This is a genomic window from Mesorhizobium sp. M0140 (assembly GCF_040322475.1).
Taxonomy (GTDB): Bacteria; Pseudomonadota; Alphaproteobacteria; order Rhizobiales; family Rhizobiaceae; genus Mesorhizobium.
In genome coordinates, this window is record NZ_JAMYTM010000022.1 from 1 (window position 1) to 57,671 (window position 57,671).

At 60.9% G+C, this 57,671-nt stretch carries 50 protein-coding genes and 2 pseudogenes (1 of these 52 running past the window's edge); 32 read left to right on the top strand and 20 right to left on the bottom strand.

Annotated features, from left to right (window positions below):
- Positions 1 to 145: 145 nt before the first annotated feature.
- Genes NKJ37_RS21180 through NKJ37_RS21200 form a run of 5 tightly spaced genes read right to left on the bottom strand, consistent with a single transcriptional unit; the run spans position 146 to position 4,375 of the window.
- Positions 146 to 919 carry a LamB/YcsF family protein gene (locus NKJ37_RS21180; protein ID WP_031212611.1) on the bottom strand — a complete coding sequence of 258 codons (774 nt, stop codon included), beginning with the start codon at positions 917 to 919 and terminating at the stop codon, positions 146 to 148.
- A gap of 37 nt (positions 920 to 956) precedes the next feature.
- Positions 957 to 1,346: an acetyl-CoA carboxylase biotin carboxyl carrier protein gene (locus tag NKJ37_RS21185; protein ID WP_023809521.1), complete on the bottom strand. Its 390-nt coding sequence runs from the start codon at positions 1,344 to 1,346 to the stop codon at positions 957 to 959.
- On the bottom strand, positions 1,336 to 2,709 hold the full coding sequence (gene accC / locus NKJ37_RS21190) for an acetyl-CoA carboxylase biotin carboxylase subunit (protein ID WP_023809522.1): 1,374 nt from the start codon (positions 2,707 to 2,709) through the stop codon (positions 1,336 to 1,338). The genes NKJ37_RS21185 and accC overlap by 11 nt, the downstream gene beginning before the upstream one ends.
- 5 nt (positions 2,710 to 2,714) lie before the next feature.
- Positions 2,715 to 3,164, bottom strand: coding sequence for an acetyl-CoA carboxylase biotin carboxyl carrier protein (locus tag NKJ37_RS21195; protein ID WP_023809523.1), 450 nt, complete (start codon positions 3,162 to 3,164; stop codon positions 2,715 to 2,717).
- An 8-nt stretch (positions 3,165 to 3,172) separates the two neighbouring features.
- Positions 3,173 to 4,375: a pyridoxal phosphate-dependent aminotransferase gene (locus NKJ37_RS21200; RefSeq protein WP_352442509.1), complete on the bottom strand. Its 1,203-nt coding sequence runs from the start codon at positions 4,373 to 4,375 to the stop codon at positions 3,173 to 3,175.
- 203 nt (positions 4,376 to 4,578) lie between these two features.
- On the opposite strand from NKJ37_RS21200, the gene NKJ37_RS21205 reads away from it, so the two are divergent.
- Together NKJ37_RS21205 and NKJ37_RS21210 are read left to right on the top strand one after the other, a co-directional pair.
- A complete protein-coding gene (locus NKJ37_RS21205) occupies positions 4,579 to 5,757 on the top strand; it encodes an NAD(P)/FAD-dependent oxidoreductase (RefSeq protein WP_352442508.1) in 1,179 nt (392 codons plus the stop codon).
- Positions 5,758 to 5,863: 106 nt separating this feature from the next.
- The gene (locus tag NKJ37_RS21210; RefSeq protein ID WP_023809526.1) at positions 5,864 to 6,517 is read left to right on the top strand and encodes a GntR family transcriptional regulator; all 654 of its coding nucleotides are present in this window, start codon (positions 5,864 to 5,866) and stop codon (positions 6,515 to 6,517) included.
- 46 nt (positions 6,518 to 6,563) lie between these two features.
- On the opposite strand, the gene NKJ37_RS21215 is transcribed toward NKJ37_RS21210, so the two are convergent.
- The 5 genes from NKJ37_RS21215 to NKJ37_RS21235 all read right to left on the bottom strand — a co-directional run bounded on the left by NKJ37_RS21215 (position 6,564) and on the right by NKJ37_RS21235 (position 10,560).
- Positions 6,564 to 7,013, bottom strand: coding sequence for a VOC family protein (locus NKJ37_RS21215; protein WP_023809527.1), 450 nt, complete (start codon positions 7,011 to 7,013; stop codon positions 6,564 to 6,566).
- A 20-nt stretch (positions 7,014 to 7,033) separates the two neighbouring features.
- Positions 7,034 to 7,813: an SDR family NAD(P)-dependent oxidoreductase gene (locus NKJ37_RS21220; protein WP_023809528.1), complete on the bottom strand. Its 780-nt coding sequence runs from the start codon at positions 7,811 to 7,813 to the stop codon at positions 7,034 to 7,036.
- A 94-nt stretch (positions 7,814 to 7,907) separates the two neighbouring features.
- Positions 7,908 to 9,386, bottom strand: coding sequence for an aldehyde dehydrogenase (locus tag NKJ37_RS21225; RefSeq protein ID WP_352442507.1), 1,479 nt, complete (start codon positions 9,384 to 9,386; stop codon positions 7,908 to 7,910).
- Positions 9,387 to 9,394: 8 nt separating this feature from the next.
- Entirely contained in the window at positions 9,395 to 9,982 is a 588-nt protein-coding gene (locus NKJ37_RS21230; RefSeq protein ID WP_023809529.1) for a thiamine pyrophosphate-dependent enzyme, read from the bottom strand.
- 5 nt (positions 9,983 to 9,987) lie between these two features.
- Entirely contained in the window at positions 9,988 to 10,560 is a 573-nt protein-coding gene (locus NKJ37_RS21235; protein WP_023809530.1) for a thiamine pyrophosphate-binding protein, read from the bottom strand.
- A gap of 101 nt (positions 10,561 to 10,661) precedes the next feature.
- Here NKJ37_RS21235 and NKJ37_RS21240 point away from each other — a divergent pair, with 101 nt between their 5' ends.
- From NKJ37_RS21240 to NKJ37_RS21300, 12 genes are all read left to right on the top strand, one after another.
- Positions 10,662 to 11,597, top strand: a complete 936-nt coding sequence (locus tag NKJ37_RS21240) for a LysR family transcriptional regulator (protein WP_127267891.1) — start codon at positions 10,662 to 10,664, stop codon at positions 11,595 to 11,597.
- Positions 11,598 to 11,702: 105 nt separating this feature from the next.
- Complete coding sequence (locus NKJ37_RS21245; RefSeq protein WP_023809532.1) at positions 11,703 to 12,851, top strand: acyl-CoA dehydrogenase family protein; 1,149 nt, start codon at positions 11,703 to 11,705, stop codon at positions 12,849 to 12,851.
- Between the two features lie 9 nt (positions 12,852 to 12,860).
- On the top strand, positions 12,861 to 13,601 hold the full coding sequence (locus NKJ37_RS21250) for an NAD(P)H-dependent oxidoreductase (protein ID WP_352774914.1): 741 nt from the start codon (positions 12,861 to 12,863) through the stop codon (positions 13,599 to 13,601).
- Positions 13,594 to 14,724, top strand: coding sequence for a CaiB/BaiF CoA transferase family protein (locus NKJ37_RS21255; RefSeq protein WP_128303855.1), 1,131 nt, complete (start codon positions 13,594 to 13,596; stop codon positions 14,722 to 14,724). Before NKJ37_RS21250 ends, NKJ37_RS21255 begins: the two co-directional genes overlap by 8 nt.
- 10 nt (positions 14,725 to 14,734) lie before the next feature.
- Entirely contained in the window at positions 14,735 to 15,577 is an 843-nt protein-coding gene (locus NKJ37_RS21260) for an HTD2 family dehydratase (protein WP_352774916.1), read from the top strand.
- A complete protein-coding gene (locus NKJ37_RS21265; RefSeq protein WP_352774918.1) occupies positions 15,571 to 16,383 on the top strand; it encodes an HpcH/HpaI aldolase/citrate lyase family protein in 813 nt (270 codons plus the stop codon). Before NKJ37_RS21260 ends, NKJ37_RS21265 begins: the two co-directional genes overlap by 7 nt.
- A 26-nt stretch (positions 16,384 to 16,409) precedes the next feature.
- A complete protein-coding gene (locus tag NKJ37_RS21270; RefSeq protein ID WP_352774920.1) occupies positions 16,410 to 17,786 on the top strand; it encodes an MmgE/PrpD family protein in 1,377 nt (458 codons plus the stop codon).
- 792 nt (positions 17,787 to 18,578) lie between these two features.
- Entirely contained in the window at positions 18,579 to 19,028 is a 450-nt protein-coding gene (locus tag NKJ37_RS21280) for an alcohol dehydrogenase catalytic domain-containing protein (RefSeq protein ID WP_352774922.1), read from the top strand.
- Between the two features lie 40 nt (positions 19,029 to 19,068).
- Positions 19,069 to 19,374 carry a zinc-binding dehydrogenase gene (locus NKJ37_RS21285; protein WP_352675274.1) on the top strand — a complete coding sequence of 102 codons (306 nt, stop codon included), beginning with the start codon at positions 19,069 to 19,071 and terminating at the stop codon, positions 19,372 to 19,374.
- 820 nt (positions 19,375 to 20,194) lie between these two features.
- On the top strand, positions 20,195 to 21,409 hold the full coding sequence (locus tag NKJ37_RS21290; RefSeq protein WP_128303851.1) for a glycosyltransferase family protein: 1,215 nt from the start codon (positions 20,195 to 20,197) through the stop codon (positions 21,407 to 21,409).
- Between the two features lies 1 nt (position 21,410).
- The gene (locus tag NKJ37_RS21295; RefSeq protein WP_352774924.1) at positions 21,411 to 22,655 is read left to right on the top strand and encodes a glycosyltransferase; all 1,245 of its coding nucleotides are present in this window, start codon (positions 21,411 to 21,413) and stop codon (positions 22,653 to 22,655) included.
- On the top strand, positions 22,652 to 23,803 hold the full coding sequence (locus tag NKJ37_RS21300) for a glycosyltransferase family protein (protein WP_023809542.1): 1,152 nt from the start codon (positions 22,652 to 22,654) through the stop codon (positions 23,801 to 23,803). Before NKJ37_RS21295 ends, NKJ37_RS21300 begins: the two co-directional genes overlap by 4 nt.
- Positions 23,804 to 23,839: 36 nt before the next feature.
- On the opposite strand, the gene NKJ37_RS21305 is transcribed toward NKJ37_RS21300, so the two are convergent.
- A complete protein-coding gene (locus NKJ37_RS21305) occupies positions 23,840 to 24,505 on the bottom strand; it encodes a class I SAM-dependent methyltransferase (protein WP_081734794.1) in 666 nt (221 codons plus the stop codon).
- A 233-nt stretch (positions 24,506 to 24,738) separates the two neighbouring features.
- Here NKJ37_RS21305 and NKJ37_RS21310 point away from each other — a divergent pair, with 233 nt between their 5' ends.
- The 3 genes from NKJ37_RS21310 to NKJ37_RS21320 are packed head-to-tail and all read left to right on the top strand — an operon-like array spanning position 24,739 to position 28,812.
- Positions 24,739 to 27,453 carry an ABC transporter transmembrane domain-containing protein gene (locus NKJ37_RS21310; protein WP_352442505.1) on the top strand — a complete coding sequence of 905 codons (2,715 nt, stop codon included), beginning with the start codon at positions 24,739 to 24,741 and terminating at the stop codon, positions 27,451 to 27,453.
- Between the two features lie 34 nt (positions 27,454 to 27,487).
- Complete coding sequence (locus NKJ37_RS21315; RefSeq protein WP_031212612.1) at positions 27,488 to 27,934, top strand: cyclic nucleotide-binding domain-containing protein; 447 nt, start codon at positions 27,488 to 27,490, stop codon at positions 27,932 to 27,934.
- 23 nt (positions 27,935 to 27,957) lie between these two features.
- Complete coding sequence (locus NKJ37_RS21320; protein WP_023809545.1) at positions 27,958 to 28,812, top strand: MBL fold metallo-hydrolase; 855 nt, start codon at positions 27,958 to 27,960, stop codon at positions 28,810 to 28,812.
- 1 nt (position 28,813) lies between these two features.
- Here the strand turns inward: NKJ37_RS21320 and NKJ37_RS21325 are convergent, their stop codons facing one another.
- Entirely contained in the window at positions 28,814 to 29,575 is a 762-nt protein-coding gene (locus tag NKJ37_RS21325; RefSeq protein ID WP_352612688.1) for a polysaccharide deacetylase family protein, read from the bottom strand.
- Positions 29,572 to 30,660 (bottom strand): glycosyltransferase family 4 protein, encoded by a 1,089-nt coding sequence (locus tag NKJ37_RS21330; protein WP_023809547.1) that lies wholly within the window; start codon positions 30,658 to 30,660, stop codon positions 29,572 to 29,574. The genes NKJ37_RS21325 and NKJ37_RS21330 overlap by 4 nt, the downstream gene beginning before the upstream one ends.
- Positions 30,661 to 30,734: 74 nt before the next feature.
- Here NKJ37_RS21330 and NKJ37_RS21335 point away from each other — a divergent pair, with 74 nt between their 5' ends.
- The 8 genes and pseudogenes from NKJ37_RS21335 to NKJ37_RS21370 all read left to right on the top strand — a co-directional run bounded on the left by NKJ37_RS21335 (position 30,735) and on the right by NKJ37_RS21370 (position 40,883).
- Entirely contained in the window at positions 30,735 to 31,916 is a 1,182-nt protein-coding gene (locus tag NKJ37_RS21335; RefSeq protein ID WP_081734769.1) for a DUF3095 domain-containing protein, read from the top strand.
- Between the two features lie 143 nt (positions 31,917 to 32,059).
- Positions 32,060 to 32,347: pseudogene (locus NKJ37_RS31995) on the top strand (NAD(P)-binding domain-containing protein); the annotation flags it as partial.
- Between the two features lie 387 nt (positions 32,348 to 32,734).
- Positions 32,735 to 34,069 carry an adenylate/guanylate cyclase domain-containing protein gene (locus tag NKJ37_RS21345; protein WP_352442503.1) on the top strand — a complete coding sequence of 445 codons (1,335 nt, stop codon included), beginning with the start codon at positions 32,735 to 32,737 and terminating at the stop codon, positions 34,067 to 34,069.
- 157 nt (positions 34,070 to 34,226) lie between these two features.
- Positions 34,227 to 36,122 carry an ABC transporter ATP-binding protein gene (locus tag NKJ37_RS21350; protein ID WP_023809553.1) on the top strand — a complete coding sequence of 632 codons (1,896 nt, stop codon included), beginning with the start codon at positions 34,227 to 34,229 and terminating at the stop codon, positions 36,120 to 36,122.
- Entirely contained in the window at positions 36,119 to 38,017 is a 1,899-nt protein-coding gene (locus tag NKJ37_RS21355) for an ABC transporter substrate-binding protein (RefSeq protein ID WP_023809554.1), read from the top strand. Before NKJ37_RS21350 ends, NKJ37_RS21355 begins: the two co-directional genes overlap by 4 nt.
- A gap of 2 nt (positions 38,018 to 38,019) precedes the next feature.
- The gene (locus NKJ37_RS21360) at positions 38,020 to 39,018 is read left to right on the top strand and encodes an ABC transporter permease (RefSeq protein WP_023809555.1); all 999 of its coding nucleotides are present in this window, start codon (positions 38,020 to 38,022) and stop codon (positions 39,016 to 39,018) included.
- Positions 39,015 to 40,196, top strand: coding sequence for an ABC transporter permease (locus NKJ37_RS21365; RefSeq protein WP_031212616.1), 1,182 nt, complete (start codon positions 39,015 to 39,017; stop codon positions 40,194 to 40,196). The genes NKJ37_RS21360 and NKJ37_RS21365 overlap by 4 nt, the downstream gene beginning before the upstream one ends.
- A gap of 207 nt (positions 40,197 to 40,403) precedes the next feature.
- Positions 40,404 to 40,883, top strand: a complete 480-nt coding sequence (locus NKJ37_RS21370) for a class I SAM-dependent methyltransferase (RefSeq protein WP_023809557.1) — start codon at positions 40,404 to 40,406, stop codon at positions 40,881 to 40,883.
- A gap of 124 nt (positions 40,884 to 41,007) precedes the next feature.
- Here NKJ37_RS21370 and NKJ37_RS21375 read toward each other — a convergent pair whose 3' ends face one another.
- The gene (locus NKJ37_RS21375) at positions 41,008 to 42,423 is read right to left on the bottom strand and encodes an adenylate/guanylate cyclase domain-containing protein (protein WP_023809558.1); all 1,416 of its coding nucleotides are present in this window, start codon (positions 42,421 to 42,423) and stop codon (positions 41,008 to 41,010) included.
- 189 nt (positions 42,424 to 42,612) lie between these two features.
- On the opposite strand from NKJ37_RS21375, the gene NKJ37_RS21380 reads away from it, so the two are divergent.
- The 3 genes from NKJ37_RS21380 (at position 42,613) to NKJ37_RS21390 (ending at position 45,431) form a co-directional block, all read left to right on the top strand.
- Positions 42,613 to 43,458, top strand: a complete 846-nt coding sequence (locus NKJ37_RS21380; protein WP_352774926.1) for a hypothetical protein — start codon at positions 42,613 to 42,615, stop codon at positions 43,456 to 43,458.
- A 69-nt stretch (positions 43,459 to 43,527) separates the two neighbouring features.
- On the top strand, positions 43,528 to 44,052 hold the full coding sequence (locus NKJ37_RS21385) for a GNAT family N-acetyltransferase (RefSeq protein WP_023809560.1): 525 nt from the start codon (positions 43,528 to 43,530) through the stop codon (positions 44,050 to 44,052).
- A complete protein-coding gene (locus NKJ37_RS21390; protein WP_352774928.1) occupies positions 44,052 to 45,431 on the top strand; it encodes a hypothetical protein in 1,380 nt (459 codons plus the stop codon). The genes NKJ37_RS21385 and NKJ37_RS21390 overlap by 1 nt, the downstream gene beginning before the upstream one ends.
- A 305-nt stretch (positions 45,432 to 45,736) precedes the next feature.
- Here the strand turns inward: NKJ37_RS21390 and NKJ37_RS21395 are convergent, their stop codons facing one another.
- Genes NKJ37_RS21395 through NKJ37_RS21410 form a run of 4 tightly spaced genes read right to left on the bottom strand, consistent with a single transcriptional unit; the run spans position 45,737 to position 50,679 of the window.
- Positions 45,737 to 46,807, bottom strand: a complete 1,071-nt coding sequence (locus tag NKJ37_RS21395) for an adenylate/guanylate cyclase domain-containing protein (RefSeq protein ID WP_023809563.1) — start codon at positions 46,805 to 46,807, stop codon at positions 45,737 to 45,739.
- Between the two features lie 3 nt (positions 46,808 to 46,810).
- A complete protein-coding gene (locus NKJ37_RS21400) occupies positions 46,811 to 47,305 on the bottom strand; it encodes a Rab family GTPase (RefSeq protein ID WP_023809564.1) in 495 nt (164 codons plus the stop codon).
- Positions 47,306 to 47,318: 13 nt separating this feature from the next.
- Positions 47,319 to 49,997: an OmpA family protein gene (locus NKJ37_RS21405; RefSeq protein ID WP_352442500.1), complete on the bottom strand. Its 2,679-nt coding sequence runs from the start codon at positions 49,995 to 49,997 to the stop codon at positions 47,319 to 47,321.
- Positions 49,998 to 50,004: 7 nt separating this feature from the next.
- On the bottom strand, positions 50,005 to 50,679 hold the full coding sequence (locus tag NKJ37_RS21410) for a coiled-coil domain-containing protein (RefSeq protein WP_031212622.1): 675 nt from the start codon (positions 50,677 to 50,679) through the stop codon (positions 50,005 to 50,007).
- Between the two features lie 904 nt (positions 50,680 to 51,583).
- Between NKJ37_RS21410 and NKJ37_RS21415 the strand changes: the two genes are divergently transcribed.
- Both NKJ37_RS21415 and NKJ37_RS21420 read left to right on the top strand, forming a co-directional pair.
- On the top strand, positions 51,584 to 54,490 hold the full coding sequence (locus NKJ37_RS21415) for a trifunctional glycosyltransferase/class I SAM-dependent methyltransferase/polysaccharide deacetylase (protein WP_352774929.1): 2,907 nt from the start codon (positions 51,584 to 51,586) through the stop codon (positions 54,488 to 54,490).
- A 158-nt stretch (positions 54,491 to 54,648) separates the two neighbouring features.
- Positions 54,649 to 54,816 (top strand): annotated as a pseudogene (locus NKJ37_RS21420) (IS1595 family transposase); the annotation flags it as partial.
- A gap of 93 nt (positions 54,817 to 54,909) precedes the next feature.
- Here NKJ37_RS21420 and NKJ37_RS21425 read toward each other — a convergent pair.
- Both NKJ37_RS21425 and NKJ37_RS21430 read right to left on the bottom strand, forming a co-directional pair.
- A complete protein-coding gene (locus tag NKJ37_RS21425; RefSeq protein ID WP_245273101.1) occupies positions 54,910 to 56,064 on the bottom strand; it encodes a RelA/SpoT domain-containing protein in 1,155 nt (384 codons plus the stop codon).
- Between the two features lie 336 nt (positions 56,065 to 56,400).
- Complete coding sequence (locus NKJ37_RS21430; protein WP_206638033.1) at positions 56,401 to 56,781, bottom strand: type 2 periplasmic-binding domain-containing protein; 381 nt, start codon at positions 56,779 to 56,781, stop codon at positions 56,401 to 56,403.
- 107 nt (positions 56,782 to 56,888) lie between these two features.
- Between NKJ37_RS21430 and NKJ37_RS21435 the strand changes: the two genes are divergently transcribed.
- Together NKJ37_RS21435 and NKJ37_RS21440 are read left to right on the top strand one after the other, a co-directional pair.
- The gene (locus NKJ37_RS21435; protein WP_352722856.1) at positions 56,889 to 57,269 is read left to right on the top strand and encodes a DEAD/DEAH box helicase family protein; all 381 of its coding nucleotides are present in this window, start codon (positions 56,889 to 56,891) and stop codon (positions 57,267 to 57,269) included.
- 43 nt (positions 57,270 to 57,312) lie between these two features.
- Positions 57,313 to 57,671, top strand: partial view of a tyrosine-type recombinase/integrase gene (locus NKJ37_RS21440; protein ID WP_352774931.1) — the beginning only. Its footprint extends 742 nt past the window's final position; only the first 359 of its 1,101 coding nucleotides appear in the window; its start codon is at positions 57,313 to 57,315; the stop codon falls past the right edge of the window.

Genomic DNA, 57,671 nt, shown 5'->3' on the forward strand with positions numbered 1-57,671 from the left:
CGGGGGCGGGGTTTTACCCCCCCTGGGCGCTCCCCGCCCCCCCCCCCAACCCCCCAACCCCCGGGGGCACCCCCCCCCCGGTCGTGGGGTCCCACCCCCCCCCCGGGCCGGCCCTTGCCCCCGGCCCGCGTAACCGTTCGGTCGCTTAGGCCGCGAACGCTCTGACCCTGACGCCGCTTGCCTCAAGCCGTCTCCTGACATGCGCGGCGATGGCGACGGCAGCCGGCGTGTCGCTGTGGACGCAGATCGAATCGATCGGCGTCCGCAGCATCTGCCCGGAAAGCGTCTCGATGGCGCCTTGCTTGACCATTCGGACGACCCGTTCGGCTGCCCTCTCGGCGTCGTGGATGACAGCGCCTTCCAGCTTGCGCGAAACAAGGAAGCCTTCCTCCGTATAGGCGCGGTCGGCGAATATCTCGGACCTGACCGTCAGCCCAGCGTCGCGCGCGATCCTGTCCTGGAAGCCGAGCGCAATGACCAGGCAGATCAGGCCGGGATCGACGGCCTTGACCGCGCGCGTCACCGCTTCGGCGACGCCACGATCGGTCTGGGTAAGATTGCCTAGCGCGCCATGCGCCTTCACATAGTGGATCGGGTGGCCGGCATAGGCGGAAAGCGCCTGCGCCGCGCCGATCTGGTAGGCGACCAGCCTTTCGATCTCATCCATGGAATGCGGAATGATGCGGCGTCCGAACCCCCACAGATCGGCGAAGCTCGGATGCGCGCCAACGGCAACGCCCTTGTCGCGCGCCATCGAGAAGGTGGCAGCCATGATCTCGGGGTCGCCGGCATGAAAGCCGCAGGCGACATTGGCGGAACTGACGATGTCGAGGATCGCCGCATCGTCGCCGAGCCTGTAGGCTCCAAAACCCTCGCCCATGTCGGAATTGATATCGACCTGCAATCCTTGGGCCGCCATGGCGCTTTCCTCAGTGGTTCGAACCATCGCCTTTGCTTCACACCAGCTCGTAGAGCGGCGTGCCGTAGCCGACGACCGCTCCGTCCTCGATCAGCGCCGCGCCCAGCACGCCGTCTACCGGCGCGAGCACGGCCTTCAGGCATGGGCCGACCTGCAGGACGCCGACCGTCTCGCCCTTGCGAACCACCTGGCCAGGGTCGGCAACCGGCCGACCGGTCGTTGGATGATCGAGACGGAACACGCCGACGCCGGGCGCGCGCACGCCTTTGAAGACCGTTTCGGCCTTCGGGGCTTCGGCCGCGGGTGTCGAGGGAACAACGGATTGCATGTGCAGGCGCAACGAAAAGCCGGCCTCCGACACTTCGATCTCGCCGATGCCGGCGCTAACACACCAGCCGGCCAGCCTTTCGAGCTCCTCAACCGTCATCGCCGCCTCGTCCCTGGAGCAGACCGCCTTCAATGAGACGTTCAAGATGATGGATATCGAAGCCGCCGGCGGCAAAGCCGGGCTCCTCCATCAGGAGGCCGTGGAGCGGCGCGTTGGTGGCGATGCCGACAGCCTCCATCTCGCCCAGCGCGCCGCTCATGCGCCGGATCGCCTCGGCCCGCGTCGCGCCATGCGCCAGCAGCTTGGCCACCAGGGAATCGTAGTGCGGCGGCACGGTGTAACCGGAGTAGAGATGCGATTCGACGCGGATTCCCGGGCCGCCGGGCGGCGTCCAGCGCTCGACCCGGCCCGGATGCGGGCGAAAGCTGTAGGGATCTTCAGCGTTGATGCGGCATTCGACGGCGTGGCCCTGGATGCGGATGTCTTCCTGGCTGAACGACAGGGCTTCGCCCCGGGCGATGCGGATCTGCTCGCGCACGATATCGATGCCGGTGACAAGTTCCGTGACGGGATGCTCCACCTGCACGCGGGTGTTCATCTCGATGAAAGAGAAGCGCCCGTCCTCGTAGAGGAATTCGAACGTGCCCGCGCCTGTATAGCCGATGGTTAGGCATGCGTGGGCACACAGCTCGCCGATCTCGGCAATCGCCTCGCGGGCGATGCCGGGCGCCGGCGCCTCCTCAATGATCTTCTGGTGGCGGCGCTGCATGGAGCAATCCCGCTCGCCTAACCACACCGCCTTGCCATGCTTGTCCGCCAGAATCTGAATCTCGATATGGCGCGGGTGCTCAAGGAATTTCTCCAGATAGACTTGCGGGTTGCCGAAGGCCCGGTCCGCCTCTTTCACCGCCATCGAAACGGCTTCCAACAGAGCGCGCTGCTCGCGCACGATGCGCATGCCGCGCCCGCCGCCGCCGCCCGCCGCCTTGACGATGACCGGATAGCCGATGGCCTCGGCAATGGCGCGCACTGCCTGCTCGTCCTGCGGCAGCGCCCCCTCCGACCCTGCAACGCAGGGAACGCCGGCAGCGATCATCGTGCGCTTGGCGGAGACCTTGTCGCCCAAGGTGCGGATCGCCGCGGCCGACGGCCCGATGAAGGCGAGGCCGGCATTTTCGACGGCCTCGGCGAAGGCGGCGTTTTCCGAGAGGAAACCATAGCCCGGATGGATCGCGCCCGCGCCGGTGAGTTGCGCGGCCGCGATGATCTCGGCGATATTGAGATAGCTCTCCGTCGCCGCAGCCGGCCCGATGCAGATCGCCCTGTCCGCCAGCGCGACATGGCGAAGGCTCGCGTCGGCTTCCGAGTGCGCTGCCACCGTCTTCAATCCGAGATCGCGGCAGGCGCGCAGGATGCGCAGCGCGATTTCACCGCGGTTGGCGATAAGGACGGTGTCGAACATCGCCGCTAGCCCAAATCTTCGAGAACGAACAGCACATCGCCGGACTGCACGGCGGCATGGTCGTCCAACGCGATCTGGACGATCCGCCCAGCGCGATCGGATTCCACGACGTTGAACGTCTTCATGGCTTCGAGGACACCGACCTTCTGCCCTTCCACGACCACATCGCCAACCGAAGCGAGCGGCGGTTCGCCTTCGGTGCCGGAACGGTAGAACACGCCGGTCAGCGGCGCGCGGATCGAATGCCGCGCGATGGGCGGAGCTGTCGAAGCCGGATTTGTGAAGACGGCAGGGCCGGCGGCTGACCCCGACTGCGGCGAAGGCTGCGACGCGGATTGCGCCAGCACCCCCTGCCTGGACATGCGGATACGAACGCCATCGCGCTCGATCTCCAACTCGGCAATGGGCGAACGCGAGACAAATTCGATCAGCTTCTGGACGAAGTCGAGATCCATCGCCGGCCCTACCGCAGCGCTTCGACAGCCTCGGCGATACGCCCGATCGCTTTTTCGATCAGGTCCATCGACGTGGCTATGGAAATGCGGAAATGCGGCGACAGGCCGTAGGCAGAGCCCTGCACCACCGCGACCCGCGCCTGATCGAGCAGGTAAAGCGAGAAGTCGTCGTCGCTGCCGATAGGAGTGCCGTCCGGGCGGCGACGACCGATCAGGGCCGAGCAATTGGGATAGAGATAGAAGGCGCCCTCGGGCGTCCGGCAGGTGAGACCGGGAATCGCGCGCAGCAGATCCAAAGCGCGGTCGCGCCGTGCCTGGAATTCAAGCGCCCGAGGGCGAAGAAAGTCCTGAGGACCTTCCAGTGCGGCAATGGTCGCGGCCTGCGAGATGGACGACGGGTTGGACGTGCTTTGGCTCTGCACGGTCGCCATGGCGCGGATCAGCGGTTCCGGCCCGCCGGCATAGCCGATCCGCCAGCCGGTCATGGCATAGGCCTTCGACACCCCGTTCACTGTCAGCGTACGGTCCTTCAGCCTCGGCTCGACGCCGGCGATGGTATGGAAGGTTCGTCCATCGAACAGGATATGCTCGTAGATGTCGTCGGTCAGAACGTGCACATGCGGGTGATCGAGCAACACCCCCGCCAGCCCCGCAAGTTCGTCGCGGCTGTAGACGGCGCCTGTCGGGTTGGAAGGCGTGTTGAGCAGCAGCCATTTGGTGCGCCCGGTGATCGCGGCTCGCAGGGCTTGCGGTGTCAGTTTGAAGCCCTGCGGCTCCGTGCAGGGAACGACCACGGGCTTGCCTTCGCCGAGCAGGACGATGTCGGTGTAGGAAACCCAATAGGGCGCTGGGACAACCACCTCGTCGCCGGGGGCCAGCGTTGCCAGCAGGGCGTTGTAGATGATCTGCTTGGCGCCGCCCGCGACACTGATTTGCGAAGGCTTGTAATCGAGGCCGTTCTCGCGCCTGAATTTTCCGGCCACCGCCTTCTTCAGCGCGGCGGTGCCGTCGACCGCCGTATAGCGCGTCTCCCCCCTGCGCATCGCCTCGTAGGCCGCCTCGACGATGTGCGGTGGCGTTGGAAAATCCGGCTCGCCGGCGCTCAGGCTGATGACGTCGATGCCGGCCGAACGCATTTCGATTGCCCGCGCGGTGACCGCCATGCTGGGGCTTGGCTTGATGACGTCGAGACGGGGAGCGATGAGGCCCACGGGAAATCCTCGGCATGGCTGCCGCGACGTTGCCGGGCAGGTGATATCTGTTACAAATTGGATAATGTATTCTGTTTTTCACGTCAAACCTCTTTTTCTGCATCGAAGACCGGGTTATGTCTCGTTTTGGACGTGGACCGATAGAGGAAGATATCCAATCCTTGTCGCCGCGGATGATATTCGAGATAGGGAACGCGATTGGTATGGGCACAAACTATGATGTGGTGATCGTCGGCGGCGGCGTTGTCGGCAGCTCGATCGCCTACTTTCTGTCAGCCAATCCGGATTTCGATGGCAGGATCGCGGTGATCGAGCGGGACCCGTACTACACGGCGTCCTCGTCTTCCTTGTCGACCAGCGCCATCCGCCAGCAGTTCGGCACGGCGCCCAACATTGCCATGTCGAAGTTCAGCATCGACTTCCTGCGCCAGGTAAAGACGCGGCTTGCCATCGGCGACGAGTTGGCCGACATCGGCCTGCATGAGCCCGGCTACCTCGTGCTGGCGACACCCGAGCGGGCCGACGCGCAGCGTGCCAAGAACCGCGTTCAGCGCGGCATGGGCGTCGACGCCGAACTGATCGAGCAGGCCGATCTGGCGCGACGCTTCCCATGGCTCAACACGGACGATCTCGCCCTTGGCTCGCTCGGCCTTGGCAGCGAAGGCTGGTTCGACGGCCCCGGCCTGATGCAGGCATTCCGCCGCAAGGCACGCACGCAGGGCGTGGACTATCTTGCCGCGACCGTGACCGGACTGACCATGGCGTCTCCCGGCAAGGTTGGCGAAGTGGTTCTGGACAATGGCGACCGGCTTGCCGCCGGCACGGTGATCAACGCGGCCGGGCCATGGAGCGCGGGCATTGCCAGGATGGCCGGCGCCGACCTACCGGTCGTCCCGAGCAAGCGATGCGTCTTCGTCTTCGAAACACCGGCAAGGATCGAGAACTGCCCCTTCATCTTCGACACAAGCGGCCTCTGGCTGCGGCCGGAAGGTCAGCTCTTCCTGTGCGGTATTCCACCGGTACGCGAGAACGACCCGGACGATTTCGGCCTGGATGTGGACTACGACCTGTTCGACGAGTTGATCTGGCCAGCACTCGCCTATCGTGTGCCAGGCTTCGAACAATTGCGCATGCTGCGCGCCTGGGCGGGGCTCTACGAGTACAACACCTTCGACCACAGCGGCATCATCGGCCGGCATCCCGAGATCTCGAACTTCGTCCTGGCCACCGGCTTCAGCGGCCACGGCATGATGCACGCGGCGGCGACCGGGTCGGGCGTCAGCGACCTCATTGCCTACGGCGAGTACCGATCTGTCGACCTCTCGGCCTTCCGCTACGAACGGATCGCTGGCAATCAGCCTATCGAGGAACATGTCTACTGAAGCGAAACGGGCGACATGGCATCGCAGTGACAACGGTGCTATGCGTCCACTTCTTCAATCAAAACGGCGCCAGTCAACAAACACGGCGGCCGCCTCAGGCTGATTCATGCTCGTACAGAAGAAAACCATCTCGACCCAGGTCGCCGATGCCATCAGGCAGAAGATCCTGATCGGCGAATACGAGGCCAACTTTCAGCTGCGGCAGGAGCATCTGGCCACCGAGTTCGGCGTCAGCCGAATTCCGGTGCGAGAGGCGCTGCATCAGCTTCATTCGGAAGGCTTCGTCACGCTGGTTTCCCACAAGGGCGCCGTCGTTACCTCCATTTCCCTGGACGAGATTCTCGAGCTCTACGAATTGCGAGCCCGGATCGAAACATGGCTGCTAGCCCTGGCCATTCCAAGGATGACGGAGGCAGACCTCGCGCTGGCCCGCGAGCGCGCAAAGCAGCACCAGGAGCAGGGCAAGACAGGCGAGTACTCGAACCAGCTCAACTGGAACTTCCACGCCGCGCTCTACGCGCCGTCCGGCCGCAAGGCGACGATCGAACTGGTCGGGCGCATCTACCAGCAGCTGGAACGCTACACGCGCATGATGGTGACGCTCACCGAAATCCAGGCCCAGTCCGACCGCGACCACTGGCAGCTCATCGACCTGTGCGAAGCCAAGGATACGCTGCGCGCCGTCGGCCTTTTGGAAATGCATATCATCACCAGCGGCAAATTCCTGGTCGACCGGCTTGAGGAATTGCGGGGCAGCTGATCAGTCGCCCCGTCTCCTTGTCCAGCCCCAATCCTTCGCGCGAAGATCATTTGCCGGGCAGATTGGTCGCCCGGGTCAGCAGGATCACGCCTGCCTTGTCGGCTGTGTCGTAGTAGGTGAAGCCGGTGCGGTTTTCCCGGCGCCCGCGCATCAGCACGGCAAGTCCGTCGGTTTTCGCCTTGGTTTCGGCTGCGTCCGCATCACGAACCTCGAAGCCGATATGGAAGACACCTTCACCCTTGCTGTCGAGATGAATTCGCTGCGGTGAAGGATCGCCGTTCGGCTGGCACAGCTGCAGCTGAACGTTCGGCAAGTTGCAAATCCGATATTGCATCGCCTTGAAACCCTCGGGGCTTGGGACCTGCAGTTCTTCGTATTCAGCCAGCGGCGGATAGGGCTCCCATGGCCCGATGCCGATGGAGTCGTAGTAGGCCTGCGCCTTGTCGATATCGTGCACGACGATGCAGATGTGATGCAGCTTTTCGAAATTACCCATGTCGTCACTCCCCATTCTTCTCACTCCTTGATCGGGACCGTATAGTTCAGCACGCGGCGCCCCCCGTCGGGGTAGATCGTCTCGCCGGTGATGTAGGAAGCGTCGTCGCTGGCCAGGAACGCCACGACCGAGGCGATCTCGGCTGCCGTGCCGAGGCGCCCGAGCGGTGTACGCGAAAGGACCGCCCGTCTCATTTCTTCCGAATCGATGAATGTCCCGTCCATGACCATGTCCGTGGCGATGGTGCCCGGGCCGACACCGACCACACGGATGCCATGGGGAGCGAAGGCGACGGCCGCGGTGCTGGTGACCTGGTTCATGCCGCCCTTGGAGATCGCGTAGGTGGCGACACGCGGGTTGGCGAGGCCCGAATTGATCGACGACATGTTGATGATGACGCCGCCTCCACCTTGCGCGATCATCTGGCGGGCGGCCGCCTGGGTGCCCATGAACGCGCCCTTCAGATTGACGGCGAGAACCCTGTCGTAGTCCGCCTCTGTGATGTCGAGAAAGTCCTGGACCGGAGCGATGCCGGCATTGTTGACCATGATGTCGACACGGCCGAACTTCGCCACCGCCGCTGCAATCAGCCCATCGATCTGTTCCTTCTTGCTGACATCCGTAACGACCGCCAGGACGCTGTCGGTGGTGCCGATTTCAGCGGCACATTTTTCTAGCTCCACGGCATTGATGTCGCCGAGCACGAGCTTCGCGCCTTCGGCCAAAAAGCGTTCCGCGCAAGCGCGTCCGATGCCGCGCGCCGCGCCTGTGACAACCGCCACCTTGCCTGCCTGTCTCATGTCCAATCCTTCGATCATTTGTAAGTCGGCCACCGTCTCAAGGAGTATGGGCCGAGCTTGGCTACGGATGGGGATTCTCCCACCGAAGCCTAGCCTAGCGGATAACGAAGGGATTGGCGGTCTTGCCGGCGGTGTCTATCCACACCGTCTTGGTCTGCAGATAGGAATTGATGGCATCCTGCCCGCTTTCGCGCCCGATACCGCTCCTCTTGTAGCCGCCGAAGGGCGCCATGTAGGAGACGGCACGGTATGAATTGATCCAGACCATCCCCGCCTCCATTGCGGCCGCGCCGCGCAACGCCCGGCCCATGTCGCTGGTCCATATTCCTGCCGCCAGCCCGTAGGGGCTGTCATTGGCAATGGCGAAAGCCTCTTCCTCGTCGTCGAACGGAATGACCGAAAGGATCGGTCCGAACACCTCTTCGCGCGCGATCCGCATGGTGTTGTTCACGCCAGTGAAGATGGTGGGCTCGACGAACCAGCCCTCGGCCAATTCACCCGAGGCCGGCTTGCCGCCGCCCAGCACGCAAAGCGCACCCTCGCGGCGCGCGATGCCGAGATAGGACAGCACCTTCTCGCGCTGGGCTTGCGTGGTGATCGGCCCGACCTGCGTCTCTTGCAGCGCCGGATTGCCCAGTCGAGCGCTGGCCGCCAGCGTTATGACGCTCTCCACGAACCGGTCGTGGATTTTGCGATGCACCAGCAGCCGCGAACCCGCGATGCAGGTCTGGCCACTGGCGGCGAAGATGCCTGAGATCGCGCCGTTGACCGCGCCCTCGATATCGGCGTCGTCGAAGACGATGTTGGCCGATTTGCCGCCGAGCTCCAGCGTGACGACTTTTAGCTGTTCGGCAGCCGCTCGATAGACCGCGATCCCGCCAGGCTCACCACCGGTGAAGGCGATCTTGGCGACGTCGGGATGAGAGACGAGTGGCGCGCCGACATCAAGCGGCATGCCGGTAACGGTGTTGACCACGCCGGGCGGGAAGCCTGCCCGCGCAAACAGTTTCACGAACTCCAGCGTCGAGGCCGAGGCGTGTTCCGACGGCTTGATGACGACAGTGTTGCCTGCCGCCAGCAGCGGCGCGAGCTTCCATGTCAGGAGTAAAAGCGGCGAATTCCAGGGCACGATCGCTGCAATGACACCCAGCGGCTCGTGGCGGGTGAACGCGAACATGCCAGCCTTGTCGATCGGCAGCACCGCACCTTCGATCTTGTCGGCAAGACCGCCGAAATAGCGGAACCATTCCGGGATATAGCGCAGCTGTGCCGTCATTTCGGTGAGCAGCTTGCCATTGTCGCGCGTCTCGATGGCGGCAATGCGATCCGCGTTCTCCGCGATCAGCTCAGCCAGCCGCACGAGCAGCTTGCCGCGCGCGGTGGGCGTGATCCCGGCCCACTCCTTCGACCGGAAAGCAGCCTTGGCGGAGGCTACGGCGGCATCCACCTCGGCCTGTCCATCGCGCGGAATCAGCGCCCAGGGCCTGCCGGTGAACGGATCATGGCTCTCGAATGTATCGGCTGTCGATTGCAACCGACCGCCGACCGTGTTCTGGAAACTGACCAGCGCCATATCGGTCCTCAACAGGTGGTAAAGCCCAGATGGGCGCGAAAGCGGTTCTTGACCTCGACCGCGTCGCGCGGCGGCAGCGAGCGCGGCAGGTTCTCGGCGGTGATTTTCAGCACGAAAAGGCGCGGACCGTCGGCCGGATGCCGAAGCTCTTCACACAGCGTGTCGACCTCCTCCAGCGTACGCAGCTCGGCGGTCTTCAAAAAACCGCAAGCGGCCGCGACCTTGTCGAAACCAATGCCCTTGCCGGTATGGCTGGACTGCATGCCGGTCTCGCCGAAATGCTGATTGTCGAGCACGATCAGGTCGAGATTTTTCGGCCGCGCCACCGAGATCGTCGCCAGCGAACCGAACGCCATGAGCTGTTCGCCATCTCCGGTGATCACCATGACCCGCTTCTGCGGCTGGGCCTGGGCAAGCCCCAGGCCGATCAGCGCAGCACCGCCCATGGCGCCCCACAGATAATAGTTGTCGTTGCGGTCACCGGCAGCATGCACGTCGTAGCTCGGCGAGCCGAGACCGGTCACGACCAGGGCTCCGTCGCGGGCGTCAAGCAGCTTCTTCACCGCAACCCGGCGGTCCATCGTCGGTAAATTCATGTCGCTCACCACTTCTTCTTGCCGAGCAGCCGCTGCCCGATCAGCACGGCAATCTGCTGGTCGGCGTCGAAAGCCATCAAGGCTGCCTGCGCCACCGTCTCCACGAGATCGGGACCGGTCTCGGCGCGCAGCACCCTGAGGCCGATCGCCTTCAGCGAGGCCTCCGTCGCCTGCCCCATTGGCACCTGCCACGGATTGAACTCGGCCCACTCGCCTCGCATCGTCACCAGGACGAGCAGGGGAAAGCGCGCCTGCACGGGAAGCGACAGCATGTTGATGCAATTGCCGACGCCTGAGGATTGCATGAGCACGACGCTCCGCTTGCCGCCGAGCCAGGAGCCTGCGGCAATGGCGATGCCCTCCTCCTCCGTCGTCAGCACATTGGTGACAACCTCGGGATCCGTGCTGAAGCGCTCAATCAATGTGGTGTGGCCTGCGTCGGGCACGTAGGACATCTGGCTGATGCCGGCGGCCTTGAGCACGTCATAGACCGGATCCGGCCACTGCTTTTCAGACGCCGCCGGAGCGGCTGCAAGTGCTGCCGCTTGCGGATGTTTTGCTTCTATGCTCGCCGTCACCTTGGACCCCCGGGAATTTGGATTGGAACCAGGTTACCTCGGCTGTCCAATCTAATCTTCGTCCCTTTATTGTGATCAGATATAATGATATTCGATAGCTCATGGAGTTATCGCAGCTACGCACGCTCATCCACGTCGCCGAACTCGGCAGCCTCAGCAAGGCCGCCGACCGGCTGCACATTGCGCAGCCGGCGCTCAGCCGGCAGGTGCGCATGCTGGAGGAGGAATTGGGCTTTGCCCTTTTCCTGCGCCATGGACGCGGCATGGTGCTGTCTGAGCAGGGCAAGGAGGTGCTGGCGCACGCCATGCGCGTGATGGCCGAGATCGACGAGATCCGCGCCACGGCCACGCCCGCCGATGCGCCGCTAACCGGCGAAGTGGCCATCGGCCTGCCGCCCACCGTTGCCGACATTATTTCGCTACCGCTGGCGGCCGCCTTCGGCAAGGCCCATCCCAAGGCCAAGCTCAGGCTTGTCAGTGCCTACACCGGCTATCTGCTGGACTGGATGCACCGCGGCGAGGTGGACGTTGCGGTGCTCTACGACCCGCGCATGGCGCGTTCGCTGCGCTCGCGCCCGCTGCTCCTGGAAAACCTGTTCCTGATCGGACCGCCGGACGCGGGTTTTTCAACCGTGCGCGCCGTATCGTTCGCCTCGCTCGCGGGCAAGCGCCTGCTGCTGCCCAGCATCAAGCACGGGTTGCGCATCATCGTCGAACGCTGCGCCACGGATGCCGGCATCACGCTCGATGTCGGCATCGAAGCGGACTCATACTCCGCGCTGAAGGACCTAGTGCGCAACGGCCATGGCTGGACGATCCTGCCGCTCGCTCCTATCCATGCCGACGTGACCGCCGGGCTGCTCACCGCCGCGCCGTTGATCGATCCGGTGCCCGTGCGCCGCCTGATCCTTGCATACCCGGCGGACCGGCCTGCCTCGCGGCTGGCGCGGTTTGCCGGACAAGCGATCGAGGACATCGCCAAGGATCTTGTCGGGCGGGCCGTCTGGGTTGGCCAGCTTCTCGGTCCTCCGCCATAAGCATTTGAATTTCGTTATATCTGCTCACGCCTGCCTTGCATTGCGGATAGGGCGTCGAGGCGCGATAGTGAGGCCTGCAGCAAGACGAAAAGCCGGACAAACCTCATGGAACACTACCAGGACATTCGCGATGCCGTCGCCAGGTTGTGCGCGCGCTTTCCCGGAGAATACTGGCGCGCACTCGACAGGGACATGACCTACCCCGGTGAATTCGTCGCAGCGCTGACGCAGGCCGGTTGGCTCTCGATCCTGATCCCGGAGGCCTATGATGGCTCGGGCTTGCCGCTTTCGGCCGCCGCTGCCGTGCTGGAGGAAATCCAGCGCGCCGGCTGCAATGGTGGCGCCTGCCATGCCCAGATGTACACGATGGGCACGCTTGTTCGCCACGGCTCGGAAGCCCAGAAGCAGCGATATCTGCCGAAGGTCGCCACAGGAGAATTGCGCCTGCAGGCCTTCGGCGTCACGGAACCGAGCAGCGGCACCGACACCGGCGCGCTCAAGACTACTGCTCGCCTCGACGGCGATCATTTCGTGGTCAAGGGCCAGAAGATCTGGACCAGCCGTGCCGAGCATTCCGATCTGATGCTGCTGCTGGCGCGGACCACGCCGCTGAAGGACGGCATGAAAAAGACCGACGGCCTCTCCGTCCTCATCGTCGACATGCGCGAAGCCGTCGGCAACGGCCTCACAATCCGGCCGATCCGCACCATGATGAACCATGCCACCACGGAAGTCTTCTTCGACGATCTGCGCGTGCCGGTCGAAAACCTGATCGGCGAAGAGGGAAAGGGATTCCGCTACATCCTCTCGGGCATGAACGCCGAGCGTATCCTGATTGCCGCCGAGTGCATCGGCGATGCGAAATGGTTCATCGAAAAGGCCAGCACCTACGCAAAGGAGCGGCATGTGTTTGGCCGGGCAATCGGCCAGAACCAGGGCATCCAGTTCCCGATCGCAAGGGCCTACGCCAACATGCGCGCAGCTGAATTGATGGTGCGCCAGGCGCTGAGCCTCTACGAGGCCGGCAAGAACCCCGGCGCTGAAGCCAACATGGCCAAGATGCTGGCGGCCGACGCTTCGAACGAAGCCGCCAATGTCTGCATCCAGACTTATGGCGGGTTCGGTTTCGCTGAAGAATACGATGTCGAGCGCAAGTTCCGCGAGACGCGTCTCTATCAGGTCGCGCCGATCTCGACCAACCTCATCCTGTCATACCTTTCCGAGCACGTGCTTGGACTGCCGCGTTCCTACTAGGAGTCGTCCGTGAACGTCCTCATCGTCTACGCCCACCCGGAAGCAAAATCCTTCAACGGCGCCATGAAGGATCTCGCCGTGGAAACCCTGACCCGCGCCGGCCACGACGTGGTTGTCAGCGACCTCTATGCGATGGGCTTCAATCCTGTCGCAGGGCCGGGCGACATATCGGGCGAGCGCAACGATCCAGACTTCTTCAGCCTGCCGCGCGAGCAGACCGCCGCCTACGAGGCCGACGCACTCGCGGCCGACATAAACGCCGAGGTCGAAAAGGTGAAGCGGGCGGATTTCGTGCTGTTCCAGTTCCCGGTCTGGTGGTTCGGAATGCCTGCAATGCTCAAGGGCTGGGCCGATCGCGTCTTCGCGCGCGGTTTCGCCTATATGCCGGGCCGCAAATACGACACCGGCATGTTCAGGGGAAAGCTCGCCATGGTGGCCGCCACCACGGGCACGTCGGCCGACACCTACGCGCCCGATGGCATCGACGGCGACATCCTCACGGTGCTGTGGCCGATCCACAATGGTCTGCTGCGCTATTCAGGCTTCGACGTGCTGCCGCCCTTTGTCGCCTATATGCCGGGCCGTATCGGTGATGACGGCCGCAAGGCCTACCTGGAAGCCTACCGCAAGAGGTTCGAAGACATCGACGGCACGCCGCGACTGTTCTTCCACGCCGCCGAGGATTACGGCAAGGACGAGCGGCTGAAGCCCGGCGTGCTCGCTCGTTCCGGGGTGCAGCGCAATGTCTGACAGCGCCCGCCCGCTGGAGGGCCTGTTTGTCGTTTCGATCGAGCAGGCTGTCGCCGCTCCGCTTTGCACGGTCCGCCTTGCCGACGCCGGCGCGCGCGTCGTGAAGATCGAGCGCCCGGAAGGCGAAACCGCGCGTCACTACGATTCCGCAGTGGAGGGCATGTCGGCTTACTTCGTCTGGCTCAACCGCGGCAAGGAGAGCGCGGTGCTCGACCTGAAGACCGAGCACGACCTGGCTCTCCTGCGCCGGATGGTCGCGCGCGCCGACGTCCTCGTGCAGAATCTCGTGCCGGGCGCCATCGACAGGCTCGGCCTCTCGGCCGATACAATTGCGAAAGAGTTTCCTCGGCTGATAGCCATCAACATCGTCGGCTACGGGCAGGACACGCCCTACGCGGCCATGCGCGCCTACGACATGCTGGTGCAGGCCGAAAGCGGCATCTGCGCCGTTACCGGCACACCGGACACGCCGAGCAAGGTCGGGGTTTCCGCCGCCGACATCGCCACCGGCATGAATGCCCATGCAGCGATACTCGAAGCCTTGTTGGCGCGCCAGAAGACTGGGCGCGGTCGCATTGTCGAGATTGCCATGTTCGACGCCATGGCCGATTGGATGACCGTGCCGCTGCTGCACTACGAATATGCGGGCCGTGAGACCCAGAGATATGGCCTGGCGCACGCTTCGATCTACCCCTATCGACCCTATGCCTGTCGGGATGGCAGCGTGGTCGTGTCCATCCAGCAGAACAATGAATGGAAGCGCTTCTGCACGCTCGTGCTGCAAAGGCAGGATTTGTTCGCCGACGAACGCTTCGCCACCAATACCTGGCGGGTTGCCAACCGCACGGCGCTCGACGCCGTGATCGAACCGATCTTCGCGGCAATCGACTGCGACGAGGCCATAGACCGTCTCGACGAGGCGCAGATCGCCTGGGGCCGGGTGAGTGCAATGCGCGACCTGCCGCACCACAAGGCCCTCCGCCGGACGGAGGTGGCACTGCCGGACGGCAAGCGCATCGCAGTACCCATGCCTGCAGGGCGGCCGGAGGGATTTGCAACGGTTCCCAGCGTCCCCGCGCTTGGAGCCGATACGGACCGGATCCGGTCCGAATTCGCCCCCTGACGAGGACCTCATGAGCCTGGACACAAGCACGCTGCAGGAATGGGTTGGACGCACGCACGAGGTCGAGGATGTTGTGACCCCGCGCCTGCTGGCCAGCTTTGGCGCCACGCTTGGGGACCACGCGGCGCAGACTGCCGAGGGCGCGGCCGCGCCCGGACTGCACTGGTGCCTGACACCCGACATTGCCGAAATGCGAGAACTCGGACCTGACGGGCACCCGGCCAAAGGCGGCTTCCTGCCGCCGGTGTCGCTTCCACGCCGCATGTGGGCTGCCAGCGATGTGCGTTTCATGGCGCCGATCCGCTCTGGCGACCGCATCCGCCGCAACTCGACATTGACCGCCATAGAGGAGAAACAGGGCCGCACCGGCCCGCTCACCTTCGTCGCGGTCCGGCACGACATCGCCAACGATTCCGGTCCGGTCATCGAGGAGGACCAGACCATCGTCTATCGCGGCGCCGAAGCCGCTGCTGCGCCCCCTGCCCCGCCGGCCAATTCGCCCCTGGCCGCATCGCACGAGCGCACGATCAACGTCGATCCCGTGCTGCTCTTTCGATATTCCGCGCTGACGTTCAACGGGCACCGCATCCACTATGACGCGCCCTACGCCACGACGGTCGAGCACTATTCCGGGCTCGTCATCCATGGCCCGTTGCAGGCGACGCTGCTGATGAACTTCGCCACCGCCATTGCCGGCACGTCGCCGCGCCGCTTCTCATTCCGCGGCGTCCATCCGGCGAGCGGCCCACAGAGCCTGGTCCTGAGTGCAACAGCCCGAGACAAGGACGGCATGGCGTTGGAGGTGCGGTCGGCGGACGGGCATGTAACGGTGAAGGCCACGGCGCAATGGTGAGCTTCGTCACGCCTGTCGTACCGCTTTTCGTGCCGGGCTCGCGGCCGGAACGGTTTGCCAAGGCCGACGGCAGCGGCGCGGACGCAGTCATTCTCGACCTCGAGGATGCCGTAGCCCCTTGCGACAAGGACCGCGCTCGCGAAGCGATTCTCGCCAATGCGGCCACGCTGAAATCCGCCGTTGTGGTCCGCATCAACGCCGCGGGAACACCCTGGCACGAAGCGGACATCGACGCCGTGCGGCGCCTCGACGGCGTCTCCATCATGCTGCCCAAGGCCGAACGTCCGGAGGACATTGCCGATATGGCCAAGCACATGGCACGCAGCGTTTCCGTCATCGCGCTGGTCGAGAGCGCCGTCGGCCTCGCCAACCTGCCGGACATATTGGCCACGCCCGGCGTCGTTGCCGTCGCCTTCGGCTCGGTCGACTTCTCGCTCGATCTCGGTTGCGCGCATGATCGGCTGATCCTGCTTGCGGCTCGCAGCGAAATCGTCTGGCGCTCGCGCGCCGCTGGCCGGGCCGCGCCGATCGACGGCGCAACGACCGACCTGAGCAATCCTGAAATCACGGAGGATGACGCCCGCCACGCCATGAAGATGGGTTTTGGCGGCAAGATGGCCATCCATCCGAGGCAGATCGAGCCGATTCGCAATGGCTTTCGCCCGAGCGAAAATGACATCACATGGGCACGCGACATCATTGGCGCGGCCTCATCAGGCGAAGCCAGCCAGGTGAACGGCGAGATGGTGGATCGGCCGGTCATCGAACGTGCAAGGCAGGTCCTGCGCCGGGCCGCTTTGGTCTAAAGGGCATGCCAGAGGAGGAGCAACAGATGAGCACGGACACCGCCGATTGGCCGACCGCCAGGCTCTGCTCGTTCATCGCCGAACTCGACTTCGAACAGATCCCGCCGCGCGTCGTTCATTTCGCGAAAGGACTGATGATCGACTGGCTCGGCTCGGCGCTGGCCGGCAAGGGTGCGCACCAGGTCGAGATCATCGACGGCTTTGCGCGTGCCATGGGGCCGGCGGACGGCCCAAGCACCATCATCCCGACGCGGCGGCGCACAAGCCCCTATTTCGCGGCGATGGTCAATGCGGCGGCCTCCCATATCGTGGAACAGGACGACGTTCACAACGGCTCGGTCTTTCACCCGGCGGCCGTGATCTTTCCGGCGGTCCTGGCGGTTGCCGAGGCTGAGGGGAAGACCGGCCGCGACGTCCTGACTGCCTGCATCGCCGGCTATGAAGTGGGCATCCGCGTAGGAGAATTCCTCGGACGCTCGCACTACGAGATATTCCACACCACCGGCACCGCTGGCGCTGTCGCCGCGGCCGCGGCGGTCGGCAGATTGATCGGACTGGACGCAGCCGGTCTCAACCATGCTCTCGGCTCCGCCGGCACCCAGGCGGCAGGGCTCTGGGAATTCTTGCGCGATGCCGCCGATTCCAAGCAGCTTCATACGGCGCGAGCCGCCGCCAACGGCCTGTTTTCTGCCTATCTGGCACGCGATGGCTTCAAGGGGGCCGCGCAGATCCTCGAAGGGAAAAAGGGCATGGCTTCAGGCATGTCCAGCGACGCCGATCCGGCCCGCCTGACGGACGGCCTCGGCAGCCGTTGGGCAACCGAGGAGACCTCCTTCAAATGGCACGCCGCCTGCCGGCACACCCATCCGGCCGCTGATGCGCTGCAGCTTCTCATGCGCCGCGAGGGGCTCGGTCCGGACGACATCGCTGATGTGGTAACCCATGTCCATCAGGGAGCCATCGATGTCCTGGGCGCGGTGGTCATTCCACAAACCGTCCACCAGGCGAAGTTCTCCATGGGCACAGTGTTGGGCCTCATCGCCGTCCATGGCGTCGCCGATCTCGACGCGTTCGAACACCAAGCACTTGCCGACACGCGCGTCGCCCGTTTCCGCGCCAAGGTGCGGATGGAGTTCGACGCCGAGATCGACAGACTTTATCCCAAGCAATGGGTCGGCAAGGTGAGCGTCATGACCATTGACGGCCGCAAACTCGATACCCGCGTCGACGAGCCCAAGGGAGACCCCGGCAACACGCTTGCGAAACAGGAACTGGAAGCCAAGGCGATACGCCTTGCCGAATTCCGAGGCGGCGCCACCGCCGACGAGATGCGCGCGTGTATAGCCCGCATCTGGAGACTCGATCAGCCCGGAAGCACGGCGCATATATTTGCAAAGCCGTAGTCCGCTATGGCGCCGAACGCTCGAGCTCGTTCAAACCCTCCCATTTCATACGTCGTTGCCGCCGATCGCCGCATGGATCGCTGAGCGGCTGTTCCGACACCGGAATTTCCGTATTGCGTGTCACATGTGTTTCAGTGAGAAGGAGATTGAGAGCGCAGGCTCAAAATATTTTCCTTCGAACGCCAGGAGATTGGCCGAGTCTGATGAATCAACCCATGAGAGATTTGGCGTAAACTACTATTGATAATGGTGGGCCCGGAGGGCATATTAAAATCCTTCGTTTTGTTGAGTTTTTCGTGGGCCAGAATCTGAAAGCTTCCCGTATCGTTTCGTATGCTCCCGCGACCCCAAACTGCCGACCATAGCTGACCTCGTTTTACGAACGTTGGGAGCAGGGTCCAGAACGGCGGAAATGGGGCCGGAACCTGACTGGCAGCTTCGCGACTTCGGGATGGCCCTAGCGGACGTAGTCTGGAATGTCCCATCGGAGACTCGACGACGTCGCTAGGCGAGAAGCGCCGAAACGCTTGTCCAATTATCCCCGGTTATCCCCGGCCCGTTCCGCTTCGATCGCCTCATCAGGAGGCCTCTGGTCGCGCACCAACTTGACGATCTGTTAGCCATGGCAATTGTCGACTAGTATACTTAGCTGGAGTGTTCATGCTGAGGTTCTTGTCAGCGCGCCGCAGTCGCTAGAAATCCGGCCGGGCGCCATGCCACAGCCCGGCGCCAGCGAAGTGGTCGTTCACGTCAGCCGTGCCGGCATCTGTGGCTCCGACATTCACATCCTGCATGGCTCCAATCCGTTCGCCGTTCTATCCGCGCGTCATCGGCCATGAGTTCGCGGGCACCGTCACCGCGCTCGGACGCCATGTGACCGGCGTTGCCGTGGGAGGAGGCCGCGCGGTGGTCGACCCCGTGGTGTCGTGCGGCCACTGCTATCCCTGCCGGATCGGCCGTTCCAATGTCTGCGCCAACCTCGAAGTGATCGGCGTCCATCGCGACGGCGGTTTCCGTAACTTCGTCGCCGTCCCGGCGCATAATGCCATTCCAATTCCGGCCGACATGCCGTTCAGTCTGGCGGCGCTGGCCGAACCGATTTCGATTGCCGCCAACGTCCTCGACCGCACCGGCTGTGGCTCTGATGATACCCTGCTGATCAGGGTGCCGGAACCGTCGGCGTCACGGTGCTGCAGGTTGGCAAAATGCATGGTGCCCGCTGCATCTGGCCGACATCGATGAAGCTCGCCTCGAGCGGGCGCTACGCTTCGGTGCGGACCGGGTGATCCACTCCGTGCGCGATCCCGTGCCGGCCGCGGTGCGCACGGAGAATGACGGTCTTGGCCCGACAATGGTCATCGACGGCGCCGGCATTCCCGCACTTCTTGACGAGGCCTGCCGCTTGGCCAGTCCGGCGGGCCGCATCGACCTGCTCGGCTTTTCGAATGCCCCGTCCAACCTCAGCCAACAGAAAGTGGTGCGCAAGGAACTGACCATCGTCGGCTCGCGCCTGAATCGCCGGCTGTTGCCACGCGTCGTCGAATGGCTGGCCGACAAGCGGCTCGATCCGCAAGGCATGATCAAGTAGCCTATAACTCATTGAAATTGCACTAAAATATCCGAAAATTCCAAAAGGGACCGACACTAGAGCCGTCAAAAAATTACGCTTTTGGTTTTAAAGGGAATTCGCCGCAAAGAATTTTCGAGGGTTCACCAACTATCGGGACCAATCGGGCGATTTTTGTACCTCACGACGTTCGACGGCCTGCCCAAGCCGTTTAAAGAAGTGCCGTCACCGCTCCAATAAGGCATTGGCATGGGCCATAACGATCGACAAGCAACCGGTGTCGCACACACCCTGCAGTTGGTGGTGTGTTGCGACCGCGCTGGCATCCACTCGATTCTTGCTGAAATTCCGGCTAGCTTGGCGACAGATGGCTCAATTTCTGGTCGGTGAATCACAATGAGACCGCCCGTCAAGAGAATAATGGGCGGCACCTTTGGTCCCGAGGCGAGTGCAATGGCGCACGAATGAATTCTACAACAATGCGCCGTGCGACGCCAGCGACCTTGCCCTTTCGTATGCGATCAAGCAATTGGCTATATGGGCAAGATAGGGGAATTTCACCTTTACCAGTCCGGATCGGAATCAAAAGGGATGATTTCTGCCGATTTTTTTGACATCGCTTTCCTCCTCGATCCATCCCACAATACAACAGGAAGTCTCTGCTCACACCCGCGCGGCGATATCCGCCACCCATCTAGTTCCGGACTCGCGATCAGAAAGCATATCTGAACGGCATTCCATAGAAGCAATATAAATTGAAAATTGCGGCCAAACCCAGGATGGTTTCGAAGCCGGCGGGCCACTCACGGTCTCAAGGCGAGAATTTAAGAGACGTTCAAGAATGACCCAGCACGCAGAAAACGCTCGAATTCTCATGTACAGCCACGACACGTTCGGGCTCGGCCACTTGCAGCGCTGCCGGACTATCGCGCATTCGCTGGTCGAGGATTTCCGTGGGCTTCAGGTGCTTATCATTTCGGGTGCGACTATCGCCGGCGCCTTCGACTACCGCGCCCGTGTCGACTTCGTGAAGATCCCCAGCGTCATCAAGTTGCGCAACGGCGAATACACCTCGTTGGAAAAGGACATCGATCTGCATGAGACGCTAAGGATGCGTCAGTCGATCATTCGCCACACAGCCGAGACCTTCCGGCCGGATATCTTCATCGTCGACAAGGAACCGCTCGGCCTGCGCGGTGAGATTGAGGACACGCTGTCCTACCTCAAGACGCGGGGCACCACGCTGGTGCTTGGCCTGCGCGAGGTGATGGATGCACCGCATCTGCTCGAAGCAGAGTGGGCGCGCAGGGATGTGATGCGCAAGATAGGCCTGTTCTACGACAAGGTCTGGGCCTATGGGCCGCCGGATTTCTACGATCCATTGACCGGCTTGGATGTGCCGCCGGCTGTCAGGGCAAAAATGAGATTCGTCGGTTTCCTGCAACGGAGCCTGCAGCGGAACCAGTTGCCCGGCCACCGGCCAGAGGGCGACTATATCCTGGTTACCACCGGTGGCGGCGGCGACGGCGCCGAATTGATTCACGACGTCATCGATGCTTATCAGCACGATCCGAAATTGCAGCACAAGGCGCTGATCGTGCTTGGGCCTTACATGCCGGCTCGCAAGCGCAACAAGTTGCTGAAGAAGGGGGCCACGATCCCCTACATCAAGATTATCGAGTTCGACAACCGCATGGAAGACCTGATTGCCGGCGCCAAGGCGGTAGTGGCGATGGGCGGTTACAATACTTATTGCGAGATACTATCTTTCGACAAGCCGGCGCTCATCGTGCCGCGCATCGAACCCCGCCAGGAACAACTGATCCGCGCGCGGCGCGCAGCCGAACTGGGCCTCGTCGAAATGCTTTTGCCGGAGGAAGCCAAGGACTCGCAGCGATTTGCCGATGCACTGGTGGCGCTGCCGAATCGGCCTCGTCCATCCCAGAGTAATCCACATCTGACCCTGGAAGGGCTCCCTCATATTTCCGAAATCGTCGCGGAATTGCTCGACCGGCAGGCTGGCCCTCACCTTTCGGTTATTGAAGGCATGAACTGAGTTGCAACATCGCAAGATCGTCGTGGTTCTGAAGGGTTATCCGCGCCTGTCGGAAACCTTCATCGCGCAGGAACTGCTCGGACTGGAGCGTGCGGGGTTCGATCTGATACTCGTTGCGCTCAGGCGGCCGACCGACGCAAAACGCCACCCCGTGCATGACGAGATCAAAGCGCCCGTCCATTATCTGCCGGAATATCTGCATGAAGAGCCGCTGCGCGTGGTTCGCTCGCTTTCTGCTTGTTTGCTGCGGCCGGGCTTCTGGCGTGCACTGGGATCGCTGGCCGTCGATATGCCGCGCGACTTTACGCGCAATCGCGCGCGCCGTTTCGGGCAAGCGCTCGTGCTAGCGGCCGAATGGCCCGAAGACGCGGTATGGCTGCATGCGCATTTCGCCCACACGCCGGCATCGGTGACGCGCTATGCCAGCCAGCTTCTTGGTCTGCCCTGGAGCTGCTCGGCCCATGCCAAGGACATCTGGACTTCGGCGGATTGGGATCTGGCCAGCAAGCTTTCCTCGGCGCGCTGGACGGTAACTTGCACGAAAACCGGCTTCGACCGTCTGAAAAAACTCGCCGACGGCAACTCGTCAGTGCATTTGAGCTATCATGGGCTCGACCTTGATCGCTTCGGCATTTTCGGCGAGGCACGAAAACAGCATGACGGCTCGGTGCCGGACGAACCGGTTATCGTTCTGAGTGTCGGGCGCGCCGTTGCAAAGAAAGGTTACGACACCTTGCTGGAGGCCCTTGCCCTCTTGCCCGGTGATTTAGCGTGGCGTTTCGAGCATATTGGCGGCGGCGAGGAACTGGAACGGCTCAAGGCGTTGGCGCAAAAGCTCGGACTGGATGGTCGCATCTCTTGGAAAGGCGCGCTCGCGCAGGAAGAGGTGCTTGAGCACTACCGCCGCGCCGATATCTTCGCCCTGGCCTGCAGGATCACCGCAAATGGTGACCGCGATGGTCTGCCGAATGTTCTGGTGGAGGCGGCCAGCCAGCGGCTTGCCTGCGTGTCGACCGATATTTCCGGCGTGCCGGAGCTTTTATCGCCGGATGAAACCGGGCTGCTGGTTCCGACGGAAAACCCAATTGCCCTGGCACAGGCGCTGGAGCGGCTGATCCGTGATCCCGTGCTGCGTGCCCGCCTCGGCGACACCGCAGAGGCGCGCGTGCGCGGCAATTTCGATCACATAGCAAGCATTGGACAGCTCAAGGAGCTGTTCGAACGGGAGTGGCGGGCCGCCGAATGAAGCGGCTGCGCGCGTTCTTCTATGTCCAGCACCTGCTCGGCATCGGCCATCTCGCGCGCTCCAGCCGCGTCGCGGCGGCTCTGGTCGATGACGGGTTTGACGTAACCATCGTCACTGGCGGAGCGCCGGTCGCGGGGTTTCCGGGATTGGGGGCAATATCTGTAACCCTGCCATCTGTCACCTCCGGTGATGAAGGATTTTCCGGTCTTGTCGACCTGCAGGGCAAGCCCATCGACGATGATTTCAAGAAACGGCGTTCAGAGATGCTGCTGCAGGCATTCCGGGATTGCAGGCCTGATATCGTCATTGTCGAGGCGTTTCCATTTGGGCGCCGGCAGATGCGTTTCGAACTCTTGCCGCTGATCGAGGCCATCGACGCGGCGTCGCCCAGACCGCTGCTGGTGACGTCAGTCCGTGATATCCTTCAGGAGCGCGTCAAGCCGGGCCGAAACGAGGAAACGGTCGATCTCGTTAACAGGCATTTTGACCTTGTCATGGTCCATGGCGATCCGGCTTTCGCAACCATCGACAAGACATTTCCACTGGCGGGAGCGATCAGGGCCGAGGTTGCGTACACGGGGCTCGTTGCCGCGCCACCAGCGCCCGCGGCCTCCGAGCGTTTCGACGTTGTGGTGTCGGTTGGCGGCGGGGCCGCCGGAAAGAGCCTTGTCCGGTCCACCATCGCATTAGCGCGGAATGCCGACAACGCCTGGAAATGGTGTCTGATCACCGGCCCAAACCTGCCGAAGGACGAATTTGACGCGATTACACGCGATGCGACGCCGCGCCTGTCCATCTTCCGGTTTCGCGAGGATTTCGCCAGCTTGCTGACCGGCGCCCGCCTGTCGGTCTCGCAGGCGGGTTACAACACTGTCTGCGATGTCCTGCGCGCGCGCTGTCGCTCGCTGCTCGTTCCCTTTGCAGCCGGCGGGGAAACGGAACAGACGGTTCGAGCCCTTATGCTCGAAGAGCTCGGCCTTGCAACGGTGCGGATGGAAAAGGACCTGACGCCTGAGTGTCTGGCGCAAGCGATCGAACAGGCGCTTGCGGGACCGGCGCCAGCGGCGCATCGTCTCGATCTGGAAGGCGCCCGTCACTCTGCGCAAATCCTGCGCGAGCGGCAACGAACCTGGTCCTCGAAATCCTAACGCAGGTCGCATCTCGTTGGATTCGCGAAACGCGCTTCAAACAGTTCCAATCAGCATGAAGCGCGTATATTTTTTTGTCGGCAGTTCGCCGGAGAACCTGATCTCCCGTAGCGCCGCCATTGCTTCGAAGGCTGCAAGCGAAGCCACGCAGTTGATGTGCGTCGGCTCGCTGAAGTAATCGTTCGATTGCAGCAGCACATTCGTGCCCCGCGGAAGCAGGGCCAGCCAGGCACCCAGCTCGGCTATGTGTTCGCAGCTCGTATTGACCACTAGGTCGGGCCGCCCGGCGGCATAGTCGAGTGCGTACATATCTTCCGTCAGCGCCCGGAAGCGGTCGCCGGCTTCCCGGTTGAGGGTCCGGGCGACCGGCCCGACTTCCGGATCGATGTCGATGCTGTCGATCGCCGCAATGTCGAAACGGGCGTCGTTGAAAAGCATTGCCGGCAATACGCCGTACCATCCACCCAGCACCCATATACGCCCGAACCGGCCGCCGCAGCTTCCAAACAGCTCGTCGAGCGCCCACATCTTGCAAGCGACCTGCTTGTGGTTGAAGGCGTTGGCGATGTCGGCCGTCGGATGCTTGGCGATGACGCGCGCCAGCCCGGCGACGAGAGGGTGGTCGACATAGGCGGCAATTCCCCGGGCGAGATCCAAGGCTTGTTCGTGCCCGCCGGCATTGCGTGCTTGTGTGACATCCATCATATTCGTCCTCTATGTTGGGATTTCGGGCGACACAACGCAATATTGCCTCACGCGAGCCTGTTCGACTTGCGGATAAGACGATGCCGCCAGCCGTTTCGCCGTTGCACGGTGGCGAAGGGGGCCGATTGCGTCTGTCCCGACCAGCGGCGTCCATCCGCGAAGACATTGCCGATACATCGTTTGCCAGCAGGTGCTTTCACCGCCTGCATCCTCCAAACTGACAGTCGCATATGGAACCCAGCCTAGCCCGCTATATCTGGACGCACACCCGGAAGCAGCAGATCTGGATATTGATGATCGTCCTGCTTTCGATGATCCCATATTTCATGTCCTTCGACCTGCCGAAGCTGATCGTCAACGGCCCGATCCAGGGGAAGGGGTTCGAGCAACCCGGCACGACCCTGCCCTTCATGAGATTGCACTATAACCTGCCGTTCATTGGCGAGGTCCAGTTCTTCTCCGGTTTTCAGCTTGACCGCAAGGAGACGCTGCTTGCCCTGAGCCTTGTGTTCCTCTTGCTGGTCGTCATCAACGGCCTGTTCAAACTCTACATCAACACCTACAAGGGCCGCCTCGGCGAACGCATGCTGCGGCGTATTCGCTTCGATCTGATCGATCGTGTGCTGCGGTTTCCGCCGATTTACTTCAAGCGGGTGAAATCCGCCGAAGTGGCGACCATGGTGAAGGATGAGGTGGAGCCGCTGGGCGGCTTTATCGGCGATGCCTTCCTGCAGCCGGTGCTGCTCGGCGGCCAGGCGCTGACGGCCATGCTGTTCATCATGGTCCAGAACGTCTGGCTCGGAATGATAGCGGTGGTGATCGTGATCATCCAGATCGTACTCATCCCGCGGATGCGGCGGCGGCTGCTCGTGCTTGGGCGCCAACGGCAGTTGACGGCGCGCGCGCTTTCTGGCCGGGTTGGCGAAATCGTTGACGGCATCGGCGCGGTTCACGTCCACGATACGTCGAACTACGAGCGCGCCGACATAGCTGCTAGGCTAGGGCTCATCTTCAAGATCCGCTTCGATCTTTACCAATGGAAATTCATGGTAAAGTTCCTCAACAATTTTCTCGCACAGCTCACGCCCTTTCTGTTCTACATGATCGGCGGGTATCTGGTCATCGGGGGCCGGCTGGACGTCGGCCAACTCGTGGCGGTGATCGGAGCCTACAAGGACCTGCCCGGACCGATGAAGGAACTGATCGACTGGGATCAGGATCGGCAGGATGTCCAGGTCAAATATCAGCAGGTCGTTGAACAGTTCACCGTCGAGGATATCATTGCGCCGGGAATCGCGGCACTGACGATCGACGATCGCGGTCCGATGACAAACCCGCTGTCGGCGGTCGGTCTCTCCATGGCAGACGATGGCGGTGCAATGCTCCTCAACCGTGTCTCCATGCAGGTCAAGCCGGCTGAGACGGTGGCGCTGGTCAGCACCCCGACAGGCGGAGCGGAGGCGCTAGCAGAAGCCTTCGCGCGTCTGAACTGGCCAGAGAGTGGAAAGGTCGCTTCGGGCGCCGATGACCTGCTTGAACTCCCCGAAGCCGTGACCGGCCGGCGCATGTCTTACGCCTCGTCGGATGTTTTCCTGTTCCAAGCAAGCCTGCGCGATAACCTGCTCTACGGGTTGAAGCATGCACCGCTGACATCGGTGACTTATGACGGCGCCGCGGCAGACCAGCAGCGCTGGAACATGGACGAGGCGCGCCGGTCGGGCAATCCGGATTTCGACGTCCATAGCGACTGGATCGACTATGCTTCCGCCGGTGCTACCGGCCCGCACGACCTCTTTGAAGCGGTGCGCCGGGTGCTCGACGCGGTTCTTCTGTCGCGCGACATACTGGATCTTGGCTTGCGCTCTTCGGCCGACCTCACGCGTCACACGAAGCTCGCCGGGCGGATCGTCGAACTGCGTGCAGCGCTGCGAACCCGGCTGGAACAGGAAGGGCTGCGCGAACTGGTGGTTCCTTTCGAGCCGGGCGCTTACAACACGGAAGCGACGATCGGCCAGAACTTGCTTTTCGGCGCCGCCGCCGGCCCCGAACTGGCCGACAAGGCTCTGGCGGCCAATCCCTACTTTGCTTCCGTGCTGAAGCAGGCCGGCCTCGACAGCACGCTCTACGAGATGGGCATGGAGATCGCCGAACAGGCCATCGAGCTGTTTGCCGACCTGCCGCCAGATCACCAGTTCTTCCAGCAGCTCGCCTTCATGAGCGCCGAGGAGATCCCCGCCTACGAGACCTTGCTGCAGCGGCTCAAGAACCGCCCCTACGAGGCGGTTTCGGAGGCCGACCGCGCCATGATCATCACCTTGAGCTTTGCCTATATCGAGCCCCGGCACCGCTTCGGCCTGCTGACCGACGAGTTGATGAGCAAGATCGTCGCCGCACGCAACCAGTTCTATGAAAACCTGCCGCCCGAACTGCACAACGCGATCGAACGGTATGATCCTGCCAAATACATTGCCGCGGCCACCGTCATGGACAATGTCCTATTCGGCCGTGTGGGAAACAACCATCCCGACGCCCCGGACCGCATACGCTCCATCGTCTATGACATTCTTGACGAGCTGGGGCTCTATGCCGAGCTTCTGGATGTCGGCCTGGACTTCAACGTCGGCGCCGGTGGAAGGCGGCTGACCGGCGGACAGCGACAGAAGCTCGATGTTGCCCGGGCTCTGCTCAAGCGTCCCGATTTTCTCATTCTCAACCGGCCGCTGTCGGCGCTCGACCAGCGCATTCAGGACAAGGTGCTGCGAAACGTGCTCGAGGAAGCCAGACGCGACGGCCATTCGCCGGCAATTGTGTGGGTCGTGACGAGTCCGGCAATGGCGATGATGTTCGATCGCGTTATCGTCTTTGACTCGGGTCAATTGGTGGAAGACGGTACACACGAGACACTTTTGGCAGAGAACGGTATCTTCAAGGAACTTCTGTCATAGTCTGGCAGACGCGAATTTAGGAAGGTTTGCGACAATGCTGCTCAAGGATGAAGTTGGAATGCTGCAACGCGTTCCCTTGTTCTCTGGCATTGAGCCGGCAAAGCTCAAGCTGCTCGCGTTCACATCCGATCGCGTGAATTACAGCGCCGGCCAGATTCTTTTCCGGCAGGGCGACGAGGCAGACGCTGCCTATGTCATCCTTTCAGGCAGGGCGGATATTCTGGTCGATTCCGACAGCGGGCCGATGAAAGTTGCCGAACTGCTGCCAAATTCGATTGTCGGCGAGATCGCCATATTGTGCAACAGCTCCCGCACTGCCACCGTCAGCGCGGCAAGTGATCTGGAGGCCTTGAGAATCCGCAAGGATCATTTCCTGAGGCTTATGAAGGAGTTCCCGGAAATGACCATCGAGATATTGCGGGTTCTTGCCGATCGGCTAAGCCATACGACCGCGGATCTGATCGACGCACGAAGCGCCTAGAGCTATGATGGGCGAAAGGTAGCATGGACGACGATTTTTTCCTGGTCAGATTTTGGGGCGTGCGCGGCAGCATTGCTGTATCCGGGCCAGAATTCGCTCGCTATGGCGGCAACACAATCTGCATTGAGATGCGATGCGGCAAGCATACGCTTCTGTTCGACGCAGGCTCTGGCCTGCGGCCTGCCGGCAAGGCGCTTCAGGCGTCGGATGTGACCGATTTCGACCTGCTTTTCACCCATTGCCATTACGATCACATCATCGGGCTGCCGGCTTTTGCGCCTATCTTCGACCCGAGCGTCAAGCTTACGCTTTGGTCCGGGCATCTTGCAGGACGCATGACGACCCGGCAGATTATCGATGAGTTCATACGGCCGCCGTGGTTTCCGGTGAAAATGAACGTCTGCAAGGCAAATCTCGACTGCCGCGATTTCGTATCCGGAGACGTGCTTCGGCCGCGCGAAGGGGTGGTGGTTCGGACCGGCAGTCTCACCCATCCGGGAGGCTGCATAGGCTACCGGATCGAATGGGGCGGCCGCGTCGTGGCGGTGATCACCGACACCGAGCACGAGCCGGACAAACTCGATCAGTCGGTGCTCGACCTGATCGAAGATGCCGACCTCGTCATTTACGATTGCACCTACACCGAGAAGGAAATGGAACGCCGCCGCGGTAACGGTCACTCGACATGGCAACAGGGCGTCAAGCTCTGTGAGGCGGCCGGTGCACGGGCGCTTGCGCTGTTTCACCACGATCCGACACGCACCGACGAGCAACTGGACGAGATGGAGAAGCTGGCCAAGGACAGGTTTGCCGGCGCTTTTGCCGCGCGGGATGGCCAGATGCTCAAATTCCCGGTCTCATCGCACAGAAAGCGCTGAGCTATTTTCCTTTACCCGCGTGGCGCCCGATCAATGTCCTGATCGGAAGCCATGCACAGGGTTCAGCCTGTGCGGTGACTGTCAACAATCGTTCGAGGAAAAGCCAGGCCGATTCATCATGTACAAGATGGTGGGTGAGCAGGCCGATCGGCTCGCCGTCGGATGCATGCTGCAAGTGTGCGATGATAGCCTGGACCAATACACCATGATCGCGGCAGCCGCGCGTGCCATGCCAATCCATGATGTCGACATTGCTGTTGATGACCGCCAATGAAGCCGGCTTCGGCGGCCCATAGACTGACAAGGCCGCAAAACCTATCGATCCAAGGTGGGATACCACGCCGGCGTCGATCCTGTTCCAGGGCGGCACCAGCATCGGAACGGCACGTGCGCCGTGCAGGCCGGTTACTCGCGACAGTCCGCGAGCCAGATCATCGAGCACCGCCTCGCGTGGCCGATGCGCGCCGAGCTCCTGCTTTTTCTGGTCCTCGGGCGCATGAGTCCGGTGCGCCCAGCCATGGATGGCGACCGTGGCATGCGGGGCCTCGTCGAGCCGGGCGACAAGCTTCGCGTCGGTCAGGGCCGGAATGACGGCCAGAGTGACCGGAACCGCGAATTCACCGGTGAGGTCGAGCAGCCGATCAAGCGCAGGCGTCGGATACACGGCGTCGTCGTCGCGCAGCCAGAACTCCGCCTTGCGGCCCGCCCGTTGCAGGCGCGCCAGCTCTTCCACCAAGGGCTGCCAGATCGGATCGGACGTCATGAGACCGGGACCTTCGCAATAAGTTCGGCCAGACGCGCAGCTGCGCCACCGAGGGAACGTTCTTCGAGAACGAAACGCCGGGCTTCCGCGGCCATGATGGTTCTTTCGTCGTCCCGGGCCAGAAGCCTTTCAATGGCGGAAGCGAACGCCGCGACATCGCCCGGCGGGGTGAGAAACCCGGTCTGGCCATCCCGCACGACCTCCGGCACGCCGGCGATGTCCTGAGCCACCACCGGAAGGCCGGCGGCCTGTGCTTCAAGATAGGCAACGCCGTAGGCCTCGCCATAACCCGGCCAGACATAGATTCCCCCGGTATAAAGGACATCCGGCACGGCGGCAGGCTCGATCGAGCCGATCCATTCGATACGATCGGCGGGCAAGCCGGCGAATTGCGCTTCGACCTCGTCGCGAGCTGGCCCGTCTCCGACGACCGACATGGTCCAGGGCATATGGCCGATCAAGCCGAGCGCTTGCGCCAGCATGCGATAGCTGCCCAGTTTGTCGCCCGGGCGCATCATGGCGACGGTAACGAGGCGCGTCGGACAACCCCGTGCCGGGATTTCCCGGAATGCCGATATGTCGATGAAGGGCGAAAGCATACCGAAAGCGGCCTTGGGAATAGCATCCGCCAGTCCCTGACGATCCCTTTGGGTGAAGCAGATGTTCAGAGCCGCTTGTTCGATGGCTCGCGCCACCAATGCTTGGCTATCGGCCCACAAGCCGGCATTGCGTCGCCTGGAATAGGAGGCTTCCGCTGTCACATAGGGGACAGCAAAGGCCGACGCCAGCTCCGGCCCGATCAAGTCGGGCGCCTTGTAATAGGGATGGTAGGTGAACCAGAGATCGGGCTTGCCGTCACGATCCCAAAGCTTGGTCAGCCGCGCGGCTTCCTCTGCGGCCTCGATCTTGAGTGCCTCGAAACTTTTCGACTCCGGCTGGCGTAGATAGAAGCGCAACTCAGATGCCAATTCGACGCTATGCCCTCCGTACTCCAGCGCTTTGACAAGCATCCGTGCCATCTGGCGGTCGCCGGAGACAACGGGATGATTGGGTGACTTCAGCGGCGCGTAGAAGGCAATTCGCATCGCGCGACCCTATCATCGGAAAGCCTGCGCAAGTCAATTTCCAAGCGTGATCGACTTCACCTTCAAGTCGTGGAATGTGCTATCTGATGGCCATGGAAACAGCTGTCGCGTCCGACCCTTTTGTCGCTTCTTTGCCGGTCTTCGCAAAGTTCGAAAGCGTTGCCGATATCGATAACTATCGGCCCCTCCCCGATGGCTGGGCGCTGGCCACTGCCGACATTGTCGGCTCGACCAAGGCGATCGAGGCGGGGCGCTATAAAACCGTCAATATGGCCGGCGCAAGCGTCATTTCGGCGCTGCTCAATGCGCTGGGTCGGCAAGATCTCCCCTTTGTCTTCGGCGGCGACGGCGCACTCGTGGCGTTTCCCGGCTCGGCGCTGGAGATCGCCCGCAACGCGCTGGCGGCCGTCCAAAGATGGGTGGCGGACGAACTGGGCCTGACCTTGCGCGCCGCGATCGTGCCGATAGGGGACATAAGGGCGCAGGGCCTCGACGTTCGCGTGGCGAGGTTCCAGGCCTCCGAAGCGGCCTTCTATGCCATGTTCGCCGGCGGTGGCGGCAGTTGGGCGGAAGCTGAGATGAAAGCGGGGCGCTACCGCATCGATCCTGCGCCGGTCGGCGCGCGGCCGGATCTGACCGGCCTTTCCTGCCGTTGGAACCCGATCGAAGCACGGCATGGCGAAATCGTCTCGATCATAGCCACACCGGGGGCGTCGCGCGACTTGCGCGGGTTTCAGTTTCTGGCTTCCGACATCATCGCCCTCGCCGGCAGGCAGGAGCGCGATGGCCACCCGGTGCCGGTGGACGGCCCGGGCTACAGTCTGCTGCCCGCCGGCCTGGATGTCGAGGCGCGGGCGATGGCCACGGCAGGATGGCGGTGGCGGTCGAAGCTGTGGATCGTGTTCCTGATGACGCTTACGGCTGTAACCGATCGATTTGGCTGGACGATTGGCCGTTTCGATCCGAAGGTCTACAAACGCGAGGTGGCCAGCAATTCGGATTTCCGAAAGTTCGACGACGGCTTGAAGATGACCATCGACGTTGACGCGGATGTGCTGCATCGGATCCAAGACCGGCTGAAGCAGGCGGAAGAGGCGGGCATCTGCAATTATGGCCTGCACCGCCAGAAGTCGGCCTTGATGACCTGCCTCGTCATCTCGCCGCTGCAGCGCGATCATGTTCATTTCATCGATGGCGCCGCCGGCGGCTACGCGATGGCTGCCGCAAGCCTGAAGGCGAAGGCGCCGGTCTGCTGACTGCTTGCGGAAATCGATTTCCGCAATATGCCCTCACTCATGGTTCTTGGCACCGGTGAGCCGCGCCATGGGAGCGGGTAGCCTGTCCGAATTGACGGGAAAGCAGATTTTTGGACGCCTAACGATCAACATATGACCGTCTTCTGAACCGGATTTCGAGGTGCGTCGCGCAAGTCGGCGTGATCGGACCGAGCTATGTCGGGTTGCCGCTGTCGGTTGCGATCGCACGCGCCGGGTTCCCGGTTTCCGGCTTCGACATCGAAGCCCGGAAGGTCGATGCCTGAGCAACGGCCAATCCTACTTGAGGCAGTGACGTCGACAGCCGTGCCGGCCGGGCGGTTCCGCACCACTGCGGATTTGCCGAACTAGCCGTCTGCGATGCCATCATAATCTGCGTTCCGACACCGCTGACGAAACACCGGGAGCCGGAGAGGATCCCCGAAGGATCCGATGCTGTCGTGTGGCAACCTACCACGACGCGATCGACTATCAGGCGATCGCTGATCACGCTCCTCTGGTCGTCGACACACGCAATGATTTTGGCCGCCTCGGGCTGGTCCAAGCGACAGTGGTGGTGAAGGCCCGACGATGTCTGAGACGGCGAATTCTTTGCCCGATGTCAGGATCGAGATTGCACTCCGCCGGAAGCCTCGCCACATAGGGTTCCAGGTGATAGATGCTGTTTACGCCTGCTTCCTTCCTGCAAGGAGTTATTTAGGAAATTCTTCGCCGGCTTTCGTCGCCGAAGCCGGCTTCACTGCCTTCACTTGTGTGGCGGATCAAAGGAGATGGCTCGTCTTCGACGGGTTTGAGATAGCATGAGCACAGCGCAAGCAGAAGTTTCCACCATTCTCATGGATAAAGTTGCCGACTGGCTGAGCCAATCGGCGCTGGCGGGCAACGACCTGGAAACATTGGTAAAGGGCTTTTGTGAACGGTTGGCTGCTGCCGGCCTGCCGCTGAAGCGGGTGCATTTGAGCTTTTCGATGCTTCATCCGCTCTATGACGCGCTTGGTTTTACCTGGCTTCGCGGCCAGGGCCTGGAAGTGGAAGGCTTCCGCAGTGAGAACGGCGTTCATTCCGACAGATTCCTGACCAGCCCATACTACCATCTGCTCAGCAACAAGCTCGACCACCTGCGGCGCCGGCTTGACCCCTCGGTGCGGTCGGAGTTTCCTGTTTTCGACGACCTCAGGCGTATGGGCGTCACCGATTACATGGCATTCGTGCATCCCTTCAACGGCGATACCAGCCAGGGCATGATGGGGTCGTGGTCGACCGACAGTGCGTCTGGCTTCAGCGACGGCATGATTTCGGCGCTATTGCGGATCCAGAACTATCTCGCTATCGCCACCAAGATGGCGGTGCTCACCAAGCTCGCCGACAACATGATGACCACTTATCTTGGCGGCGACGCCGGCAGACGTGTGCTGGACGGCCAGATCAAGCGCGGCGAGGGTGACACAATCCGGGCCGCACTGGTCATGGGCGATATGCGGGGGTCGACAAGGCTTGCCGAAACCTCCGGTCGCGAAATCTACATCGATACGCTGAACCAGTTTTTCGATGCCATCGCTGCACCTTTCAATCGCAAAGGCGGGCAGATCATGAGTTTCCTGGGGGATGGCTTCATCGCCGTCTACCCCTGCGAAAGGCATCGCTCGCAGTCTGAGATCGCCTGCCAGGCTGCTCTTGCGGCAGCGCACAAGGCCAGCGCGCGCATGATGGAGCTCAATCTGCGCAGAAAGGAGCAGGGGTTGGGCGACATAAAGTTTGGTATCGGCCTGCATGTCGGCAATGTGATGTTCGGCAACGTCGGACTTACCGACCGGCTGACATTCTCTGTCTTCGGCTCGGCTGTAAACGAGGTCCAGCGTCTCCAGACCCTGACCAAGAAATATCCGCACAGCGTTCTCGCCAGCAAGGACTTCGCCAGCTATTGCGGCGACAACAGTTGGCTGACGCTCGGCACGGAGGAACTGGCGGGTATCAAGCAGAAGCTGACGGTGCTTTCACCCGATTTGTCGGGTGCTCTCGCGCTCGATGAAGACGCTGCGCCGATTCAGGACCGGATATCGGACGCCGAGCAGGTCATGCTGCTTCATCGCGATGCCGCGCGGTTGTCGGCAAGCGACCGGAGGAAGCTCCAGTAACCGACACGATCCGGTCCGAAAGCCTTGGTGTGCAGCCCGGTCGCCGGTTCCGTCGCGGAATTCGATTCGAATCCAAGTTGCTCTAGGCTGGCAATACGCTAGTCTCGCTTTTTGGGTCTGCCGCCCGGCAGACTGCCAGAGTGGGGCTGGTGTGAGGATGAATTCGGGCATTGATCTGCTGCGGATCGAGGATCTTGGCATCTCTTTTGCCATGATCGGGGGACCGTTGCATGCCGTCAGACGCGCAAATCTCCGCGTCCTGCCCGGCAAGGTTACCGCGCTTGTGGGCGAGTCCGGTTCCGGAAAATCGGTTCTCAGCCAGGCAGTGATGGGCATTTTGCCGAATACGGCCCACGTTCGCGGCCGTATCCTGTTTTCTGATCCTGAAAAGCCTGGCACGACGCAAGACATCCTGCAGATGCAGCGTGACGGAACCGAAATCCGGGCGTTGAGAGGCAGCCGCATCGGCAAAATCTTTCAGGAGCCAATGACATCGCTCTCGCCGCTGCACACGATCGGCAACCAGGTCAGCGAATCCTTGCAGATTCATACGCCTATGGCTCGGGCGGAGCGCAAGGCGCGGACCGAGGAAATGCTCGGCCTTGTCGGCTTCCCCAATCCCAAGCGCGCCTACGACATGTATCCATTTGAACTTTCGGGAGGATTGCGGCAACGCGCCATGATCGCCATGGCGCTTATCTGCCGGCCTGCTTTGTTGATCGCCGACGAGCCGACGACGGCGTTGGACGTCACCATCCAGGCGCAAATCCTGCAATTGCTGCGCGGGCTTCAGACCAAGCTGAACATGGCGATGCTGCTGATCACGCACGACCTCGGCGTGGTCGCCAATGTCGCCGACGAGGTGGTGGTCATGTACCATGGCGAGATCATGGAAATGGGGCCTGTCGAGGCGATATTCCGCCGGCCGGGCCACCCTTACCTGAAGGGCCTAATGGCAGCCGTTCCGCATTTCGACCTGAAGCCCGGTGAAAGGCTAAAGGCGCTCCGCGAGGTGCCGGTGAATGTCGGGAACCTGCTCGGCAAGCAGACTGCCCCGGCATCGAAGGGACCAGACGACATCCTGCTGTCGGTAAGGGATCTGACTAAGACCTTCACCATCCGCAAGTCAGGATGGTTCAGCGGGGGTCATCAATCCTCTGTTCGCGCCGTGGACGGCGTGAGCTTCGACATCAGGCGGGGTGAGTGTCTGGGTCTGGTCGGCGAAAGCGGCTGTGGCAAAACAACCGTCAGCAAGATCCTCATGCGGGCCATTACCCCCAGCGGCGGTTCTGTGATCTTCAACGGCCGCGATGGACCGACCGACGTCCTGGGCGCAGAGGGAGATGCCCTGCGCATATTGCGCGCGAAAATCCAGATGGTCTTCCAGGACCCGGTTTCGTCGCTTTCACCTCGCATGACGGTGGAGAACATCTTGAGCGAGCCGCTGGAGATCCATGAGCGTGGCAATGCGGCGTCCCGACTCGCCACGGTCAAGAGCCTGATGCAGGCAATCGGGCTCGATCCGCGCTTCATCAAGCGCTATCCGCACAGTTTCTCCGGCGGGCAGCGTCAGCGCATCGGCATCGCGCGCGCATTGGCGCTGGGGCCTGAACTCCTGATCTGCGACGAGCCGGTTTCGGCGCTCGATGTCTCTGTCCAGGCGCAGATCCTGAATCTTCTGAAGGACCTGCAAAAAGAACTGGGCCTGACCTACCTGTTCATATCCCACAATCTGGCGGTGGTGGACTACATGGCAGACCGCATCGCGGTGATGTGCGGCGGGCGTATCGTCGAGCTTGCGCCGCGCGAAATTCTGCTCAGGAAACCAATCCACCCCTACACGCGCTCCCTGGTCGCCGCGGTACCTTTCCCCGATCTCGACCGGCCGATGGATTTCAAGACGCTGAAGCTCGGCGGCGCTTCTGACACCAGCGCATGGGGACCACAATTCCGCGAAGAAGGCGACGAGGATGTCCTGGCGCCGCTCGATCTTGGCGGCGGCCACCTCGTGCTGGCCCGACGTTCGGCCGATGTCAGCGAGTTACGCCATTGATCAGCCGTCGCACCGTCCTTGGCGTGATGGCTTCGGCACTCCTGCCGGGCACGTCGCGCGCTGGCGACCTGGAGCCGGAATTTCTTCGGCCGCAGCTGACGGCCAGGGCGCTGCCGGCACTCACCGAGCGCCTGCCCAAGAGCCCGCGCGCCTTGAATCTCGCCACGATGGGCCGGCAGCCGGGCCAATATGGCGGCACGCTGCGTACGATCATCGGCAGCCAGAAAGATATCCGGATGATGACGATTTACGGATATTCTCGCCTGGTCGGCTACGACGAAAAGCTTAGCTTGCAGGCCGACATTCTCGAAAATTTCGACGTCGCGGATGATCGCATCTTCACGTTCAAGATACGGGAAGGACACAAATGGTCCGACGGCAGCCTGCTGACGCCGGAGGATTTTCGCTATTGTTGGGAAGATGTCTGGCTGAACGATGAGCTTTCGCAAGGCGGGCTCGCCCCGACCCTGATGGCGGACGGCAAGCCGCCACGCTTCGAGATCGTCGATCCGTTGACGGTGCGCTATAGTTGGGATGCGCCCAATCCCGACTTCCTGCCCAAGCTCGCTGCCGCTTCGCCGATATCGCTTGTTCTGCCATCCGCCTATCTCAAGCAGTTCCACAAGAAATATCAGGATCCATTCCGGCTCGCCGGCCTGATGAAGGAGAACCGGACCCAGAAATGGACGCTCCTGCATATCCGTATGTCGCGGCAATATCGCCCGGAGAACCCGGAACTGCCGACGCTCGACCCCTGGCAGAACCGAACCAAGCCGCCGGCCGAGCAATTCATCTTCGAGCGCAACCCCTTCTTTCATCGGACAGACGAGAACGGCCGGCAACTGCCCTATGTTGACCGAATCATCATGAATGTCAGCTCATCGGCGATCATCTCCGCGAAGACCGGGGCGGGCGAGAGCGACCTGCAATGCATGGGAATTGACTTCAGCGATTACTCCTTCCTGAAGGACGCGGAGAAACGCTATCCGGTGAAGATGCACCTGTGGAAACGCACACAGGGTTCTCGGCTGGCGCTGCTGCCGAATCTGAATTGTGCCGACCAGGTGTGGCGTGGCCTTCTGCGTGACGTGCGCGTGCGCCGCGCACTTTCGCTCGCCGTGGACAGGCGCGAGATCAATATGGCCGTGTTCTACGGATTGGCGCAGGAAAGCGCCGATACGGTTTTGTCCGAGAGCCCGCTCTACCGGCCGGAATTCGCTAAAGCTTGGGTTGCCCATGATCCCGACCAGGCCAACGCGCTGCTCGACGAGGTCGGGCTTCTGGCACGTGACGATGACGGCCTGCGGATACTTCCCGATGGACGCTCTGCCCAGATCATCGTGGAAACCGCCGGCGAAAGCACGCTGGAAACCGACGCGCTCGAACTCATCACCGATCACTGGCGAAAGATCGGCATCGCCCTGTTCATCCGGACTTCGCAGCGCGACATCTTCCGCAGCCGCGCGCTTGGCGGCCAGATCATGATGTCGATGTGGTCGGGCATCGACAATGGCGTGCCGACCGCCGACATGAACCCGAGTCAGTTGGCCCCCACAATCGACGATCAGCTGCAATGGCCGCTCTGGGGTGCTCACTACTTGTCTCATGGCAAGATGGGCGAGGCGCCCGATCTTCCTGCAGTGATCGAGTTAATGGTTTTGCTCAAGCGCTGGAACGCATCGACCGAAGCGACAGAGCGCGCCGAAATCTGGAATTCGATGCTGTCGATCTACACCGATCAGGTGTTTTCGATCGGGACCGTGAACGGAACGCATCAGCCGATTCTGGTGTCCTCACGGCTGCGCAATCTGCCTGACAAGGCGCTCTTCGGCTACGATCCGACCGCTTATTTCGGTGTCTACATGCCGGATACATTCTGGCTTGGAGAGTCCTGAGCGTGCTTCGATATATTGTCTGGCGCATTACTGTGATGGTTCCAACGCTGCTGGTGATATCAGCGCTGGTGTTCACGATCATCGAACTTCCCCCCGGCGACTATTTCGACAGCTATGTCGCCGAGCTTCGGGCACAGGGCGAGGGGGTGGATTCCGATCGCATCGAGATGATGCGCAAGGAATATGGTTTCGACAAGCCGCCGATCATTCGTTACTTCTATTGGGTCGGCGGGATGCTGCACGGCGATTTCGGCTATTCCTTCGAGTATGAGTTGCCGGTTCGCGACGTCGTCGGGGACCGAATGTGGCTGACTGTGCTGGTTTCCTTCGTCACGATCATCTTCACTTGGCTCATCGCCTTTCCGATCGGCATGTACTCCGCGACGCATCAATACAGTTGGGGCGATTACGGCCTGACCTTTTTTGGCCTCCTAGGCCTTGCCATTCCGAACTTCATGCTGGCGCTGATCCTGATGTATTTCGCCAACATCTGGTTCGGCACGTCCATCGGCCATCTCATGGACCCGCAATATCTCAGCGAGCCGATGAGCTGGGCCAAGGCGAAGTCGATACTCTCCCATCTCTGGATCCCGGTCTTGATCATCGGCACCGGCGGCACGGCAAGCATGATCCGGCGGCTGCGCGCCAATCTGCTCGATGAGCTACACAAGCAATATGTGGTGACCGCGCGCGCCAAAGGTCTTCATCCGTTCAGGGCGCTGGTCAAATATCCGCTGCGCATGGCGCTCAATTTCTTTATTTCCGACATCGGCTCCATCCTGCCGGCCATCATCTCCGGCGCCGAAATCACCGCGATCGTGCTGTCTTTGGAAACGACCGGGCCGATGCTGATCAAGGCGCTGCAAAGCCAGGACATGTATCTGGCGGGGTCGTTCCTGATGTTCCTCGCCTTCCTGACGGTTATCGGCGTCCTGATTTCCGACCTGGCGCTGGCGCTGCTGGATCCACGAATTCGTTTGCAGGGCGGCAGCACCAAATGAAAACGGATTCGCCGCTCCCCGCACCGAGTGCTCCACTAGAACACTATGTTTCCAGCGCGCCCTTTGACCTGCAGTCGGTCGAGGCGATGACGGTGGAGCAGTCGAAGGTCTTTCAGGCGTCGCAGTTGCGGCTGATGTGGTGGAAATTCCGCTTGCACCGGCTCGCCCTTGTATCCGGCATATTCCTGGTAGTGCTTTATTTCGGGATATTAATCTGCGAGTTCCTGGCGCCCTACAACCTGCACACACGCAACATGGACTACATCTATTCGCCGCCGCAGCAGGTGCACCTGTTCCACAACGGCCAGTTCGTCGGGCCGTTCGTCTATGGCCGCCAGATGACGCTGGACATGGACACGCTCAAGCGGAACTACATCGACAACCAGGACGATGTTCAGCGGCTCCGTTTCTTCTGCAAGGCCGATCGTTACCGGTTCTGGGGCCTGATCGAAGGTGACAGGCATTTTGTCTGCGCTGCCGAAAACGGTCAGCTTTTCCTGGCGGGCACCGACCGGCTGGGGCGCGACGTGCTCTCGCGCATGATCTATGGCGCACGCATTTCACTGACAATCGGCCTCGTCGGCATCAGTTTCAGCTTCCTGCTGGGCATCGTCATCGGCGGACTGGCCGGTTATCACGGCGGTATCTTCGACCTGATCGTTCAACGAATAATCGAAGTTCTGCAATCGATTCCCAGCATTCCGCTATGGTTGGCCCTGGCGGCGATCATGCCGATAACCTGGAGCCCAATCCTGATCTATTTCGGCATCACCGTCATCCTCGGAGTGCTCGACTGGACCGGACTGGCGCGGGCCGTGCGTTCAAAGCTTCTGGCCTTGCGCGAGGAAGATTACGTTCTCGCCGCGCAGTTGATGGGCGCCGGAAGCAGCCGCATCATTAGGCGGCATCTCATTCCCGGCTTCATGTCGCATCTGATCGCGACGGCGACGCTCTCGATTCCTGGCATGATCCTGGGCGAGACGGCGCTGAGCTTCCTCGGGCTCGGCCTGAGGGCGCCGATAACCAGCTGGGGAATCCTGCTCACCGAGGCGCGCAGCGTCAGCGTGATCGCGTTCTATCCATGGCTTCTCCTGCCGATGCTCCCCGTCATTCTCGTCATCATGGCGTTTAACTTCCTCGGTGACGGCTTGCGGGACGCCGCAGATCCCTACAAGTGAGGTCGTTATTTTGCCGCGCGCCGTGCCGCCTATTCCACCCGGTATGATCCTTGCCGGCTGCCTGTACGGTTGTTGCAGTGTTCATCGTCCGCCTCTATATGTTCCGACACGTGATCGAGTTTGGCACTACGCCTTCGGGATACACCCGTGAACAGTTCGTGTCGGAGGCATTGCCGATCTTGAGCTGGTTCAGGACACACAAAGCATATGAGTCGCCTTGAGAATTTCATCAGCAGGATGACCGCACAGCGCGACATTCTCGACCAAGTCTGCGTCGAGGTGGCGAAGATGGAGGGGCTTGTGCTCGAGCTCGGCCTCGGCAACGGACGGACGTTCCACCATCTGCGCGAGCGCCTGCCCGGGCGCCGGATCGTGGTGTTCGACCGCGAAGTCGGTGCACATGCCAGCTCAATTCCCGAAGCCGAAAACCTCGTGCTCGGCGAAATACGCGAGACGGCCCGCAAGTTCATTGGCATCGAAGCCGCCCTTGTTCATGCCGACATCGGCACCGGCTATGACGATCGCGATGCAGTGACTGCTACCTGGCTTCCCGATCTGATTGCGAGCCTGCTTCGCGTCGGCGGCTTCGCGGTCAGTGGCACGCCGCTCGATCACCCGCTGCTGCAACGCCTCCCGGCGCCGACTTCAGAGCCCGCCGATCGTTATTTCCTCTGCAAGCGCGTGTGAGCGGCCGAGAGCCCTCATCTTTTCACGCAAACGATGCTCTACCGCAATTCCAAGGGAAAGTGCTAGGCGCTTTTCCCGAAAACCGTTTACACTTCCTTGGAATTGCTCTGGACGGCCCAATTGCTCAGGGGATTGTATACACCGCTATCTCCCGCTCGATGCCGCGCAGCGAGACTTCGTGAAGCACGGGCGTCAGAGCGTTCCTGCGCAACAGATCGGCGGTGAGATTGTCGTCGACCACTGCACGGGTGGCGAAGATAGCCTGTGCGTTGGCCAGGTTCTGGACCCGTGAAGCAATGTTGACCGTCTGGCCGAAATAGTCCTGTCGCTCGTTCATGGACACGGCGATGCAGGGGCCGGCATGGACACCGATCTTGAGCAGCAGATCCTCGCGCCCGCTTCTGTCATTGAGCGCACGCATGGCATCACGCATCCTGAGGGCCGCAGCCATCGCGCGATCAGGCGTCGCGAATGTCGCCATCACCGCATCACCGATGGTCTTCACCACCGCGCCTGCCTCCGCCGCGACGATCTCGTGCAGAACCTGGAAATGCACGTGCACGAGATCGAAGGCTGAAAGGTCGCCCACCCGCTCGTAAAGCGCGGTCGATCCGCGCAGGTCGGTGAACAGGAAGGTGAGGCTGGTGATCTTCAGGCGCTGGTTGATGTCGAGCGTATCCGTACGATAGAGGTCGCGGAACGTCTGGTTGGTGAGCAGGCGCTTGGCGGTCAGAAAAGGCCGGCGTTTGCCCAGGAGATTATGCAATGCCTCGCCGGCGATGAAGACTGCCGGCAGCACGCGGGTGTCGGTCCTGTTTTCCAGCGAAATACGCAGCGGACCGGGTAGCATTTCCAGTGTCTGGTTCTGGACATGGTCGCGGTCGAAAGCCAAAGACAGGCTTCGCCGCTCTTTTGTTGGTTTGCCCTTCGCGTCGATGAACTGCGCTGAATGGGTGACCGGCTCGAAGACGATGATGAATTCGGGCGGAAGCTGTATAAGCAGGACGGCCTTTTCACCCGGCGCCAGCTCGATATCCTCCAGCGAGAACGCTCCTATGTTTTTCGCCAGATCCTCTTCCGGCAGATCGACGCCGGATCCCCAGTAAATCTGGCGAAAATATTCCACCAACGGCAGTTCGTGTGGATTGTGGGCGGCAATCCTGCGCACGCGAGGGCTGACGGTGAATGTCACCTCGACCATCTCATCAAGGGTCGGCGAATAGCCTTCGGAGCATAGCGCGCAGGTGTATTCGTCCTTCTGCAGGGTTTTCAGCGTAGCGTTGGTGTCGAGCACGCCGCCACAGCCGGGGCACAGAACATTCCATGAAATGTCGAAGATGCCCACCCGCGCCGCATGGAGGAAGGCGCTTATGGCGCGTTCCTCGTCGAGGCCATGCTTGCTGGCGAAAGCCGGCACATTGATGCGGCAAAGTTCATAATCCTTGCCTTCCGCGATGGTCCGCCGGATCGCGTCGATTGCCTGGAGATCGACATCGGTTGATTGCCGCAAAAGCGAGAACAGATCCTGAATTTCGGTCATCGTGCAGGCTCCGGAAAATGCGCCCCCTAGGTGGTTCACCGGAACCGGTCTTTGTTCCGAGCGCTCCATCTTACTTCGAAACGGATCGTACGGCCATTCGAATGGCAAAGCCCGCGCGACGGTTCAATTTCCGTCGGGATTTTCACCGATCGCAAGCGGCACTATGGTGAGTCCATGGGGTATTCATCTTTGGGACTTTCTCCCGCGCCGACACCCGGCAACCCGCCATTTCCCGCGGCCCTGCGGCTTTTCTCGGCGGGGGTCATCATCGTCCTGATCGTCGGCGCCGGCCTGTTTTTCGCGCCTGCGCTGGTCAAGCCGCGCTGGCCCTGGGCCGTCACGCCGTTCAATGCCCGCTTCCTCGGCGGCTTCTACACCGCCGAAATGGTCGTGATGGCGGCGCTGCTGGTCTGGAACCGCTGGTCGCCAGGCAGGCTCGTGCTTGTCATGGCCTTCATCTTCACCGTCATCGTGTCGGCGGCTTCGTTCTTCAGTCTCGGCTATTTCAACTTCGAGCGCAAAGCGCCCTGGCTCTGGTTCTTGGTCTATCTTGCTTCGGTCGCGGTATCCGGATCGTTCCTTTGGCGGGCCAGGGGCCGTCCTTCCGCAAAGGGCGTGACCTTAAACTCTGCATGGCGCGGCTACATGTCGATGGAAATGGTGATCCTCGGGCTCTATGGCGTCGGTCTGTTGCTGTTTCCCCTGACATTCGGCGGCTTCTGGCCGTGGCCGATCGACGCCTTCCACGCTCAGGTCTACAGCGCCATCTTCCTCGCCGGAGCGGGCGGCACATATCTCGTCAGGAAAAGCGCGCCGCGCGAAGAGCTGCTGGTGCTCGGTCTGGCGCAGTTTCTGGTCGGCTTGTTTGCCATCCTTGGCCTTGTCATCACCGAGGCCGCAGTGCACCGGATCGACTGGACGGCGACGGGAACATTGTGCTGGCTCGGCCCTTTTCGGCTGGATCGGAATCAGCGGCATCTTCAAACTCTACGCCGTCTCCTGGTACTTCAGCGCGCAATCGGCATCATAGGATGATGAGATGGCTGGATTTTCAGATGATGTCCGGTGCATCGTGCCGGGCCCATTGCCTTTGCCGGGAAAGCCATGACCAGCACGACCTCGCCATTCCCAAAGAAAATCCAGCCGCAACTCCGGGCCATTCGGCCAAGCGATGCGGAGGCGCTTTGCGCCATCTTCAACATGCCGGGCTTCCGCTGGGGCACGCTCAGGATGCCATTCGAGATGGTGGAGCAGGTAGAACGGCGTATCGCCAAGTCCGGCCAGGAAACCACCTGGATCGTTGCCGAGCTGGACGGCAAGGTCGTCGGCCATGGCAGCCTGGTCGTGCAGGGTTCGCCGCGCCGTTCGCACATCGGTGAGATCAATATCGGCCTTGACGATGGCTTTGTCGGCAAGGGTATCGGCTCTGCCATACTTGGCGCGCTGCTTGACGTGGCCGACAACTGGCGCGCCCTGAAGCGAGTCGAATTGACCGTCTATGCCGACAATGAACCGGCCATCCGCCTCTACACAAGCCACGGCTTCGAGGTCGAAGGCCGGCATGTGAAGGCCGGCTTTACCGAAGGGCGGTATCACGACCTTCTGAGCATGGCCCGGCTGCGGTTCTGATGACCACGGACTTTGATCCGACCCTTAAGGCTCCGGTGGATGTTCTGGCAGTGCTATCACTGCTCTGCCCGGAAGTCGTGCGTGACATCGAGCAGAACTGGAATGCACCGGTTTCCGAATACGCCCGCCATCTGTGGCGGCCGGTGGCAAGGCCTGCATCGAGTCCGGCGATCGCTGCCCGTTCGATCCTGCTTGATATACTGCATCAGCGCCTTGATTTGATCATGCAGCCTGAAGAGGTCGGCAAGGCCCTTGAAGAATTCGACCACAGACCGGTGATTCAGTCCGGCCTCCACTGCCTGCTTCTGATGGACCGGATCACCTTCGATGCCCTCCTGTTTGCCTGGCTCGGCGCGGTCGAAAACGGGCTGTCGGCCTTCGTCGGCTTCATGGGAACGACGATGACCATGGAGACAATTGGCCGGGAGGGGCCGGGATGGCTCGATGTCGGCGACGACAAGGTCAACTTGTTTGGCATGGGGCGCCACAAACTATGCCGCAAAAGCGCCTGCGCGGCCGGCCCGGTCACCCTCAACAAGCGGGCGCTCGAAGCGGTGGGCGACGAAACGGATGCCAGCCGCTGGCTGGGCACACTGCTCGCCAGCCAGGACAAGGTGTTTGGAACCGCCGCCGATGCACTGACAGAACTCAACGAGGATCTGGTCGCCGATTGGGATCGTTCCGGCATGGCTCGGCCGGTGTTCATCGATGACCGGCTCGCGGCTTCCGTCGTGGCGCGGCATCTGGACCATGACAGCAGCCTTCTTTCCAAGCTGCTCCTTGAGCCCGCAAGGCGTCAGCGTCTCGAACGTACCCTGCAAGAGACCGAATCGAGCCCATTTGGCAGATTCCTGCCCAATGCCACGGCCTATTTCTGGGGCATTCGCGAGGAGCGCGTGCGCAAGCTCGTCCTCGAGAACGGGCACCTGATCGAGCCTGAAAGGCCGAATGGTCTTTCCATCCCGTTCGAGCGGGCGCATCTCAAGCAGGCGCTGCTGGACGGCGTGCTGCTGCCGAACTTGTTCCTGACGTTCCTCGTTCTTGCCATATTGCCGCGCGTGCGGGTCGTGGGCGGCCTGAGGCAGATCGGTTATGTAGTGCTTTTCCATTCGATCCTGCTGGCCGCGCTGGATGAAACCGCGCCGGAAGAGCGCGGTCTGGCTGCCGAGTTGCAGGTTCGGGAAAATGCCTGGGGCACCCGGGTCATCGATGAAAAAATGTCGGTCCGCGAACAGGTTGCCGGCCTGCCGGCAGGGAGGCTGTTTCCTGACCTGCTCGGGCACTACCGTTCGCACACCTTTGCCGAGACGACCGACGACCTGAAACTGGTTCGTGAAAACGCCCGATGGCGCAAGATAGGCCGAGCCTTTGGCGTCTGATCCGGGCCGCATGCCCTCATTTGTCATTGCACTATTCCGGCCTTGCGGAGCCCGTCGACCGTGAGTTCGATATCGGCAGGGTTCTTGTAAGGCAAGACTTTGCGACGGTATTCCAGCGAATAGTCAGGATTGACGCGAGCAGTTCCTGCCATGCCGCCACGCGTGGGGAAAACGGCCCAGATGGCCGTAACTGTCGTTGCGAGCCAGCCCCAAGTCGCCCAATGAGGGTCACTAGTTGGGTCAAATCTTTGCGTTGATCATTTGCGGCTTGAGATGCAGTGCGCTCCAGGATCGTCAACCGGAAATCAGGCTGGGAGCCGCCACATTCGTACACGACCTGCACCACGCAATTCCGTTTCCTCAAGTGGGTCGCAAGCAAATTTTGGCCCAAGCAGTTGGCGCGTTGCATCGGAGATACGGATTTCACCGGGCTCCGCGGACGTTTGAATACGTGAGGCGAGATTAACGGTCTCGCCCCACAGGTCATAGGCGAACCGCCTTTTGCCTATGACGCCAGCGACGATCGGTCCCGAGTGAATTCCAATTCTCAGCCTTATCGGTTCTCCTGCGAAGAGTTCGCGCTTGACCGCCTTGCGCAGTTCAACTGCATAGTGCGTGAGGGCTCGTGCATGATCGGATCGCGCGGTGGGCAGGCCAGCGACCACCATGACACAATCGCCGATAGTCTTGATCTTTTCGCAGCCGTGTCGTTCCGAGAGCCTATCCGCCGCCTTGAAGAAGTAATTCAAGATAGCGAGCGTAGTCACCGCTCCGACGCTGCGCGCTCTTTCGGTAAAACCGACGATGTCGGCAAAAAGCACACTCACCTCCGCGTGGTTGTCGGCAATTTTCTTTTGCGCTTTCAACCGCTCCGCGATCGACGCCGGAAGAATGTTGAGGAGCAGGGATTCCGCGCGCTGGTATTCACGCGACAATCCCTCCTGACTCTTCCTCAACGCCTCATTGGCCGAATGTAACTTCTCGTTGAGTTGGCGCTCCCTCTCTTGCAGAAGAGTCATTTCATAAGCCTTCTGTTGAAGCCGCTGCTTGTTGTCGCGTTCGGCAGTGGCATCAAGAAAGAGCAGCCACACGCAGTCATCATCAGCAAAAAGATGAAGGTCCGCGACACGCCCGCTGGGCAGTTCGACCATAGGCATATGAAATGGAAGCTCCGGGCAAGGCAGCAAACCTTCCATGAATTCAAGCTGGTCGGCTACAGGCTTACCGATGCGAAGGCATGAGAGCCCGTAATGTTCAACGTTACCGCCCTTCGCCGCTGTCCGCAGCTGGGCGTCAATTTTCACATACGCAATAGCACGCTCGTTGTAGAAGAAATCGTAAATCCAGCTTCCGACCTCTCTTGGCAATCTTTGCATGGTCTATTTGGTGACCATCGAAGCGAGTTTAAGAAACGCATCATCGACATGCTCACCCGAGAGCGCACTTGTCAGATAGACTTGCCATCCGCGTTGCCTCAGTTCGTCAATTTCTCTATCTGGTATTACCCACCGATCGGCCAGATCTGATTTGTTGAAAAGCAGTACGAACGGCATAGCACCGAATTCAGCCTCGACCCGCTCGCGCAGCGTGAGTGCAGCGGTAAGGGTAGCGGCGCGGGTTCCATCGACGACAAGCACGAGGCCTGTCGCACCTCGCACATGGCTGACGCGGAATGAGCCGATATCATCTTCGCCGGCCAAATCCCATAAAATCAGATCCACTGTTTTGTCCGGGAGTGCGACACTCTTTTTGTCGATTTTCACTCCCACCGTGGTCAAGTAGGTCTCTGAAAAGATGCTTTTCACAAACCTGCGAACCAGGCTCGTCTTTCCAACAGAGAACCCGCCCAACATACAGATCTTTTTTTGCAACATCTTGGGCTCCCACCTAGTCCAAGTTTACCGTAACGGAAACCCGGCGATTGGTGGAGCTACCAGCCTGACTATTTTCAGGCACCGCCGGTTCAAAGGTGCCCGCGCCCCGAACCAGCAGCAGTTCCGGGGCGACGCCGCGCTTGTTGAGAAGCGCACGAACTGTCTCGGCACGGGCGGCGCTGATCGACGCGTTGGCCGTCTCACGGCCCGTGGTGTCCGAATGGCCGGTCAACATGAACCGCGCAGTTACGCCTGACTTGCGGGCATTTTGGGCGAATTCCTTTATTTGATCCGCCAATCTGTCGAGAACCGGCGTCTGCTCTGGTCCCGGCACAACTTTGCCGGAAGAGAAGAAAATGTCGGTCGTCTGGATAGACTCTCTCAAATGATTGAGCTCTGCAAGGTCCAGCTCACGCAGTTGCGAGACATCCAGAACCACTCCGTCCGCCGAAAGTTGTTCAGCGGCGGCCTGCGCCCGGTCGATCCAGGCGGCAGGAGCCTCGCCCACGACAACGATGCGACCCTGGATGATCGAAAGTCGGACCGATTTCGGCGGCGTCAGCGACGCCGTCAGCCGCTTCACCACAAACTTCGGATCAAGGCTCTGGTAGAATTGCCACTGTGAATGAACGCGGGCAGGATCGACCTCCGTTCCGGACAGCAGAGCTTGCGGGTCGGCGGCAAGCGGGTCTCGCAGGCCGGAAATATAGAAATGTCCACCCCTGGTCGATTGTTGGGCGACGACAATTCCCGGTTGGGCCTCAAGTCGCGACACATAATACTGCCAGTGCTCCGCCGCGCGTGCTTCGGGGCTCACATCACGAACCTTGGAAATGTCGAATTCCGGTCCACCTGCCGAAAGCTGTCGGGCCGCTGCGCGCGCCCGATCTATCCAGGTGTCGGGAGCCTCGCCCTCGGCAATGATGCGATTATTGACGATCGAAAGTCGTACTGTATCCGGTGGATACAGCGACGCCGTCAGCCGTTTCAACACGAACTCCGGCTCAAGGCTCTGATAAAATTGCCATTGTGAATGAACCCGGGCGGGATCGACCTGCGTTCCAGACAACAGCGACTGCGGGTCGTCGGCAAGCGGGTCTCTCAGGCCGGCAATATAGAATCGGCCATCGCGTATTTTTTGTTGTGCAACGATGATGCCCGGCTGGGCCTCCAGTCGCGACACGTAGGCCTGCCAGCGCTTCGCCTCGAGTACTTCGGGGCTTACGTCACGAACCTTGGAGATGTCGAATTCCGGTCCGCCTGCCGAAAGCTGTCGGGCCGCTGCACGCGCCCGATCTATCCAGGTGTCGGGAGCCTCACCCTCGGCAACGATGCGCTCATTGTCGATTGATAGTCGTACTGAATCCGGCGGAGCCAGCGACGCCTTCAGCCGCTTCAGCACGAACTCCGGTTGAAGGCTCTGATAGAATTGCCACTGCGAATGAACCCGGGCGGGATCGACCTGCGTTCCAGACAACAGCGACTGTGGGTCGGCGGCAAGCGGGTCTCTTAGGCCGGCAATATAGAATTGGCCGTCGCGCGCCTGTTGTTCGGCAACGATGATGCCCGGCTGGGCCTCCAGTCGCGACACGTAGGCCTGCCAGCGCGACACATAAGCCTGCCAGCGCTGCCCGGATTGCCAGGAAAGAAAGAACCAACCGCCTGCCAGAATCAAAAACAGCAGGGCCACGGCGGCCACCAGCCACGGAAATCCCTCGTTTGATTCCTCCTGCTTCTGCTCCACGCAGGTCCGCAATTGCGCCTCTACCCCGGCCAACTGCGAACTGTCGCCGTCAAACTCTACTAAAGCCTGTGAGCATTCCTCATGGATGCGAAGCAATACATCGCGAACTATTTCATGCAATTCCTCTGGCGGATTTCCCCGGATCACCGAAACCAGGGTCGCAAACGGTCCAACTTCCGACCAGAGACGAAGGTCGCCAAAACGGATAGTGTCCAGGCCGCTCTGCTCTCTCTCGTTGAATGAATCTTTCACAAAATCTTGAATTGCACTAAGCATCGACGAAATCAGCTGGGGATCTTCGCTCGTCGCATTGTCGGCAGCTACATGCGCTATCAAAAGCCCGGAATTACGATTAATGAGAAAGGCATGCTCTACACGATAGATAAGAGAATGCTTTAGGACAACTTCCGAGAAGCTCGCACCTGTCCTCCAAGCTTCAAATCTCCACTTGAGCCCATGCCAGGTAAATATATGTCTTAAAGTTTCATTCAGTGACTGAAATGTCTGGTCGATCTTTTCCCCGATCGACTTGCGGATTGCCGGCAGAAACACCGGGTATAATATATCCGTCAGCGTGCGCGGGCTCTTCTGGATTGACCGTTGCACAGCCCGTTCGACAGCTGGCGCAAGCGCCTCGCCGAGCTGCGCATGAGTCGCTCGCGCGACCGCAATGGGAAGAACATCGCCCACCGCTGCCGCAAGCTGCTCGGGTTCGTCCAGCAGATGCGTAACTCGTGAAAGCTCCGAAATTTCGCGGCTGACCAGCAACTGGCGCAGCGTTTCCATGCGAGGATCGGCGGTTGGAACTCCGTCGAAACGCGCACGATAGTCCGGATCAACGTTCCGGGCAATTTCGACCAAAAGACGAGCCAGAGCCTCGCGATCAATTTCTGTATCGTTCGAGGCTGTTCTTTGTGGAAGACTGATTGGGTCGACGGTTGACGTCAAGGTCCCATCAACTCACTTTCCAGCTACGATCCGAGTTGCCCTTGCTGCCGACGGGATCCTGATTCAGACATTTCGCAACCTCTACAAACAGGCCAGCCAAAAGATTTCGGTCGGTCTTAACGTTGCTGAGATCGGCAAACATTTTCTCTATCAGCATCTGAACGCCTTCATTCTTCTGCTTAATTTCCTCACGCAACAAATGATCGTTTCGATTTATCCGGTCCGAAACGTCCCGCTCAAGCGCGCTCAATTGATCCGACAACGCACGCACCTGCTTTTCAAGTGCCTGGTTTTGCTCGCGAAGATTCCGGTCAATCTCCTTGTCGGCATCGGCTCGTGAGTCTTTTTCGTTCCGCAATTGCGCCGCGAGCGAATCGATCTGCTTCTTTGCATTTGACTCGTACATCTCAAGATTGCGCTTGGCTTCGGATTCGACATCCTTGAAGCGCTGCAACACCCGTTCTTCAAGCTTGGAAAAACGGCGGTCATAGTCCTGCATCTGGTTGCCGAACAGCAGATCGCGTATCTTGTCGACACCTACGGCGTCGCCGGCGCCCCCGTTTTCGCGAACCTGGGCCGCCATGAAGTTCAGCCCGCTTCCGTCTGCATTACCGATCAAATTTGCGTCCGCCTTGTTTGCGGAGGAAACGGCACTCGAAGTACTCGAAGATTCCTTGGCCATCCTTATACCCCTCTATTTGAACCACCTGCCACAGTGCAGAGACCCATAAACAGGTGAAGATGCCAGCAAAATCCGCGACCTGCAAGCCGGAATCTTCTTGGCGAAAGCCAATTTGCGTGCTCTTTTTACACGGCTTGGACCGGCCGAAAAAGCACCAGTACCGCTAGGTGTTGCTCTCGCCCCTCTCTGTGATAGCAACCATAGCCGTTTAATCTAATTGGTTATCGAGCGAAATCTACTATGAAGCCGAGTGATACAATGGCATTATGTATATCTATTTAGACAGACGTAAGTAATGAGTTTTCATTAGAAATTGCTAAAATAGCTGTTCCAGTGAGCAGCATATTGGCTCTCGCTCCGCTATATACTGCCACCATCAGCTTCCGGCGCGATCTCAACAGTAGAAGGAGAATCTTCTTCTTACACGAGGAATCGCCGATCAAGAATGCAGCCCGGAATCGAGGTGTTTCGGTCGATAGGAGAGAGCAATAGGTCCCAATAGCTGGCAGTCATTCAACCAAAGCTTCAGTGGGCTTGCATTGCTGCGTCGTCGATTGCAAAGGACGGCAGTTTGCCATAGCCAGGTGCCAGGGACCGCAGCTTGTGGTCATGGTGCCGATTTCAGGGATCGACATGAGTATGCGGCATGCTTGGTTTTGACGTGCATCTGCGACAGCCGGCGTCCGATCTCGGCGGCACGGATGAAATGCTGCGCCAGGCTTCTAATGTCGCTAGCACGACAGGAGCAAGCTCGCACTGCAGCCAAATGGCGGCGCGACGGCTCGGAAGAGTTTACGGGAGACTGTTTGGACGCAGCATCCTCGGTGACCGTTTCCTTTGGCGGGAAACCGCCGGCTATGTCTCGGGGCTCTTGTACCTTCGAACCAGGCTTGGGTAAGACGGCATGGCGCATAATCCATTGGTTTCAATCGTGGTTCCTGCGCACAACGCAGAGGTGACGCTGGCGCGCGCACTCGATTGCCTTCTCGATCAGGAAATCGTGGATTGGGAGGCGATCATCGTCGACGACGCCTCCACGGACCGCACCCCCGCGATCATTGCCAGTTATGTGGAACAAGATTCCCGATTTCGGACGTTGAATTCTTGCGCCCGTGGCCCCGCCGGCGCGCGCAATAGCGGGATTTCGACGGCGCGCGGCCACTGGCTCATGTTTCTGGATGCGCACGATTGGGTAGACGCCAGCTTCCTCGCGAAAATGCTAGCCGCACTGGAGGCTGCGCCCGATTCAGTGGCCGCCTATTGCGGCTCCCAATGCGTGATGCCCGATGGCGAACTTATCTGGTTGAGCATCTCGTCAGAGGTTGCGATCCAGCCCTTTGAAACATTTGCCCGCCGGTGTGCCATCGCCACCCACGCGCTGCTGCTCGACCGGGAGACAATCGTCGAGTTGGGCGGTTTCGATGTGTCGCTGCGCACATGCGAGGACTGGGATCTGTGGCAGCGCCTCGCCCGTCTCGGCAGAAATTGGGTAATGGTCGACGAGCCGCTCGCCTTCTACCGGGCTAGCCCCAACTCGCTCACCCGCAATTCATCTCAGATGCTGGCCGACGCGGAAATCGTCATCGCCCGTGGCTTCTCTGCCGACTCCAGAGTCAAACACCCGGTGACTATCCACGCCAACGGAGCGAACTCGGCGGATGGCCGCACCGCTTCCGAAGCACTCGCGTGGTTCGCATTTTGGAACGCCGCGTCGGATTGCGGCGGCGGCTCGGGCTCGATCAACCCGCAGTCCCTGCGCGCGCTTCCGGCCGGACGCAAGTGGGCGAGTGAGATCGCCAAGGTAGCCATCAACGGCCTTGCGGTGGGAAGCCTGTCTGTGCCGGCGCAACTGGCTGCCAGGTGGGGAAGGTTCGGCCGCGCCATCACCGAGTTGATTACCGAACTCGGCAAGGTCTGGGACAATCCCGCAGCGGCTCGCCGCATCCAGTATCAGCTTGAGCAAATGCTTCTCGACGCCGACGATCTTGGCGCGCCGCGCAGGCTGGCGCGAACACTTGGAATCCGCGTCGACGCTCGAAATCCGACCTCGACCGAACTGCCGGAAGGAATCGACCAAATCTATGCCTACCTGATGATGGATGGCCACATCGAGGCCGTCGTACAATTCGGCGTGCTCGGGACAGTGACAAGGGATCATTGGATTGAACTGATCCGGAATTTCGCACCGCAAAAGGAGGCTGGCGCCAACACTCCGAACACGCTTCCAGCCCGGGCATTGTCAGGCACAGCCGAACGCGAGCCTGATCCGGACAGCCATTTCGGCAAACTCGCGAGATTGGCTGCGCAAGCGCGGGAGTTGGTCCGGTCGAGCGCCGAACCTGCGGAGCCTTCTGCCGCGCCGCGCCGTGAACGGCCCAGGCACGACGAGAATCGCACGTTGTTCTGGAATGGCTATTTCACGACCGAGGATCCCTGGAACTACAGTTCGTCCTATGAGCAGGAAAAATATGAGCGGCAACTCGAGATTCTGCCTGCGGGTCCCATCGGACGGGCACTTGAGCTCGCCTGCGCGGAGGGCCACTTCACGCGGCAGCTGGCGCCGCGAGTGGGCCATCTGACCGCAACCGACATCTCCGCCATAGCCGTGGGACGGGCCCGCGCGCGATGCAGCGATCAGCCGAACGTCGAATTCGGCGTACTGGATTTCTCCGCAGACACGCTGCCGGGTGAAATGGATCTGATCTTCTGTTCGGAAGTGCTCTACTATCTGGATGATCTCGCCGAGTTGCGGCGCATTGCCAAAAAATTCGCAGAGGCGTTGGCGCCTGGCGGCAGTTTCATCAGCGCCCACGCATTCGTGCTGCGTGACAATGTTGAAAGGACGGGGTTCGACTGGAACACATTCGGGGCACAAGCGATCTCAGAGGCGCTCGCAGCGACCGAAGGTCTCGTCCTCGAGCAGTCGATCCAGACCAAGCTCTATCGCATAGACCGCTTCCGCCGCCTGTCACCGCACGATGTAGTGACGGAACCGAGGATTGATCATGCGCCGATCCGCGCGCCCATCGGACTCGGGGTCGCCCGAAATATCGTCTGGGGCGGGGCGCGGGCCTTGCGCCGCGACGTCGCGCGCAGCGAGCGGCGGCCACGTATCCCTGTCCTCATGTACCACAGCGTCGCCGAAGAAGGTCCGGCTGCCCTCGCCCGTTTTCGGCTAACGCCCGCCGCATTCGCCAGCCAGATGGCATGGCTGCGCGCCAATGGCTTTCACGCGACCACGTCCGAGCAACTGGAACGGTCCATCGCCAACCGTCAGCCTTTCGCTGGCCGCCCAGTGCTCATCACCTTCGATGACGGTTTCCAGAATTTTGCCGACCAAGCCTGGCCAACCTTGCGCGCGAACGACCTGACCGCGGAAGTGTTCCTGGTGACTGACCTGGTGGGTGAAAGCGCGCAGTGGGATGCCGAAAACGGTCCGCCGACGCAGCTTATGGATGCCGGGACGGTGCGGCGGCTCGCCGCCGAAGGTGCGTTCTTCGGAAGCCATCTCGCGACGCATCGCGCGATCGATGGTCTGTCGAGCTCTGACTTGGCCGCCGAACTGCTGCGCTCTCGTATGTTCATCGAACGTTGGACCGGTCGGCCAACCTCGGCGTTCGCGGCACCCTTCTCTGTCACCGACCGACGGCTCGGCAGACTGGCCAAGGAGTCCGGCTATCGGATCGGCTTCGGCAGCAGACACGGGCCGGCGGACCTTAATTGCGATCCCATCGATCTTCCACGCATCGAGATTCGCGGGGATCGCTCGCTCGACGACTTTGTCGCCACCGTCGAGGCCATGCTCGATTAAACGGTGAACTTTGTCACGGTCATCGGTCCCGCTCACGTGCGCAAGATCGACGAAACGCTCCGCACTCGCCAGACTGCTGCGATCGCCCGATGTCACCCCGAGATCGGAATGACCTGCCCCGGCGGCTGAGTAAACACTGCCAAAATACCCGGCGCATCAGCATCTTCAAGCGCGGCATGCGTGGCACCTATCAGCCTTGCGCAAAAAAGCATCTGCACCGCGACCTCTCCGAATATGACTTCCGCCATAATTCACGCGTAGCCCCTGGCATGAACGACGATGCACGGGCCGGTCGCAGCCTCGATGGTATCGTCGGCAAGCGCCTCGCCTCGGGTTACTTCACACGGAAGCGAGCGACGGCGCTTAAGCCGAACCATAATAGGGCCTTTCGTAGGGTTCGGAGCTACCACCTGTGCAGGCTAACTGTATTCGATAGCCGCTTTTCCCGTGCAGATGGATTTCAGATTACGAGCAAATAAGTAAACGTCTCCGAAGTAATTCGGATACATTTCCACAAGCTTTTCTTTCTTATCTACCTCGACCAAGACAGCCTTCACCTCACTGCCCCTTAGCTCGATTTTTTGCTCGATCTCTTTCAGTTTTCGCGCACCTAATATAAGCGCCCAGAACGGCTCGATGGACAATTTATGATCTTTTCCATATTGAAGCAAATAGTATCGAGTTTTGGCTGCTTTATGTACGAAGTTTTCTGGGCAGTGAGTAGTATTATTGATTTTTTCTAGTATGCCGATCGCATCTATACGCTTGTTGAGATCCTGCAATTCTCGAACCCGGTCATTGTGATCCGGAACACTTACATGAACGGGGCACTGCTCAACGTGCGCGAATTCCGCCGACATAAGCTGGAAAAGGCGAAGCCAATCCTGGTCGCCCTCTCCGTGCTTCAAATCCTGGCCCCGGAATAGCCCGACAGCCTCAACCGCAGTTGCCCATGAGTGCTGAAGCTTGGTACGAACTTGCAACTCGATGCGTCGTCCGTCGAAAGCCTCGGTGTCGGCATCTCTGGGTCGGTATTTGAAAACAATATGGTGACTTCGATACCCGTCCGGCTTCGGCTCATCGATATAGTTAAACTCCCTAGAGTGGATCTCATGGGGGAACTTGTCTCGCATCGATGCGAGAAGCGAGCGAACACCTTTGATATCGGCCATGATCGCTCGGCAACCGCCGATGTCGTTCATGGTGTCCAAATTGGTGGTGGACTCTCGAAGCTTCCGACGAATGGATGCCATGCGCTTCGGCCGGGATGCCATGTCGCCCTCCAGTCGCAGGGCTCTTATGTGATGACCGACAGAGAACCGAACGCTGCGCATCGGCAGAAAGTGCGAGTCGCGCCAGCTATTGGCGATTGAGAAGATTTCGAGTGCGTCCACATACTGGCCGACAGTGATGTCTCGTCCGAACTGAATAGGTTTTGCCAGCCGGTCGCCTGCCTTGCGAACGGCTTTCATGCTGTAGGCAAGGCGCGGGTACTCAGTCATTGGAGCCAAGAAATCAAGATAGCCCGCCTCATTCTGGACTGGCCGGACTATCGCAGGGGAATCAGATCCCAAGAGTCATATCCGTTTGGGTAAGCGAAGTACCATAGCGCGCGACATCGGATCTCCGCGAGCGATCGTCTCGGCCGTATCTGCCTAGATCGCGCCCCTGGACATGACGCGGACGTAGATGCCGTCACGGTCAGCCAGCTTATAGTTCTTTTCAGTGCTTTAAGGGCGACGCCGACAACATAGCAATTGCCTCCTGAAAGATACCTCAGGACAATTGAAGGCTTCATGGCAGGAAATTGCCTTTTCTCCATCGCATTGGGCATTAAAAAGCACCACCGTGAGCCTTATTGCTCTGATGGTGGTACCTAGAAATCCGGGTGGGCGATATGCGAAGGTTCATCAAAGCCAATCGACGTTTGAGTGGGCCTGAATCATTCCCACTCGATTGTTCATGTCGGCGACGATCAGCGTCGGTGGCGGCAGTTCATCGAGGATTGGTCTTCGAACGATCTCCTCCCCATCGGCGGTGGCGCGACCGATAGGCCGCATGTTGAGGACGGCCATGCCGAAGCCGGATGCGACGGCCGAGCGCACCGTTTCGTAAGAGCGCGTGCGAAAGCGCACCTCCGGCCGTTTCGCCAGCTCCTCGATCGGCTCTCGAACGCGTGAGGACGATGCTGGGAAATCTTCCTGAATGATCCGTGCGGAACATTGGAAACCTTCGGACGGGTTCGTTCTGGAGCCCAATGCCCTAGAGGCAGCAACAGAGACCGAAGCCAACCTAGCGCTCACTGCCGGACCGGGAGCCGGCAAGACGGAGATGCTCGCAACGCGCCGACTTTCTCCTGCGGACGCGAAGCTGCAGATACCCAAAGCGTATCCTTGCGATCTCCTTCAAGGTCGATGCCAGCACGAACCTCAAGGCGCGCGTAAGGCGCCGGTGCGGCCACCAGCTTGGGGAACGCTTCGACAGCTTCACATTCCATCGCTTCGTGCTCCGCATAATCCAGCAGTTCCGCCTCGCGCTCACCGGGCAGGACGTACTGGCTGCGGACTTCTCCGTCGGGCCGGCTCGCATCCAGGGCCAGTCGATTACATTCAGGGACATGATCCCTCTTGCGAAGACGATCGTCGAGGGCAGCGTGATCGCGCGGAACGCGCTGAGGAAACATACAGCCAGGTATTCTTGGACGAGTTCCAGGACTGCACCGATCTCCAGTACGGCCTCATTAAGGCCTGTTTCCTTGGAACCGGCGCGCAACTCGTAGGGGATGTCATGGAAAGACAGTCTATCGCTATCGTGCAAAGGGAATGCCTGAAATCCGCCTCCCAGGTCAGCCCGGCGATCCGGAATTCGAGGCTGCCTATGAAAGGGCAACGCAGGGTCAGGGCCTGAAGGCAATTATTATCGACCTCCCCGGTCGGGCGTTGCCAAAGACGTTCGGTCATGCTGCGCGGCGACTTGAAGCGACGATGGAATGGCTGGACTTTGACGAAGCGACGCAACGGAAAAATGCCCGGCTTATTGAACGCTTCCTCCGAATGCAGGTGGATCCTGCCTATCCGCTGACTTGGCGCGATACGCCAGTAGAACATCTCGACGCCGACCATCTGCGCGCGATTGTCGAAAGCGTCTTTGCCGCCAACCGGACGGTTGCCAAGCACCTGCT

What these genes read in the sequence shown, in the direction of transcription:
- NKJ37_RS21180 (WP_031212611.1), bottom strand. Translation starts at nt 919, where the DNA reads ATGGCGGCCCAAGGATTGCAGGTCGATATCAATTCCGACATGGGCGAG.
- NKJ37_RS21185 (WP_023809521.1), bottom strand. Translation starts at nt 1,346, where the DNA reads ATGACGGTTGAGGAGCTCGAAAGGCTGGCCGGCTGGTGTGTTAGCGCC.
- accC (WP_023809522.1), bottom strand. Translation starts at nt 2,709, where the DNA reads ATGTTCGACACCGTCCTTATCGCCAACCGCGGTGAAATCGCGCTGCGC.
- NKJ37_RS21195 (WP_023809523.1), bottom strand. Translation starts at nt 3,164, where the DNA reads ATGGATCTCGACTTCGTCCAGAAGCTGATCGAATTTGTCTCGCGTTCG.
- NKJ37_RS21205 (WP_352442508.1), top strand. Translation starts at nt 4,579, where the DNA reads ATGGGCACAAACTATGATGTGGTGATCGTCGGCGGCGGCGTTGTCGGC.
- NKJ37_RS21210 (WP_023809526.1), top strand. Translation starts at nt 5,864, where the DNA reads ATGCTCGTACAGAAGAAAACCATCTCGACCCAGGTCGCCGATGCCATC.
- NKJ37_RS21215 (WP_023809527.1), bottom strand. Translation starts at nt 7,013, where the DNA reads ATGGGTAATTTCGAAAAGCTGCATCACATCTGCATCGTCGTGCACGAT.
- NKJ37_RS21220 (WP_023809528.1), bottom strand. Translation starts at nt 7,813, where the DNA reads ATGAGACAGGCAGGCAAGGTGGCGGTTGTCACAGGCGCGGCGCGCGGC.
- NKJ37_RS21225 (WP_352442507.1), bottom strand. Translation starts at nt 9,386, where the DNA reads ATGGCGCTGGTCAGTTTCCAGAACACGGTCGGCGGTCGGTTGCAATCG.
- NKJ37_RS21230 (WP_023809529.1), bottom strand. Translation starts at nt 9,982, where the DNA reads ATGAATTTACCGACGATGGACCGCCGGGTTGCGGTGAAGAAGCTGCTT.
- NKJ37_RS21240 (WP_127267891.1), top strand. Translation starts at nt 10,662, where the DNA reads ATGGAGTTATCGCAGCTACGCACGCTCATCCACGTCGCCGAACTCGGC.
- NKJ37_RS21245 (WP_023809532.1), top strand. Translation starts at nt 11,703, where the DNA reads ATGGAACACTACCAGGACATTCGCGATGCCGTCGCCAGGTTGTGCGCG.
- NKJ37_RS21255 (WP_128303855.1), top strand. Translation starts at nt 13,594, where the DNA reads ATGTCTGACAGCGCCCGCCCGCTGGAGGGCCTGTTTGTCGTTTCGATC.
- NKJ37_RS21260 (WP_352774916.1), top strand. Translation starts at nt 14,735, where the DNA reads ATGAGCCTGGACACAAGCACGCTGCAGGAATGGGTTGGACGCACGCAC.
- NKJ37_RS21265 (WP_352774918.1), top strand. Translation starts at nt 15,571, where the DNA reads ATGGTGAGCTTCGTCACGCCTGTCGTACCGCTTTTCGTGCCGGGCTCG.
- NKJ37_RS21270 (WP_352774920.1), top strand. Translation starts at nt 16,410, where the DNA reads ATGAGCACGGACACCGCCGATTGGCCGACCGCCAGGCTCTGCTCGTTC.
- NKJ37_RS21280 (WP_352774922.1), top strand. Translation starts at nt 18,579, where the DNA reads ATGGCTCCAATCCGTTCGCCGTTCTATCCGCGCGTCATCGGCCATGAG.
- NKJ37_RS21290 (WP_128303851.1), top strand. Translation starts at nt 20,195, where the DNA reads ATGACCCAGCACGCAGAAAACGCTCGAATTCTCATGTACAGCCACGAC.
- NKJ37_RS21300 (WP_023809542.1), top strand. Translation starts at nt 22,652, where the DNA reads ATGAAGCGGCTGCGCGCGTTCTTCTATGTCCAGCACCTGCTCGGCATC.
- NKJ37_RS21305 (WP_081734794.1), bottom strand. Translation starts at nt 24,505, where the DNA reads ATGGATGTCACACAAGCACGCAATGCCGGCGGGCACGAACAAGCCTTG.
- NKJ37_RS21310 (WP_352442505.1), top strand. Translation starts at nt 24,739, where the DNA reads ATGGAACCCAGCCTAGCCCGCTATATCTGGACGCACACCCGGAAGCAG.
- NKJ37_RS21315 (WP_031212612.1), top strand. Translation starts at nt 27,488, where the DNA reads ATGCTGCTCAAGGATGAAGTTGGAATGCTGCAACGCGTTCCCTTGTTC.
- NKJ37_RS21320 (WP_023809545.1), top strand. Translation starts at nt 27,958, where the DNA reads ATGGACGACGATTTTTTCCTGGTCAGATTTTGGGGCGTGCGCGGCAGC.
- NKJ37_RS21325 (WP_352612688.1), bottom strand. Translation starts at nt 29,575, where the DNA reads ATGACGTCCGATCCGATCTGGCAGCCCTTGGTGGAAGAGCTGGCGCGC.
- NKJ37_RS21330 (WP_023809547.1), bottom strand. Translation starts at nt 30,660, where the DNA reads ATGCGAATTGCCTTCTACGCGCCGCTGAAGTCACCCAATCATCCCGTT.
- NKJ37_RS21335 (WP_081734769.1), top strand. Translation starts at nt 30,735, where the DNA reads ATGTGCTATCTGATGGCCATGGAAACAGCTGTCGCGTCCGACCCTTTT.
- NKJ37_RS21345 (WP_352442503.1), top strand. Translation starts at nt 32,735, where the DNA reads ATGAGCACAGCGCAAGCAGAAGTTTCCACCATTCTCATGGATAAAGTT.
- NKJ37_RS21350 (WP_023809553.1), top strand. Translation starts at nt 34,227, where the DNA reads ATGAATTCGGGCATTGATCTGCTGCGGATCGAGGATCTTGGCATCTCT.
- NKJ37_RS21365 (WP_031212616.1), top strand. Translation starts at nt 39,015, where the DNA reads ATGAAAACGGATTCGCCGCTCCCCGCACCGAGTGCTCCACTAGAACAC.
- NKJ37_RS21370 (WP_023809557.1), top strand. Translation starts at nt 40,404, where the DNA reads ATGAGTCGCCTTGAGAATTTCATCAGCAGGATGACCGCACAGCGCGAC.
- NKJ37_RS21375 (WP_023809558.1), bottom strand. Translation starts at nt 42,423, where the DNA reads ATGACCGAAATTCAGGATCTGTTCTCGCTTTTGCGGCAATCAACCGAT.
- NKJ37_RS21385 (WP_023809560.1), top strand. Translation starts at nt 43,528, where the DNA reads ATGACCAGCACGACCTCGCCATTCCCAAAGAAAATCCAGCCGCAACTC.
- NKJ37_RS21390 (WP_352774928.1), top strand. Translation starts at nt 44,052, where the DNA reads ATGACCACGGACTTTGATCCGACCCTTAAGGCTCCGGTGGATGTTCTG.
- NKJ37_RS21395 (WP_023809563.1), bottom strand. Translation starts at nt 46,807, where the DNA reads ATGCAAAGATTGCCAAGAGAGGTCGGAAGCTGGATTTACGATTTCTTC.
- NKJ37_RS21400 (WP_023809564.1), bottom strand. Translation starts at nt 47,305, where the DNA reads ATGTTGCAAAAAAAGATCTGTATGTTGGGCGGGTTCTCTGTTGGAAAG.
- NKJ37_RS21410 (WP_031212622.1), bottom strand. Translation starts at nt 50,679, where the DNA reads ATGGCCAAGGAATCTTCGAGTACTTCGAGTGCCGTTTCCTCCGCAAAC.
- NKJ37_RS21415 (WP_352774929.1), top strand. Translation starts at nt 51,584, where the DNA reads ATGGCGCATAATCCATTGGTTTCAATCGTGGTTCCTGCGCACAACGCA.